Annotated in this window: 48 protein-coding genes, 2 tRNA genes and 1 riboswitch; of the genes, 38 read left to right on the top strand and 12 right to left on the bottom strand. The window is 57.1% G+C overall.

Translation table 11 applies throughout. From position 1 onward, the window contains the following. Window positions 1-25 precede the first annotated feature (25 nt). Together RAH42_RS12125 and thiC are read left to right on the top strand one after the other, a co-directional pair. Window positions 26-1,204 (top strand): M20 family metallopeptidase, encoded by a 1,179-nt coding sequence (locus RAH42_RS12125; protein ID WP_078014949.1) that lies wholly within the window; start codon window positions 26-28, stop codon window positions 1,202-1,204. Between the two features lie 76 nt (window positions 1,205-1,280). Further along, window positions 1,281-1,387, top strand: a riboswitch (TPP riboswitch). A 112-nt stretch (window positions 1,388-1,499) separates the two neighbouring features. Next, on the top strand, window positions 1,500-2,813 hold the full coding sequence (gene thiC, locus RAH42_RS12120) for a phosphomethylpyrimidine synthase ThiC (RefSeq protein WP_078014950.1): 1,314 nt from the start codon (window positions 1,500-1,502) through the stop codon (window positions 2,811-2,813). Between the two features lie 166 nt (window positions 2,814-2,979). On the opposite strand, the gene RAH42_RS12115 is transcribed toward thiC, so the two are convergent. Continuing rightward, on the bottom strand, window positions 2,980-3,594 hold the full coding sequence (locus RAH42_RS12115; RefSeq protein ID WP_078014951.1) for a cytidylate kinase-like family protein: 615 nt from the start codon (window positions 3,592-3,594) through the stop codon (window positions 2,980-2,982). 130 nt (window positions 3,595-3,724) lie between these two features. Next, entirely contained in the window at window positions 3,725-4,015 is a 291-nt protein-coding gene (locus RAH42_RS12110; protein WP_078014952.1) for a hypothetical protein, read from the bottom strand. Between the two features lie 286 nt (window positions 4,016-4,301). Between RAH42_RS12110 and lysA the strand changes: the two genes are divergently transcribed. From lysA to dctP, 13 genes are all read left to right on the top strand, one after another. After that, window positions 4,302-5,606, top strand: a complete 1,305-nt coding sequence (gene lysA / locus RAH42_RS12105) for a diaminopimelate decarboxylase (RefSeq protein WP_317539608.1) — start codon at window positions 4,302-4,304, stop codon at window positions 5,604-5,606. Between the two features lie 31 nt (window positions 5,607-5,637). Next, window positions 5,638-7,314: a Na+/H+ antiporter NhaC family protein gene (locus RAH42_RS12100; protein ID WP_240496065.1), complete on the top strand. Its 1,677-nt coding sequence runs from the start codon at window positions 5,638-5,640 to the stop codon at window positions 7,312-7,314. Window positions 7,315-7,388: 74 nt separating this feature from the next. Then, window positions 7,389-7,514: a hypothetical protein gene (locus tag RAH42_RS12095; protein ID WP_317539607.1), complete on the top strand. Its 126-nt coding sequence runs from the start codon at window positions 7,389-7,391 to the stop codon at window positions 7,512-7,514. Window positions 7,515-7,585: 71 nt separating this feature from the next. Next, complete coding sequence (locus RAH42_RS12090) at window positions 7,586-8,335, top strand: acyl-ACP thioesterase domain-containing protein (protein ID WP_078014955.1); 750 nt, start codon at window positions 7,586-7,588, stop codon at window positions 8,333-8,335. Then, window positions 8,332-9,204, top strand: a complete 873-nt coding sequence (locus RAH42_RS12085) for an ROK family protein (protein ID WP_317539606.1) — start codon at window positions 8,332-8,334, stop codon at window positions 9,202-9,204. Before RAH42_RS12090 ends, RAH42_RS12085 begins: the two co-directional genes overlap by 4 nt. A 97-nt stretch (window positions 9,205-9,301) precedes the next feature. After that, the gene (locus RAH42_RS12080) at window positions 9,302-10,111 is read left to right on the top strand and encodes a VWA domain-containing protein (protein WP_078014957.1); all 810 of its coding nucleotides are present in this window, start codon (window positions 9,302-9,304) and stop codon (window positions 10,109-10,111) included. Window positions 10,112-10,191: 80 nt separating this feature from the next. Further along, on the top strand, window positions 10,192-10,677 hold the full coding sequence (locus RAH42_RS12075) for a CreA family protein (RefSeq protein WP_078014958.1): 486 nt from the start codon (window positions 10,192-10,194) through the stop codon (window positions 10,675-10,677). 104 nt (window positions 10,678-10,781) lie between these two features. Then, entirely contained in the window at window positions 10,782-11,087 is a 306-nt protein-coding gene (locus RAH42_RS12070; RefSeq protein WP_120371733.1) for a metal-sensing transcriptional repressor, read from the top strand. A gap of 35 nt (window positions 11,088-11,122) precedes the next feature. Continuing rightward, a complete protein-coding gene (locus tag RAH42_RS12065; RefSeq protein ID WP_078015061.1) occupies window positions 11,123-13,660 on the top strand; it encodes a heavy metal translocating P-type ATPase in 2,538 nt (845 codons plus the stop codon). 710 nt (window positions 13,661-14,370) lie between these two features. Next, the gene (locus RAH42_RS12060; RefSeq protein WP_317539605.1) at window positions 14,371-15,459 is read left to right on the top strand and encodes an NAD/NADP octopine/nopaline dehydrogenase family protein; all 1,089 of its coding nucleotides are present in this window, start codon (window positions 14,371-14,373) and stop codon (window positions 15,457-15,459) included. Between the two features lie 212 nt (window positions 15,460-15,671). After that, window positions 15,672-16,214 (top strand): TRAP transporter small permease subunit, encoded by a 543-nt coding sequence (locus tag RAH42_RS12055; RefSeq protein WP_120371731.1) that lies wholly within the window; start codon window positions 15,672-15,674, stop codon window positions 16,212-16,214. Beyond that, window positions 16,215-17,519 carry a TRAP transporter large permease gene (locus RAH42_RS12050; protein WP_078014961.1) on the top strand — a complete coding sequence of 435 codons (1,305 nt, stop codon included), beginning with the start codon at window positions 16,215-16,217 and terminating at the stop codon, window positions 17,517-17,519. 131 nt (window positions 17,520-17,650) lie between these two features. Beyond that, window positions 17,651-18,637 (top strand): TRAP transporter substrate-binding protein DctP, encoded by a 987-nt coding sequence (gene dctP / locus RAH42_RS12045; protein WP_078014962.1) that lies wholly within the window; start codon window positions 17,651-17,653, stop codon window positions 18,635-18,637. A 107-nt stretch (window positions 18,638-18,744) separates the two neighbouring features. Here dctP and RAH42_RS12040 read toward each other — a convergent pair whose 3' ends face one another. After that, window positions 18,745-19,431 carry a FadR/GntR family transcriptional regulator gene (locus RAH42_RS12040; protein ID WP_158606221.1) on the bottom strand — a complete coding sequence of 229 codons (687 nt, stop codon included), beginning with the start codon at window positions 19,429-19,431 and terminating at the stop codon, window positions 18,745-18,747. 216 nt (window positions 19,432-19,647) lie between these two features. On the opposite strand from RAH42_RS12040, the gene RAH42_RS12035 reads away from it, so the two are divergent. The 6 genes from RAH42_RS12035 to RAH42_RS12010 all read left to right on the top strand — a co-directional run bounded on the left by RAH42_RS12035 (window position 19,648) and on the right by RAH42_RS12010 (window position 27,743). Further along, the gene (locus tag RAH42_RS12035; protein WP_078014964.1) at window positions 19,648-21,012 is read left to right on the top strand and encodes an L-serine ammonia-lyase, iron-sulfur-dependent, subunit alpha; all 1,365 of its coding nucleotides are present in this window, start codon (window positions 19,648-19,650) and stop codon (window positions 21,010-21,012) included. Between the two features lie 153 nt (window positions 21,013-21,165). Continuing rightward, on the top strand, window positions 21,166-22,173 hold the full coding sequence (locus RAH42_RS12030; protein WP_009165129.1) for an ornithine cyclodeaminase family protein: 1,008 nt from the start codon (window positions 21,166-21,168) through the stop codon (window positions 22,171-22,173). 144 nt (window positions 22,174-22,317) lie between these two features. Beyond that, entirely contained in the window at window positions 22,318-23,322 is a 1,005-nt protein-coding gene (locus RAH42_RS12025) for an ornithine cyclodeaminase family protein (RefSeq protein ID WP_078014965.1), read from the top strand. A gap of 227 nt (window positions 23,323-23,549) precedes the next feature. After that, window positions 23,550-25,154, top strand: a complete 1,605-nt coding sequence (gene sdaAA / locus RAH42_RS12020; protein ID WP_317539604.1) for an L-serine ammonia-lyase, iron-sulfur-dependent, subunit alpha — start codon at window positions 23,550-23,552, stop codon at window positions 25,152-25,154. A gap of 107 nt (window positions 25,155-25,261) precedes the next feature. Then, window positions 25,262-26,866 (top strand): L-serine ammonia-lyase, iron-sulfur-dependent, subunit alpha, encoded by a 1,605-nt coding sequence (sdaAA, locus tag RAH42_RS12015; RefSeq protein WP_078014967.1) that lies wholly within the window; start codon window positions 25,262-25,264, stop codon window positions 26,864-26,866. A 469-nt stretch (window positions 26,867-27,335) separates the two neighbouring features. Further along, window positions 27,336-27,743, top strand: coding sequence for an IS30 family transposase (locus RAH42_RS12010; protein ID WP_317540264.1), 408 nt, complete (start codon window positions 27,336-27,338; stop codon window positions 27,741-27,743). Between the two features lie 366 nt (window positions 27,744-28,109). Here RAH42_RS12010 and RAH42_RS12005 read toward each other — a convergent pair whose 3' ends face one another. Continuing rightward, a complete protein-coding gene (locus tag RAH42_RS12005) occupies window positions 28,110-28,994 on the bottom strand; it encodes a MurR/RpiR family transcriptional regulator (protein ID WP_078014968.1) in 885 nt (294 codons plus the stop codon). 220 nt (window positions 28,995-29,214) lie between these two features. On the opposite strand from RAH42_RS12005, the gene RAH42_RS12000 reads away from it, so the two are divergent. From RAH42_RS12000 to RAH42_RS11975, 6 genes are all read left to right on the top strand, one after another. After that, entirely contained in the window at window positions 29,215-30,243 is a 1,029-nt protein-coding gene (locus RAH42_RS12000) for an ornithine cyclodeaminase family protein (RefSeq protein WP_317539603.1), read from the top strand. 244 nt (window positions 30,244-30,487) lie between these two features. Then, complete coding sequence (locus RAH42_RS11995; protein WP_317539602.1) at window positions 30,488-31,870, top strand: hypothetical protein; 1,383 nt, start codon at window positions 30,488-30,490, stop codon at window positions 31,868-31,870. 29 nt (window positions 31,871-31,899) lie between these two features. Then, window positions 31,900-32,991, top strand: a complete 1,092-nt coding sequence (locus RAH42_RS11990) for an NAD/NADP-dependent octopine/nopaline dehydrogenase family protein (protein WP_078014970.1) — start codon at window positions 31,900-31,902, stop codon at window positions 32,989-32,991. Window positions 32,992-33,406: 415 nt separating this feature from the next. Beyond that, window positions 33,407-33,757 carry a transposase gene (locus RAH42_RS11985; RefSeq protein WP_198004578.1) on the top strand — a complete coding sequence of 117 codons (351 nt, stop codon included), beginning with the start codon at window positions 33,407-33,409 and terminating at the stop codon, window positions 33,755-33,757. 142 nt (window positions 33,758-33,899) lie between these two features. Further along, a complete protein-coding gene (locus tag RAH42_RS11980) occupies window positions 33,900-35,255 on the top strand; it encodes a sodium:solute symporter family protein (RefSeq protein WP_256385741.1) in 1,356 nt (451 codons plus the stop codon). A gap of 19 nt (window positions 35,256-35,274) precedes the next feature. Then, the gene (locus tag RAH42_RS11975) at window positions 35,275-36,144 is read left to right on the top strand and encodes a nitrilase-related carbon-nitrogen hydrolase (RefSeq protein WP_317539601.1); all 870 of its coding nucleotides are present in this window, start codon (window positions 35,275-35,277) and stop codon (window positions 36,142-36,144) included. A gap of 110 nt (window positions 36,145-36,254) precedes the next feature. Here RAH42_RS11975 and RAH42_RS11970 read toward each other — a convergent pair whose 3' ends face one another. The 3 genes from RAH42_RS11970 to RAH42_RS11960 all read right to left on the bottom strand — a co-directional run bounded on the left by RAH42_RS11970 (window position 36,255) and on the right by RAH42_RS11960 (window position 37,493). Next, the gene (locus RAH42_RS11970; protein WP_009165143.1) at window positions 36,255-37,139 is read right to left on the bottom strand and encodes a YitT family protein; all 885 of its coding nucleotides are present in this window, start codon (window positions 37,137-37,139) and stop codon (window positions 36,255-36,257) included. Between the two features lie 194 nt (window positions 37,140-37,333). Next, window positions 37,334-37,408: transfer RNA gene (locus tag RAH42_RS11965), tRNA-Gly, on the bottom strand. Between the two features lie 8 nt (window positions 37,409-37,416). Further along, window positions 37,417-37,493: transfer RNA gene (locus RAH42_RS11960), tRNA-Asp, on the bottom strand. 399 nt (window positions 37,494-37,892) lie between these two features. Here RAH42_RS11960 and RAH42_RS11955 point away from each other — a divergent pair. The 9 genes from RAH42_RS11955 to RAH42_RS11915 all read left to right on the top strand — a co-directional run bounded on the left by RAH42_RS11955 (window position 37,893) and on the right by RAH42_RS11915 (window position 46,835). Further along, window positions 37,893-38,747 carry a hypothetical protein gene (locus tag RAH42_RS11955; protein WP_078014974.1) on the top strand — a complete coding sequence of 285 codons (855 nt, stop codon included), beginning with the start codon at window positions 37,893-37,895 and terminating at the stop codon, window positions 38,745-38,747. A 1-nt stretch (window position 38,748) separates the two neighbouring features. Beyond that, complete coding sequence (locus RAH42_RS11950) at window positions 38,749-39,873, top strand: PucR family transcriptional regulator (protein WP_078014975.1); 1,125 nt, start codon at window positions 38,749-38,751, stop codon at window positions 39,871-39,873. A 223-nt stretch (window positions 39,874-40,096) separates the two neighbouring features. After that, complete coding sequence (locus RAH42_RS11945; protein WP_317539600.1) at window positions 40,097-40,960, top strand: ISNCY family transposase; 864 nt, start codon at window positions 40,097-40,099, stop codon at window positions 40,958-40,960. Further along, a complete protein-coding gene (locus tag RAH42_RS11940) occupies window positions 40,924-41,451 on the top strand; it encodes a hypothetical protein (protein WP_317539599.1) in 528 nt (175 codons plus the stop codon). The genes RAH42_RS11945 and RAH42_RS11940 overlap by 37 nt, the downstream gene beginning before the upstream one ends. 213 nt (window positions 41,452-41,664) lie before the next feature. Then, window positions 41,665-43,296, top strand: coding sequence for an OPT/YSL family transporter (locus RAH42_RS11935; protein ID WP_120373165.1), 1,632 nt, complete (start codon window positions 41,665-41,667; stop codon window positions 43,294-43,296). 79 nt (window positions 43,297-43,375) lie between these two features. Next, window positions 43,376-44,026, top strand: a complete 651-nt coding sequence (locus RAH42_RS11930; protein WP_120373164.1) for an aspartate/glutamate racemase family protein — start codon at window positions 43,376-43,378, stop codon at window positions 44,024-44,026. 13 nt (window positions 44,027-44,039) lie between these two features. Beyond that, the gene (locus tag RAH42_RS11925) at window positions 44,040-45,119 is read left to right on the top strand and encodes a DUF917 family protein (protein ID WP_317539598.1); all 1,080 of its coding nucleotides are present in this window, start codon (window positions 44,040-44,042) and stop codon (window positions 45,117-45,119) included. A 67-nt stretch (window positions 45,120-45,186) separates the two neighbouring features. Beyond that, complete coding sequence (locus RAH42_RS11920; RefSeq protein WP_120373162.1) at window positions 45,187-46,149, top strand: DUF1177 domain-containing protein; 963 nt, start codon at window positions 45,187-45,189, stop codon at window positions 46,147-46,149. Window positions 46,150-46,160: 11 nt separating this feature from the next. Continuing rightward, window positions 46,161-46,835 carry an AroM family protein gene (locus RAH42_RS11915; protein WP_317539597.1) on the top strand — a complete coding sequence of 225 codons (675 nt, stop codon included), beginning with the start codon at window positions 46,161-46,163 and terminating at the stop codon, window positions 46,833-46,835. A gap of 308 nt (window positions 46,836-47,143) precedes the next feature. Here RAH42_RS11915 and RAH42_RS11910 read toward each other — a convergent pair whose 3' ends face one another. The 5 genes from RAH42_RS11910 to RAH42_RS11890 form a co-directional block, all read right to left on the bottom strand. After that, window positions 47,144-48,628 carry an efflux transporter outer membrane subunit gene (locus RAH42_RS11910; protein ID WP_078014980.1) on the bottom strand — a complete coding sequence of 495 codons (1,485 nt, stop codon included), beginning with the start codon at window positions 48,626-48,628 and terminating at the stop codon, window positions 47,144-47,146. A 10-nt stretch (window positions 48,629-48,638) separates the two neighbouring features. Continuing rightward, window positions 48,639-51,779, bottom strand: a complete 3,141-nt coding sequence (locus RAH42_RS11905) for an efflux RND transporter permease subunit (RefSeq protein ID WP_317539596.1) — start codon at window positions 51,777-51,779, stop codon at window positions 48,639-48,641. 7 nt (window positions 51,780-51,786) lie between these two features. After that, complete coding sequence (locus RAH42_RS11900; protein ID WP_317539595.1) at window positions 51,787-52,896, bottom strand: efflux RND transporter periplasmic adaptor subunit; 1,110 nt, start codon at window positions 52,894-52,896, stop codon at window positions 51,787-51,789. Between the two features lie 254 nt (window positions 52,897-53,150). After that, window positions 53,151-53,558 carry a MarR family transcriptional regulator gene (locus tag RAH42_RS11895; protein WP_317539594.1) on the bottom strand — a complete coding sequence of 136 codons (408 nt, stop codon included), beginning with the start codon at window positions 53,556-53,558 and terminating at the stop codon, window positions 53,151-53,153. Between the two features lie 306 nt (window positions 53,559-53,864). Continuing rightward, window positions 53,865-54,776: a LysR family transcriptional regulator gene (locus RAH42_RS11890; protein WP_317539593.1), complete on the bottom strand. Its 912-nt coding sequence runs from the start codon at window positions 54,774-54,776 to the stop codon at window positions 53,865-53,867. A gap of 359 nt (window positions 54,777-55,135) precedes the next feature. On the opposite strand from RAH42_RS11890, the gene speB reads away from it, so the two are divergent. Together speB and RAH42_RS11880 are read left to right on the top strand one after the other, a co-directional pair. Continuing rightward, on the top strand, window positions 55,136-56,089 hold the full coding sequence (gene speB, locus RAH42_RS11885; RefSeq protein WP_317539592.1) for an agmatinase: 954 nt from the start codon (window positions 55,136-55,138) through the stop codon (window positions 56,087-56,089). A gap of 18 nt (window positions 56,090-56,107) precedes the next feature. Beyond that, window positions 56,108-57,571 (top strand): nucleoside recognition domain-containing protein, encoded by a 1,464-nt coding sequence (locus RAH42_RS11880; RefSeq protein WP_317539591.1) that lies wholly within the window; start codon window positions 56,108-56,110, stop codon window positions 57,569-57,571. Window positions 57,572-57,671: the final 100 nt, after the last annotated feature.

Here is a 57,671-nt window from a genome sequence, read left to right as displayed (position 1 = left end):
AACGATTCGAAAGGAGTCTTTTATGATGGCAGACAGGCAGGACAGCGTCACACGCGCTTCCGAAGCGGCCGTGGCCTTGCGCCGCGAGCTTCACCGTCACCCGGAACTTTCCTGGCGCGAGGTGGAGACGACGAAAAAAATCACCGCCCGGATGGCGGAACTCGGCGTTTCCGTGATCAAAAAAGGATTCAAGGGCACTCAGTGCGGCCTCGTCGCCGAGATCAAGGGGGCCAAGCCCGGACCGACGCTGATGATCCGCGCCGACATCGACGCGCTGCCCGTCGCCGAGGATCCGTCCCACGACGTCGCGTCCGAATGCGCGGGCGTCATGCACGCCTGCGGGCACGACGCCCACGCGGCTATCCTCGCCGGCGTCGTTCAGGTGGTGCAGGAGCACCGGGACGAACTTTGCGGCGCGGTGAGGTTCCTGTTCCAGCCCGCCGAGGAAGCGGGCCCCGGCTCCGGCGCGCCCGCGGTGATCGCCGACGGCGCGCTCGAAGGCGTCGACGCGATCATCGGCGAGCACGTGCAGAGCCAGATGCCGGCCGGTAAAATCGGCTGGAAGAAAGGGCCGATGATGGCCTCCGCCGACATCTGGGACATCGTCATCCGTGGCAAGGGCGGCCACGGCGCCAGCCCCCACCGCGCCGTCAATCCGATGCTCTGCGCGGCGGCCCTGGTGCCGGCGCTGACGGCCATCGCGCCGCAGGAAGTGAGCGCGCTCGAACCCGTTGTCGTCGGCATCGGCGCCATCAAAGCCGGCGAAGCCCGCAACGTCATTCCCGATACCTGCACGATGTGCGGCACCGTGCGCTGCTCCGACATGGAAACGCGCGAAGCCATGCCCGAACGCTTCCACCGCATCGTCGACGGCATCGCCGCGGCGTGGAACTGCACGGCCGATCTGAAGTACGAAAAAGTCTATCCGGTCACCGTCAACGATCCCGACGTCACCGACTGGATCCTGGACGTGGCGAAAGCCGAAGGGCTTGAGGATCGTCTTGTGGAACGCGAGTTCGCCATGGGATCCGAGGATTTCAGCTACTACGGCGAAAAAATCCCCGCCGCGTACTTCAACCTCGGCATGGGCACCGACACGCCGCATCACAGCGCCGAGTTCCGCGTCGACGACGCCGTCGTGCCGTTGGGCGTGAAGCTGCTGTCGGCGCTGGCGCTCGATTACGGCAAAAGCCGCGGGAAATAGAAATTTTTCGCCTTTTGCCGCCGCGGGGCGCTTGTCAAATCGGCCGCGGCCTGCTAGACTGGTCCTGCATCAAACGAAGAGCGAACCGGGGAGCTTGCGTCACGCAGGCTGAGAGGGAACTGGCGTTCCGACCCGTGAACCTGTTGGGATAATGCCCGCGGAGGAAGACGCAGAAAAAAATGGAGGGAGCGGGCTCCGCACGAGGAGTCCGCTCCCTTGTTTTTCGTTCGGGCAAAAGCGCCGGTTCCGCGGAAAATCCGCTGTCCGCAGCGGAAGCAGGAAAGGAGTCCGTCATATGGAGCGAAATTACCACACGCAAATGGAAGCGGCGCGCCGCGGCATCGCCACGCCGGAGATGGAGATCGTCGCGAAAAAAGAACGCCGCAGCGTTCGGGAACTGATGGGCTGGATGGCCGAAGGCACAGCCGTGATCCCCGCCAACCGCGGGCATCGGGGCCTCGACCCTAACGGCGTCGGCAGCATGCTCAAAACCAAGATCAACGTCAATCTCGGCGTCAGCCGCGACTGCAAGGACTACGACGTGGAAATGCAGAAAGTCATGAGCGCCGTGAATATGGGCGCCGAAGCCATCATGGACCTGTCCAGCCACGGCGACACGCAGCCTTTCCGCCGCAAACTGTGCGGCGAGTGTCCCGCCATGATCGGCACCGTGCCCGTGTACGACGCGGTCATCCATTACCGGCGCGACCTCGCCACGCTCAGCGCTCAGGACTTCGTCGACGTGGTGCGCCTGCACGCGGAGGACGGCGTCGATTTCGTCACGCTCCACTGCGGCATCACGCGCAAGACCATCGAGCAGATCAGAAACTGCGGACGGGCGATGAACATCGTCAGCCGCGGCGGCAGCCTCGTTTTCGTCTGGATGAGCATGACCGGCGAGGAAAATCCGTTCTACTCACATTTCGACGAGATCCTCGACATCTGCCGCGAGCACGACGTCACCATCAGCCTCGGCGACGCCTGCCGCCCCGGCTGTCTTGCCGACGCCACCGACGTCTGCCAGATCGAGGAGCTCGTCCGCCTCGGTGAATTGACCCGCCGCGCTTGGGCGAAGGACGTTCAGGTCATGGTCGAAGGCCCGGGGCACGTGCCGCTGGATCAGATCGCCGCCAACATGAAAGTGCAACAGACCATCTGCCGGGGCGCGCCGTTCTACGTGCTCGGCCCCCTCGTCACCGACATCGCCCCCGGTTACGACCACATCACCGCCGCCATCGGCGGCGCGGTGGCGGCGGCCAACGGCGCGGCCTTCCTGTGCTACGTCACGCCCGCCGAACATCTGGCCCTGCCCAACGTGGACGACGTCAAACAGGGCATCATCGCCAGCCGCATCGCCGCCCACGCCGCCGACATCGCCAAGGGCATTCCCGGCGCGCGCGAGCAGGACGACCGCATGGCCGCGGCGCGGCGCAAGCTCGATTGGGACGCGCAGTGGCTGGAAGCCGTCGATCCGGAGACCGCCAAAGCCATCCGCGCAAGCCGGGCCCCCGAAGACGACCACAGCGAAACCTGCAGCATGTGCGGCAAATTCTGCGCCGTGCGCAGCATGAACAAGGCGCTGGCCGGCGAGTACATCGACATTCTGTAAAAACGAGCCGCCGCGGGGACGCAAAAAGATCCCCCGCGGCGGCTCGTTCGTTGTCGAAAAGCGACACCTTATTTTCAGTCAATAGTTTGCAAAGAAGCGTCATCCGTCATTCCAAACCGAGTGTTCCACGTGGAACATTTTGATTCGTCTTTGTCTGCGGCCAGTTTTACCCGAACCGCCGCGCGGTCTCGACGATCAGGGCCGCGGCGGCCTCGCAGCCGAAGGCGCTGCTGTTGAGTGTGAGGTGGTAGCGATGGATATGGCCCCATTTGCTGCCGGCGTAATACTGGTAGTGCTTGGAGCGGATCTTGTCGTTGCGCTGCACGGTTTTTTCGGCGCCCTCCGCGGGCAGACCGTATTCGCCGACGGCGCGGGCGACGCGGTCGGCCAGCGGCGCGTGGATGAACACGTTCAGGCAGTCGGTGCGGTCGCGCAGGATGTAATCGGCGCAGCGCCCGACGATGACGCAGGGAGCTTTCTCGGCCAGTTCGCGGATGATCTTGCTCTGCAGGATGAAGAGGTTGTCCGAGGCGGGCAGTCCGTCGTTGATGAACATCGAGTTGGCGTAATAGCCGTTGGCGGCCAGGTTGAACAAATAGTTGGGCGTGACCTGCTCTTCGGTGTTTCTGATGTAATCGATGGCAAAACCACTCTTCTTGGCGGCGAGGTCGATCAGGACCTTGTCGTAGAATCCGTACCCCAGCATTTGGGCAGTCCGTTCGCCGATGCTGCGTCCGCCGCTGCCGTATTCGCGACCGATGGTGATGATGCGTGCTGTCATGTGAATCAGTCCCTCCTGCCTCTTGAGAATGGATTTTTACGCAGATCGTCCGGGAAAAATGAGTGCAGCCACGGAATAAAGACCCTCTTCTTTATAATAAAATACCACAAACACCGCCTTTTTTCCAGTATCAGGCTGAAGCGACGGCGGTTTCGCCGCGGCGGCCGGGAAAAAACGCTTGCGAAAAATGGCTGTCGGAATTGACGGAACAGTGAAAAATTATTTCGATTTCGCCCTTGACAGACGGGAAACTGCGGTTATAATTTTCAGCAACAGATGAATAGGGATAAAGGCGATGAACCGGATCCCGTCGATTCGTCATTTTCACGGTGCCAGAGAGGAGATCCCACAGGCTGAAAGGGTTTCCGCGTGAAAGAATCCGGCGGGCAAGGCCCGGGGAGCTGGGATTGAAAAAGCGCATTCGACGCCGGAGTAGATTTCCCGGATTGACCCTCGTGATCGGGTCCGAGCGGGATGCAGCGATGCGTCCAAGAAGGGTGGTACCGCGAGACTGATTTCAGGCTCGTCCCTACAGCGCGGGGACGAGCCTTTTTGCTTCCCGCGCTGTCACGGTCCTCCCGGCAGGACGGCTGCGTTCAAGCAGGGTGGTACCGCGTGCCGAAAATGAGAAGCGCGTCCCTGTGTATTTGCGAAAAATACACAGGGACGCGCTTTTTTATGAACTTTTCCGAAGGGATGGGATGACGATGAATCATTTGATCTGGGGCGGCTGCGATACGGTGACGCTGGCCGAACGATACGGCACGCCGCTGTACGTGATGGACGAAACGATGCTGCGCGACCGCTGCCGGCGGCTGCGCGCCGCGGCAGCGGGGCGGAGCGCGCGCGTCTGCTACGCCGGCAAGGCTTTTCTGAACGCCGCCATGGCCCGCCTGATCGACGAAGAAGGGCTGTGCCTCGACACCGTGTCGCCGGGCGAGTTCCATATCGCCTGCGCGGCGGGCTTCCCGACGGAGCGCGTGACGCTGCACGGCAACGCCAAGACGGAAGAGTTCCTCGCCGCCGGGCTGGAACGCGGCGTCGGCGCGGTGGCGGTCGACAGCGAAGACGAGCTGGCGCTGCTGGCGCGCCTCTGCGCGAAACGCGGCGCCCGGCAGAAGATCCTGCTGCGCCTCAGCCCCGGCATCGAGGCGCGTACGCACCGTTCCATCCAGACGGCGCAGAAGGACTGCAAGTTCGGCGTGCCTCTGGCGCATCTGGAGCGCGCCGTGCGCTTCGCCCTCGGCGCGTCGGGGCTCGACCTGGCGGGGCTGCACGTCCACGTCGGCAGCCAGATCCGCGACGTCGAAACCTATCTGCGGGCGGCGGACCGCATGACGGAGATCATGCTGAAGCTGCGCGAAGCGACGGGCTTCGCGGCGCGCGAGCTCGACCTCGGCGGCGGCTTCGCCATTCCCGAGCGTCCCGGCGAGGCCGGAGCGCCGGCGGAACGCTTTGTCGCCGCCATCCTCGACCGCGTCGACGCGCGCTGCGCCGAGCTGGGTCTGGAGCGTCCCGAAGTCGCCTTCGAGCCGGGACGGTGGATAGCGGGCGAGGCGGGAATTACGCTCTACACGGTACAGGGCGTCAAGGAGATCCCCGGCGTGCGCACCTACGTGGCGGTGGACGGCGGCATGACGGACAACCCGCGCCCGCAGCTTTACCAGGCGGAATACGGGGTGCTCTTGGTCAACGACACGGAACGCCCCGCAGACCGCCGCGCCGCGATCGCCGGGCCGTGCTGCGAGACGGGCGACGTGCTGACGCTCGACACTCCCGTGCCGGAGCTGCGCCGCGGCGACGTGCTGGCCGTGCCGCTGACGGGCGCCTACAATTATTCCATGTTCAGCACCTACAACTGCGCCCTGCGCCCCGCCGTGATCTTCGCCCGCGACGGACAGGCCCGCGTGGCGGTGCGCCGGCAGACGCTCGACGAGCTGCTGAGCGGTCAGCTGGAGTGGGCGGGGAATTCGCGGCGGAACGCCGCCGCTGGATCCGGTAAAACGGTATGAGCCGATTTCGATTTTCGAGGAGGTCTTTGTGATGTCTCACCGTCGAATTTCTCTGGTGCTTTTCGTCGCGGCCGCTCTCGTGGCGGCGCTTTGCGGAACGGCGTGTGCCGCCGCGGACGAAGCGGCCTCGCCTTACTTCGGGGTTCTGTCGCTGCTGCCGCCTGTGGTCGCCATCGTGCTCTGCCTGACCACGCACGAGGTCATTCCCTCGCTGTTCGTCGGCAGCTGGATCGCCGGCACCATGGTCAACGGCTGGAATCCGATTTACGGTTTTGGCGCGGCCATCGAGAACATCTGGAACTCGCTCGGTGATCCGTGGGGCGCCCGCATCTTCATGACGTGCATCGTCATGAGCGGCATGGTCGGCGTCATGCAGGCGGGCGGCGGGGTGCGCGCCGCCGTCAACGCCCTGTCGCGCAAGGTCAGGAGCAGCCGCAGCGCCATGCTGTTCACCGAGCTGGCCGGGATCGTGATTTTTTTTGAGGACTACGTGACCGCCGCCGTGGTCGGCACGACGATGCGTCCCATTTCCGACAGCTACCGGGTGTCGAAGGAAAAACTGTCCTATCTCGTGGACAGCACGGCCGCTCCGGTGGCGGCCATCGCCGGCGTCTCGTCCTGGGTGGCCTATATGGTCGGCCAGATCGGCAAACAGTACGGCGAGCTCGGCATTCAGGGCAGCGCTTACAACACGTATCTTCGGTCCATCCCGTTCGTGTTCTACAATCTGATCGCTCTTCTGCTGGTGACGCTGGTGGTTCTGAGCCGCCGCGATTTTGGGCCGATGCTGGCCGCCGAGCGCCGCGCCCGCAGCACCGGCAAAGTCCTTCGCGACGGCGCCATGCCGTTGACGAGTGCGGCCGGAGATCCCGACCTCGAGCCGGCCGAAAACGCGCCCGACCGCGTCGTCAACTTCGTGCTGCCGGTCGTGTTTCTCGTGGTTTTCATCGTCGGCATGCTGCTGGTCACGGGAGGTTTTCCAAAAGCGGGGCTGAGCGAAGCCATGGCCAACTCCGACAGCTCGCTGGCGCTGATCTACGGTTCTTACGCCGCGGCGGTGATGACGCTGGCGCTGTTCCGTCTTCAGCGCGCGGCCAGCCTGAGCCGCCTGTTCCGCGGCTTTCTCAAGGGCGGCCAGGCGGTCTTCGTCGGTTCGATGATCCTCATCTACGCCTGGGGCATCAGCGCTTCGATCAAATCCGTCGGCACGGCGGCGTATCTCGTCTCGGTCACGAAGGACTTTCTCGCCCCCGGCTGGATCCCGCTGCTGACCTTCCTGACGGGCATGGTCATCTCCTTCTGCACAGGCACGTCCTACGGCACGATGGGAATCCTGATGCCTATCGTCGTGCCGCTGCTGGCCAAAGTTTCGGCCGCAGCCGGCATCGACGTGACGACCTACATGCTGCCCACCGTCGGCGCCGTGTTCGCCGGCGCCGTCTTCGGCGATCACTGCAGTCCCATCAGCGATACGACGATCATGTCGTCCATGTTCTGCGGCGCCGATCACATCGACCACGTCAAGACGCAGCTTCCTTACGCGCTTCTGGCGGGCGTGGGGGCGGCGGCAAGCTATCTCTGCATTGCCCTCGGCCTGAATCACTGGCTGTCGCTGGCAGTCGGGGCGGCGCTGGTCGCGGCGGCCTTCTTCGCCGTGTCCGGCCGCGTCGATGACTACGCTCCCGCCGGCGCCGAAACGCGGGATTGAAACGCGCGGCTCGCCCCAAGCGGACCGTAAGGACGCAGGAAACTGAATTTGACGAACGAACGATGATGTTCCACGTGGAACATTTTGCGCGTCCCCCGATGACGGCCGAACCATCGGGGGACGCGCTGTCGGCGGGATCTGCTCGGCATTCCGTTTTTTGGAACCGGCGCGGCGGACGCGCCGGGATCGCGGCGTGGTAAAATTGTCGGAAAGGACAATGTCCGTTTGCCGCCGTTCATTTAGAATCGGCCCGGAGAGAGGAAGATAGCCCATGGCCCTGATGTTCACGAAAAAATTCGCGGTCCCCCAGTCGGAGGTGACGCCCTGCCGCGCGCTGAAACCGTTTCACCTGCTGAACATGCTTCAGGACGCGGCGGACGGCGCCGTCGACGCCATGAATCCGCCGCCCGACTACTGGCGTTGCGGCTGCGCATGGATGCTGCACCAGTATTCGATCCGCCTCGACCGGCCGCTGATGAGCGGCGACGCGGGCGCGATCAACACAGGGCACATGCCGTTGCGCGATCTCTATTCGGTGCGCCGCTTCCGGCTGCTCGACGGGCGGGGAAAGCAGACCGGGCTCGCCGACAGCATGTGGATCTTCGTCGATCTGGCCTCGCGGCGTCCCGTGCGGTTGAGCCGCCGCCTGCCGGAGGTGTTCATGGAAAAGGCCGAGGAGACGCCGTTCGAGCCGGTCTTCGTGGCGCCGAAAAGGCTGGAGCGCGCCGATCGGTCCGTGCGGCTGCACGTGCGTCTCGGCGAGCTGGACGCAAACGGCCACGTCAACAACGCCTATTATCTGAGCTGGGCCGCCGAAGCCGTGCCGCGCGAGGTCTACATGAGCTGCGGCCTCGTCGAGGCCGACATCCTCTACAAGCATGAAGCCGTCTACGGCATGGACCTGACGGTGACGACGCAGCAGGACGGCCTGGACTTCCGTCACGAGATCCGCAGCGACGGCGGCGAGCTGATCGCCCAGTTCTCGACGCGCTGGGCCGAAGTGGGGAGCGCGCGGCCATGATCGCCGCGGCGGATCTTGGCGGGCACACGCTGACGGCCGGGCTGGTCGAAAGCGGGCGCGTGCTGCGCAAAAAGACCGTGCCGACGCCGCCGCCGCGCACGCCGTCAGCTGTCTGTGCGGCGCTGGCGGCGCTGCTGGCGGAACTGGAAGCCGGCGACGCGCCGCTGGTCATGGGCGTGCCGGGTATGGTGCTCGACGGCCGGAGCATCGGCTGCTGCCCGAACCTGAACGGCTGGGACGGGCTGACGGACTATGCCCTTGGCGAACTGACCGGGCGCGAAACGTCCCTCGCCAACGACTGCGACTGCGCGGCCTTAGGCGAGATGCGTGGCGGCGCGGCGCGGGGGCTGAAAGACTTCGTCTTCTGCGCGCTGGGCACCGGCGTGGGCGGCGCCGTGATCGTCGGCGGACGGCTCGTGCGCGGCCGGCTCGGCCGCACCGGCGAGATCGGCCACTTCCCGCTGCTGGAGGACCGCGGCTGCGGCTGCGGCGGGCGCGGCCACGTGGAAAGCTTTTTTTCCGCCGACGTTCTGGAACGCGCCGGCGAGAAATACGGCTATGGGGGCGACATGAGAACCCTCTGGGAACAGCGCGAGAACGCCTGGCTGGCTCGTCCTTTCGCCGAGGGACTGCGCGCGCTGGCCTGCGCCTTTACGACGCTGACCCATCTGCTCGACCCCGAGGCGATCGTCGTCGGCGGCGGCCTGTCGCATCTCGACGGTTTGCTCGACGACCTGCGCGACTACATGCAGCCGCTGCTCTCGCCCGTGTACCGCCCGGGGCCGGAGATACGGCTGGCGCTCCTCGGCGAGGACGCGCCGCTGCTCGGCGCCGAAGCTCTGTGGGCGGAAGTTCACCCGAACGGGTGATGAGATCTGCCGGGATTGGCTTTACAATCAGTTCAGTTTCACGTTCCGCGTCGTAAATCTAAAATCAAGGAAACGATCCGAAAGGAGAGATTGATTCATGAAAAAGCTTTGCGCTCTGTGTCTTTCCCTGTGCTCCGTCCTGACGGCCGCGGCCGCCTTTGCCGCCGTGCCGCCTGCGCCTCAGCAGGTCCAGCAGCGGCCGAACGAGATCCTGCCGCGCGACGGGAAGCTGCCCGAACTGTCCCACGATCACAGCGACAAATGTCCGCCGCTTGACAAGGACAAGGTGCACATCGTCTGCATCCTCGACCGTTCCGGCTCGATGCAGCACCTCACCGGCGACACCATCGGCGGCTACAACAGCTTCATCGACAAGCAGCGCCAGGAAGTCGCTTCGGCCGTGGTTACCACGGTGCTGTTCGACCACCAGTACGAGATCCTTTACAGCGACAAGCCGATCAAGGACGTGGCGGCGCTCACCGAGAAGGAGTACTTCGCCCGCGGCAGCACGGCGCTGCTCGACGCGGTGGGGCGGACGGTTTTGCAGGTGGACGGCGACTTCAAGAAAAACGGGACCTGTCCCAAGTCGGAGTTGGTGATCTTTATGATCATGACCGACGGGCTGGAAAACGCCAGCCGCGAGTTCAGCCGCGCCGCCGTCAAGAAGCTTGTCTCCGACGCGCAGGAAAAGTACGGCTGGCAGTTCATCTTCATGGGCGCCAACATCGATTCCGTGGCCGAAGCCGGTTCGCTGGGCATCCGCAAAGAAGCCGCCATGGACTACGCCGCCGATTCCAAGGGCGTGGGCGCCGTCTATGAGAGCGCCGGCGAAGCGGTGAAAATGCTTCGCGAGAAAGGGCAGCTCGACGGCAGCTGGAAAAAGGCTCCGGCGCCCGAAAAGAAATAACGTCGTGTAGAATAAGTGCCGGAGAACTCTTTCGCAAAGAGTTCTCCGGCACGTTTCATTCAAATCGGAGGAAGTCGAAAATGAAAAAGAAACTGATCGTTGCCGTCATTTTGTGCCTGACTTTCGCCCTGCCGGGAAGCAGCGCGCCGAGAGAGCGCTGGGAAGTCGGCGAAGTGGACACGGCTTTCAAACTGGTGGGGCCAAATCACAAAGTCGTCGTCGAAGCGTTCCGCGATCCTGATTTTCCCTCGATCGTGTGCTACGTCTCCTACGCCAAGTCCGGCGGCGTCTCGGGCGCCCTGGGGCTGGCCGAGGATCCGGCGCGGTTCTCGCTCTCCATCGTGCGGACCGGGCGCGAGCCCATCGTTCCCGACACACGCCAGAAAAAGGAGACGCAGGTGTTCAAGTCCCGCTCGGCCATCTTCCGCAAGATGAAGGTCGTGCGCTTTTACGACGGCGAGACCGACTGCTTCGTCTATCTCGCCACCTCCACGCTGCTGCTCGACGGCAGCCCTTTCAACGCCATCGCCGTGATCCCTCTGAGGGCGTCCGTAAGCGCGAAATGACGGGCTTATGACGTGCTGCGCACAGTTTTGCCGTCGGGCGCTTGACAAATACCTTATATGGGTATATTGTGTGTCTGAAATGAAACAAGGAGGGAATTGAAGACATGAAAGAAAACAACTGCGAAAACGTCCGCCGTACCAAGGAGCGCTCGCCCGAAGAGTACCGCAAGCTGATCAACCGCCTCAGCCGCATCGAGGGACAGATCCGCGGCATCAAGGGCATGGTGGAAAAGAGCGCCTATTGTCCGGAGATCCTGATCCAGTGTTCGGCCGTCACGGCGGCGATGAACGCCTTCAACCGCGAGCTGTTGGCGAACCACATCCGTTCCTGCGTGCTCGACGACATCCGGGCAGGGCGGGAGAAAACGATCGACGAGCTGCTGGCGACGCTGCAGAAGCTGATGAAGTGACGGCGATTTTTTTTGCGGGAAAAGAGGTTTTCGCGATGGAGCAATACAACGTCACGGGCATGAGCTGCGCGGCCTGCAGCGCCCGCGTGGAAAAGGCCGTGTCGAAGGTGCCCGGCGTCAGCTCCGTTTCCGTCAGCCTGCTGACCAACTCCATGGGCGTGGAGGGAACGGCGTCCGAAGCGGCGATCGTCAGAGCCGTGGAAGAGGCGGGCTACGGCGCCTCGCTCAAGGGCGCCGCGAAGCCCTCCGCCGCGGCGAAGCTGGCCGAAGACGAGGAGGCGCTGAAAGACCGCGAGACGCCGGCGCTCAAACGCCGCCTTTTCGCGTCGCTGGGCTTCCTGGGGGCGCTGATGTACCTTTCCATGGGACATTCGATGTGGGGCTGGCCGCTGCCGCAGTTCTTCGACGGCAATCCCGTCGCCGCGGGACTGGCGCAGATGATCCTGGCGGCCGTCGTCATGCTCGTCAACAAGAAGTTTTTCACCAGCGGCTTCAAGGGGCTGATGCACGGCGCGCCCAACATGGACACGCTGGTGGCGCTCGGTTCGGCGGCGTCGTTCGCCTACAGCGTCGCGGCTTTGTTCCTGATGACCGGCGCGCAGGCGCGGGGCGACGCGGCCGCGGCGGCGCGCTATCTGCACGAGTTCTATTTCGAGTCGGCGGCCATGATCCTGACGCTGATCACCGTCGGCAAAATGCTCGAGGCCCGCTCCAAGGGACGCACCACCGACGCCCTCAAAGGGCTGATGAAACTGGCTCCCCAAACCGCCACGCTGCTTCGAGACGGCGCCGAGACTGTCGTGCCGATCGACCGCGTGCAGGTCGGCGACGAGTTCGCCGTCCATCCCGGCGAGAACGTGCCCGTCGACGGCGTGATCCTCGACGGCCATTCCGCCGTCAACGAAGCGGCGCTCACCGGCGAAAGCGTTCCCGTCGACAAGGCTCCCGGCGACAAAGTCAGCGCCGCCACGGTGAACCAGTCCGGCTACCTCCGCTGCCGCGCCGCCCGCGTCGGCGAGGACACCACGCTGTCGCAGATCATCCGCATGGTCAGCGACGCCGCGGCCACCAAAGCGCCGATTGCCAAAGTTGCCGACAAGGTGTCGGGCGTCTTCGTCCCCGCCGTGATCGCCGTTGCCCTGTTGACCGTCGCCGTGTGGTGGCTGCTGGGCGAAGAGTTCGGTTTCGCTCTGGCCCGCGGCATTTCCGTGCTGGTCATCTCCTGCCCTTGCGCGCTGGGGCTGGCCACGCCCGTGGCGATCATGGTCGGCAACGGCATGGGCGCGCGCCACGGGATCCTCTTCAAGACCGCCGCCTCGCTCGAGGCCGCCGGCCGCGTGCAGATCGTGGCGCTCGACAAGACCGGCACCATCACCAGCGGCGAGCCGGAAGTGACCGACCTTCTGCCCGCCGGGGGCGCGAGCGAACGGGAACTGCTCGAGCTGGCCTGCGCGCTGGAAAGCAAGAGCGAGCACCCGCTGGCCCGCGCCGTGATGCGGAAAAGCTGCGACGAAGGCCTGACCGCGGCGGAGGTGGGCGACTTCCGCGCCCTGCCCGGCAACGGCCTGACCGCCACGTTGAACGGCGAAGAACTGCTCGGCGGCAGCCTCGCATTTATCGCCGGCCGCGCCGCCGTGCCCGAAGAGATGAATGCCAAGGCCGAAGCGCTGGCGGGACAGGGCAAGACACCGCTGCTTTTCACGCGCGGCGGAAGGTTCATGGGCGTCATCGCCGTGGCCGATACCATCAAGGAAGACAGCCCGCAGGCCGTGAAGGAACTTCAGGACATGGGCATCCGCGTCGTCATGCTCACCGGCGACAACGAACGCACCGCTCGCGCCATCGGCGCGCAGGCCGGCGTCGATCAGGTCGTGGCGGGCGTGCTGCCCGACGGTAAGGAAGCCGTGATCCGCGAGCTGCAGAAACGCGGCAAGACCGCCATGGTCGGCGACGGCATCAACGACGCCCCCGCCCTCACCCGCGCCGACACCGGCATCGCCATCGGCGCCGGCACCGACGTCGCCATCGACGCCGCCGACGTCGTACTGATGAACAGCCGCCTCAGCGACGTTCCCGCCGCCGTGCGCCTGAGCCGCGCCACGCTGCGCAACATCCACGAGAACCTGTTCTGGGCTTTCTTCTACAACGTCGTCGGCATCCCGCTGGCGGCCGGCGCCTGGATCTCCCTGCTGGGCTGGAAGATGAGCCCCATGTTCGGCGCCGCGGCCATGAGCCTGTCGAGCTTCTGCGTCGTATCCAACGCGCTCCGGCTGAACTTCTTCGACCTGCGCAGCGCGAAAAAGGATAAAAAAATCCGGCCCGTGGGGCTGGATCAGATCGAATCGGAAAAGGAGAATGGACCAATGACCAAGACACTGAACGTTGAAGGCATGATGTGCGGACACTGCGAAGCCCGCGTCAAAAAGGCCCTGGAAGCCGTGGAAGGCGTCGCCTCCGCCGAAGTCAGCCACGAAAAAGGCACCGCCGTCGTCACGCTGAGCAAGGACGTCCCCGACGCCGTGTTGAAAAAAGCCGTCGAGGACCAGGACTACGCCGTTACCGCGGTGAAGTGAACTTTTCACAAAAAAGAACGGATAAAAAATGGCCGGATCTCGATGAACTTGGGGCATTGCGATCTGGCCATGTCTGGCGTACTCTCCAGCGGCCTGAGGAACGAAAACGCTGCCTGTCACCGCTTCGGGCTTCTGCGTCTTAAGAAAACGTCAAGAACAAGAGAGGGCGAAGTCCGTACGGACTTCGCCCTCTCTTGTTCTTGACGTCTCAGCGTCAACGGACGATGGGCTTTCATGCCGAAATGTCACGGGGCGCCCTTCTTGGTCTGATGCATCTCTGGGTAGCTGATTTTTTTTCAGTCTTAACTTGGTCCTTTTATATCAATTGTTCTTGTATGCCAGTTTAATTTTCGCTTTTTTGTTCTCAGTAATTTTCATGTTTTAAGCCATTTTAGATCAATTTAGACATGTTATAAGCTGCGGTAATATTAGCTTGTTTTGCCAAGAAACAATATTAGGCGTTAGTATTGAAGAGAACTTTTGAGGTGCGCCTTTTTATTGAAGATAATTACAATGCATGAAAATCTTTTCTTGACAAAGAACGTATGCCGTGATATTGTCTGACTGTCAGACAATATCACGGCATAAATAACTTTTATAGGCCGCGACTTCTCAAAGAACATGACTTACGGCAGCCATGTTCCTGTGATTCTCGGCGTTTTGTAGTCGCATGGCAGTTTGTTCTATATTTTTAGCGAGGAGGATTGGATATGTTGAGATTTGCAATGCTTGGCAGCGGCAACGGGGCACGTGCATGGTGCGCTCAGATTAGCGCCGCTGGTTATCCGATTGTCATGTGGGAGCCGCTTGATAATGTGCCGGATTTCCCGACACTACACGAGAAAAAAACGATTTCCCTCGTCGGAGACATTCAGGTCACAGGACACCTTCACGCTGTGACGCGCGATATCAAAGAAGCTATGGATGGCGCTTCGATTGTCGTTGTGAACGTACCCTCGTTCGCTCACGGGCCTATCTTTGAAAAGATGATTCCGTTCCTCAAGGACGGTCAGCATATCGTCATCGTGCCGGGCAACTTCGGTGCGTACCGTCTCAAGACGATGATGAGCAAAATGGGCTGCAAGGCTCGAATCTCGATTTCTACGGTAGAGACTCAGCCCTACGCCTGCCGCATTTGTGCTGTTGACAAGGTAAACATCAACAAGCGCAAGACGGCTATCTACCTCGCTACGTCGCCGGCTTCAGCGGCCCCGGAAATACTTGACATCCTGAACTCTGCATTTGCCGGATACGTCAAGTACAAGAAGGCCGATCACATCCTTGCACTCGACATGTCCAACATCAATTTTACAATGCATCCGTATCCCGTGATTCTGAACTGGGGTGCGATTGAGCAGCGCGGTGACACATGGCGTCACTACATCGACGGGATCACGCCACTCATCAGCGAGCAAATGCACGAACTGGACAAGGAACGTGTCGCAATTGGTGCGGCCTGCGGTTTTAAGCTTGATGGTTTTCTTGAGCTGATGAAGATGTACTACGGCAACAATAGCAGCAAGAATATTTTCGAGTATGTGCACAGCCCTGAGACGCCGTATTCTGATCTCGTTGGTCAGAGCGTTCGTAGCCGTTATATTACAGAAGACGTGCCGGGGGTCATCATGCCGATCGCCTGCATCGCGCGCAAGGCAGGAACGAGGTCACCGAGGGCGGAGTTGATTGTTAACTTCTGTTCGCAGCTGCATGGTACCGATTACTGGCATCAAGGCACAACGCTCGAGTCTATAGGCATTGCCGACAAGTCTATCGACGAAATCATCAATATGCTGACATAGGCTAATTCTGTAGGTTCTGCACTTGTTTCAAGTCTGAAATAGTTTTTCAATTCAAGCGCATGGTACTTGAGGAAGCATGTGGGCGTCGGAAAACATATATTTTGGGTTTCGTCATTTTTGCAGCTCAGTGGTTTTGTGTCCATTATTCTATCCTGTTGCGACTTTCATGGGCTTAAAAATAGAAGAGCGTTCACGACATAAGGAGGGGAAACATGAAAAGTATGACAATTGTTCGAGCAAAATGGATTCGTGGGCTTGACCATGTCATTGATGCGGTTATTGTCATCGCTCTGCTCGCGGTTACGGCGCTCATGTTTGTCCAGGTTGTTATGAGATATGTTCTGCGCTCGCCGCTTATGGGCATCGAAGAGCTTAACAACTTTCCAACGACATGGTTGTACTTGATGGCCGCCGTGAAAGCCTCTTCCGAAAAGGGGCAGCTTGTTGCGAGAGTACTAGAGATCTTTTGCAAGAGGGTACGTAGTATTTACGCTATTCGTATCATTGCCTCTATTGCTTCGACAGTTATCCTGTGCTGGCTCACGTGGTGGGGCTGGGATTACCTCAAGTATGCTCTCCGCGTCGGTAAGAAGACGGATATCCTATTTATCCCAATGATCTACTATGAAGTGACGGTATTCATTGCGTTTGCTCTTATGCTGTTCTACACAATCGTCGAAATGCAGGAGTGCGTTCAGCAGTACCGGATGACGCCTACGGACGCCCTTGTCCCGAAACATCAGGAGGTGGCCTAAATGGACGGCGTGACTCTTTCGATTATTTCCCTTTTAATCCTGATGATCCTGCTGTCTTTGGGCGTGCCGATCGCATTTTGTTTTAGCGGAGCGTTGTTGTTCATGGTTACATTTGGTGATATCTCGATGAAGGGTATGATGATGTGGGGGCTCCAGCAGATTTTAAGCCCGTCGTTGCTGTGTGTGCCGCTGTTCATCTATGCAGGCTCGCTAATGAGCGGGTCAGGCATAGCAAAATACCTGCTTGACTTCGTTGATGTTTTCGTTGGTCGCGTCAAGGGCGGTCTCGGCATCGTTGCGATTGTTACTTGCGGCATCATGGGCGCCATTTCCGGCAGCGCATTCACTGGTCTTGCCGCGACGGGTAGCATGTTGATTCCCGAGATGGTGAAGCGAGGTTATCCACGTTCTTGCGCTACGGCGCTGATTACAGCTTCGTCGATTCTCGGCACGCTGATCCCACCCTCAACGCCAATGATCATCTTCGGTTGGGTTACTAACACGAACGTCCTTGCCTGTTTCCTGTCCACTGTAGGCCCCGGAATCCTGACAATCATCATTTTCTGTGCAATCAACATGCTTATCTGTCACAAACTTGATATGAAGCTTCTTCCTCCGCTTTCTAAACAGGAGAAACGTCGCCAAATTATCAGTAAAGGCTGGAAGGCTCTGCCGGCCATTCTAATGCCCCTTATTATTCTCGGCGGTATCTATTCCGGCGCGACGACGCCAACCGAAGCGGCGGCCGTCGCTACAGTTTACTGCTTCCCTGTCGGCTTTTTGATTTACAAGGGTTTGAAACCAAAGAATACATTCCAAATCACGAAGGACTCTGCTGTATCGGCGGGCACAATCATGGTCATGATTATGTGTTCGATGATGTTGAGCCAGACGTATGTTAGGCTTCAGGTTCCTCAGGCCATCATGGGGTCAATTTTCGGCATCACGCAGAACAAGTTTCTAATACTTCTCCTCATCAATGCCCTGTTGCTCTTTGTTGGCATGATTGTCAATGACACGACAGGCATCATTCTTGTGGCGCCGTTGCTCCAGCCGCTGGCGATGTCAATTGGTATCCACCCCGTGCATTACGCGGCTATCTTTGGCGTTAACCTCGGCATTGGCTGCCTGACTCCGCCTTACGCCTCGTTGTTGTATCTCGGCATGCGCGTCGGCAAGGTTGAGTTTTCTGATATCCTGCCGTACGTCTGTCTGTTCCTGCTAGGCTACCTGCCGGTCATGCTTGCTACGACCTACTGGCCGGCACTGTCCCTTTTCCTCCCGCGTGTTTTTGGTTACGTGTAAAAAAATAAAACTGTCGCGAGGCACGTTTTTCTTGTCCTCGTAACGTCGGGCTGTTCAGTTCCAATATTTTTACTGGCTTCAATGTACCGTGCGTAACGCACATATTCTATTTTTGTTGAGGAGGGTTTTACATGAAAAAGTTGAACGTTCTGTTTGCTGCTTTCGCTGTTTTCTACATGGGTACAGCCGCAGTTGCCGCGCCGTGGAAGCTTGCCACGATTCGTCCCGAAGGTTCAGCGATTGATATCGCGGTTCATAAGTTCGTTGACGACGTGAAGAAGGGCACCGACGGCCGCATTGATATCCAGATTTATCCGAACAGCGTTCTCGGCGACTACACGACAGTGCAGGAGCTTGTCTCTCTCGGCTCGGTCGAGATGCAGTGTGGTTCCATGAGCTGGCAGGTCGACAAACGTCTGTCCGCCTTCATTCAACCTTACCTTGTCAAGGACTGGGAGACAGCGAAGAAGAACTACAGCAAGGGAGCAAAGTTCACAGCTTTCTGCGAAGAGATTCTCGAGAAACAGAATGTTAAGGTCCTTGCCTATTGGCCGATTTACTTTGGCGGTATCGCTCTGACCAAAGATGTCGCCAATCCGCTTGATACCGAGAAGAAGAACCTGAAGGTTCGTGTGCCGAGCACGAAGCAGTGGGAAGCGCTTGCTGACGCCTTTGGTTTTCAGGCCACGCCACTTCCATTCTCCGAGTTCTTTACTGCGGCTCAGACTGGCATGGTTGAGGGCATCTTCGGTGCCGGTGCTGAAAACCACTACGTGAACTTCAAGGACATAATGAAGGCTGAGATTCCCATCAACACGCACTTTGAGTGTTGGCCGCTCATCATTAACAAGGAGCTGTACGACGGACTGTCCGATGCTGATCGTGCCACTCTTGACAAGGCTGCTGCGGACTTCGAAGCTGAGCGTTGGGCCGTTGCCCCGCCTGAGACTGAAAGCTATCTCAAGAAGCTTGAAGAAAAAGGCATTAAGGTTTACCGTCCGACGCCCGAACAGCTTGAGCACTTTTCCGAGGTCGGACGCAAGGCGACATTTCCGGTCCTTGAGCAAATCTGTGGCAAGAAGGGCTATGAAGAAATCCTTGCAACGATCGTTGACTAACATCTTTTTATCTGAATTGAATTGTTGATGAAATCGAGATTCATAAGAATAAGCGCGCTCTCAAATTGAGGGCGCGCTCTTAGAAAACAACGTGTTGATTAGTGCGTTTATTGTTCTTGTGTCTCTTCTGTCGCAGGAGCGTGCTTGTACCCCTTTTTCCAGAAGACCTCGACGTGCTTCACCATGACGCGGCGGGCCAGAGATGGATCGCCGGACTTGATCGCCTCAAGAACTTTCCAGTGCTCCTTGCGGTCTTCTCGTGGCAACATCTTGAAATTCACCTCTTTCTGGCGCTTGATTTCACCGTTCAGTGAGTCGATCATGCGCGTCAGGTACGGATTGTCGGCTAGCCTGGCAATCGCGGCGTGGAACTTCATATGTGCCACGTTAAGTGCGGCGTCCCCGTCCTCCTCTCCTTCGCGGAGGATAGCTTCAAGTTTCTGAATCTGTTGTGGCGTGGCGCGCTGTACGCACCAGTACGCGGCCTGTCCCTCAATAAGCTTGCGGACTTCAATGAGCTTCGCGTAAGCACTGTCGTCGAAGTCGTCCGCTTCAGGAGCATCGAGTACGTGGAGTAGAAATGTGCCTCGCCCGGGTTTTGATTCGACGATGCCAGCGTAAGCCAGAGCTTTAAGTGCCTCGCGGATGCTACTGCGGCTCACATTGAACTGCTTCGCGAGGGCGAGCTCTCCAGGCAAGCGTTCGCCAAGTTTCCACGTGCCGTTTGCAATCTCTTTTTTCAGCTGGGCAATAATTTCAGTGTAATAGGTACCTTTCTCCAGCGGTCGAATCATAAAAACACGCTCCATCAGATTTGCATTTAAAATGTGTTATTGATTATTCTCTTTTTGCACTGTTTCGTTCTGTAAGTAGATTATAATCGTAGCACACATCAAAAACTCACGCAAGGCATCGAAACGTTGTGAAATATATTATTAATCACTGTGCAGAATAATATCGAGCTAATATCAAACTAACAAAAAGGCTGGGAACATATTCCCTAAGCTTTCATGTGTCAGTGGCAGCACAAATTGAATAATTTTGTACATTTTATAGGAAAGGGATTTTTGTCGATGGTAAATCGTCAAAGTATTCTACTTACCATTCTCAACAAGGAAGTCAGACCGGCCCTTGGCTGTACGGGACCTGTAGCTGTTGCGTTTGCTGCGGCTGCCGCAAAGGATACTGTAGGCGGCGAACCGAAAAAGGTTCGCATTGTTATGGACAAAGACTCGTACATCAAGAACGTTGCCGTCGGTATCCCAGGTATTGACATGCGTGGTATTGAGATCGCCGCATCGTTGGGCGCTATCGCCGGCGTTTCATCGGCGGGGCTTGAAGTACTCAAGGATGTGACGCCGTCCGATGCAGCAAAAGCCAAGGCCTTCCTGCCGAACGTTGACGTCAAGATTCAGTGGGATTTTGACAGCGTTGGCCTCTATATTGAAGCATGGGTTGCGACAGACAAGGGCGAAGGACACGTGCTTGTCGGCAAAACGCACACGAATATCATTTTCCGCGAATTGAACGGCAAGCTCATTGAAGGACAGTACGAGAAGAACTTTGATTCTGTTGTTGACCGTTCGCATGACACGATCCTTGACTATAAAATCAGCGAGATCATTGACTTCGCGAAACAGGTCCCGATTGAGGAAATCAGCATCTGCCGCGAGGCCATCGGAATGAACAAGATTATCGCCGAGCAGGGGTATAAGCCGGGTGTTGGCGAAAATTTCGGCAACGGAATTCTCGAGATCCCGTGGCCTTCCCCAATTACGAAAGCTAAGAGCTATGCGGCGGCGGCTTCTGATGCTCGCATGCAGGGACTTGAATATCCGACGATGAGTTGCGCAACGAGTGGTAATGTCGGTATCACATGTTCTATGCCGTTAATTTCCATGGGGGAGAGTCTTGGCAAATCGGAAGAAGAGATCATGCGCGCTCTTGCAGCGAGTTTCCTGCTCTGTGTACAGATGAAGAGTCTGATTGGTCGTCTCTCAATGTTCTGCGCGTGCGCGCTGGCGTCGAGTGTCGGTATCGCAGGCGGCATGGTGATGTTGCTAGGCGGTGGCACGAAAGAAGTTGATGGCGCGATACGTAACGTCGTAGGTTCTGTGTTTGGCATTTTGTGTGACGGTGCGAAGCATGGTTGTGCGCTGAAGTTGTCCATGTCCTCCGGCGTCGCGATTGAGAGCTCCTACATGGCGATGAACGGTCACTTTGTCAAGGGCGGCGATGGTTTTGTCTGCAACACAGCGGATGAGACTGTCCACCTTGTGGGGCGCATGGCCAAGGAAGGCACAGCGGGTGCCGATCAGACGATGTGTCGCCTGCTCTACGAGCGCAACAAGATTGACTCAGCCAAGCCGTCGTAGATGCGTTGCGTCTAAAGTCTTTCCGCTGGCTGGGCGTTGTGCTAGGCCTGCGGTCCCGTTGCGTTGCCGTAACGTTCAAACGTTTTACTCTATTTTGCGTCTATATGGTTTTCAGTTTGACGGTCTTACTTTTCCGCAAGGAGGAATCTGTGCATGAAAACGTTGTTGCTGAGCCAGAAGGAAGCCATGAGCTTGATTACAATGAAAGATGTTGTCGAAATCGTGGAAAAGAACTTCCGCGGCATGGGCGAAGGAAACGTCATCAACCCGACCAAGGTCAACCTTGACCTTGGCGAGACCAGCCCATACCCGCCCTATGCGGGCTACATGAACGCCATGCCGGCCTACATCGGCTGGGAGAACGTTGCCGGCATCAAGTGGGCTGGCGGCGCGCTCGGTAAACGAAAAGCCCTCGGACTGCCCTACATTTCTTCGATGATGTTCCTCGTTGACCCCGTGACGCTCCAGTTCAAGTCCGTCATGGATAGCGCGATGATTACGAATTACCGTACTGGCGCTCAATCTGCCGTTGCAATGAAGTACCTCACGAAGAAGCGGAACATCACGTTCGGTCTGTACGGCGCTGGAATGCAGGCTCGTACGCAGGTTATGGCATTTGCTGAAATCTTTACGCTCAACAAGATCAAGGTGTATGATGTTTACACACCGGCTGCCGAGAAGTTCAAGAAAGATGTTGCTCAGTACGTGAAGAATGGCAACATTGAGATCTGCTCTGTTCCGCGTGACGTGGTCGAAGACTGTGATGCTATTGTCGCTGTCACCCAGGCCCAGAAACCGATCGTCGAAGACAGTTGGATTAGGCCGAAGCAAGTCTTCTTCCCGATGGGCAGCTGGCAGGAGTGTACGGACGAGTTCATTCTCAACGCTGACAAGATCGTCGTTGACCACATCGGCCAGTGCCTACACCGCGGTGCCTTGAAACACGTGGTGTCCGAGGGCAAGTTTTCCGAGAAGGACATCTACTGTACGATCGGCGAACTTGTTGCTGGCAAAAAGAAACTCGCATACGTCGAAGACCGCCCTGCTGAGCGCACGATTTGTATCCCGATTGGCACCGGCGCTCAGGATGTAGCTGTCGGCGGCGTCATCTACCAGCGCGCCATCGCGAAGGGTATCGGTGGCAGCTTCCAGTTCGTGTAAAACCGCTGGACTGAAAAGAGTGATTTCCCGGGCCGCTGCCGGATTCTTGTCCAACCGCCGTGATCAGCGTGGCGCTTCGGCCCCTGCCAAAAGCCTTTAGAACCTGCTGTCGCGCAGGTTTCCCCATAAGGAGGAACGTTTCACATGAAAACCCGTCTGCTGAGCCAGGATATGATCAAGAGCCTCATCACGATGAAAGACGTCGTGGACGTCGTCGAGAAGACATACCACGGCATGGGCGAAGGTACCGTTATTAACCCCGCCAAGGTGAACCTTGACCTTGGCGAAACTGCCGAATACCCGCCGTACAAGGGCTTCATGAACGCCATGCCCGCGTTCATCGGCTTCGAGGACATTGCGGGCCTGAAGTGGGCTGGCGGCAACCTCGGCATGCGTCCGCTCATGGACCTGCCCTATGTCTCTGCCCTGCTTATGCTGGTCGACGCTCCGACGCTCCAGTTTATCGGCGTCATGGACAGCGCTCACATCACGAACTTGCGCACCGGCGCCCAGTCTGCCGTCGCTTCGTGCTATCTCACGAAGAAGCGCAATATTACGCTGGGGCTTTACGGCGCCGGCATGCAGGGGCACACCCAGACCATGGCGTTCGCCGAGCGCTTTACGCTGAACAAGGTCGTCGTGTACGACGTGTTCCCCGCTGCGTCTGAGAAGTATAAGGCCGACTGCGCGCACCTTGTGAAGGACGGCAACATCGTCATCGCGAAGACGCCGGAAGAGGTCTGCAAAGATGCAGACATCATTGTCTGCGTCACCCAGTCCAAGGACAAGTACGTCAAGGACGAGTGGATCAAGCCCGGCCAGATCCTGTTCCCGATGGGCTCCTACCAGGAGTGCGAGGACAAGTTTATCAAGAACGCCGACAAAATCATTGTCGACCACATCGAACAGTGCATGCACCGCGGTGCTCTGAGCGGCCTTTATGAGAAGGGCGAGCTCAAGGAGAGCGACGTGTATGCTACGATCGGTGAAGTCGTCGCCAACAAGAAGAGTGTCGTCCCGGTCGAAGAGAGCCATGAGCGCATTCTCTGCCTGCCGATCGGCACCGGTTCGATGGACGTTGCTGTCGGCGGCATCGTGCTTGAGCGTGCCAAGGAAAAGGGCGTTGGCGGAGAGTACGAGTTCGTATAACAACGCAGCGCACTACTCTTCCGGAGCTTCACCCCGAGGTTTCCAACGCGAATCGCAGTTGATTTGAACTCTGGAAGGTCGTCTGCAGGGTGCCAGGCTTGCGATGATCTGGGGCTGTCGCGCGATATTTCGTGCCGCAGCCCTTTTTCAGCGCTGTTTTATATATATTATTAGATAAATTTATGTTATGCTTTTCACTTCGTTTAAGTCATTTTGGAGGAATATCCATGCCTGATTGCAGCACTTGCGGCGCGTGCATCAACAGTGATCGCGGCGGTGCAGACCGACTGCCAAGCCTCTTCGATTCCATTGGACCTGTCATGACCGGTTCGTCCAGCTCCGCCACAGCGGGCGTCCTGCGTATCGGGCGTATGGGACGATTGCTGATCGGAGGCAATCCGGACGCGATCGATCTGTATTTCTACGGCGCGCTCTCGACAACGTACAAAGGCCATGCGAGCGACGGCGCGGTTGTTGCTGGTCTGCTCGGTGAGCTCGAAGACTCCGGCCTGATTGGGAAGATGCTCAGGATTGCCGCCGAACGCGGCATTCCGGTTCACGATCATGCCGACCCCGAATCGACGCGCAACTCGATGACCGTCGACATGGCGCTTGTGCGGAACGGCGTCCATTACCGCATCTCCGGCGTGTCCATAGGCGGCGGCGAGATCGAGATGCAGGAGGTGGACGGCTGGCCCGTCCTGCTCCATGGTTTTGAAGACGGCGCGCTGTTCCTTGCGGACCGCCGTTTCAGCCAAAGCGAAGTCGAAGCGTTCCTCGGCCGTTCCGTCCAGTCCGTGACGGCCACGGAGTACGACGGTAAAGCATTCCACACCGTTCTGACCGAGACGGCCCTGACAGAGCCGCAGATAAACGCCCTTCGCGGCGCGTCGATCCGCGTTTACCCTCTGCGCAACCTGTGGGATTTTAAACTGAAAGACCCGGTTCCTCTGTTCGACACCTTCGCCAGCTGGCTCGCCCTTGCTGAGAAGACGTCAGCCCCCTCTGCCGCGGAGGCGTATGAAGAGCGCCGGAGCGGCGTGAGCCGCGAGTGGGTGCGCAAAAAGACGCTGACCGCCTGGAATGCCATGAAGGTGGCAGTCGAGAACGGCCTCGCTGGTCATAACCGTCTGCTGGGCGGCCTGACTCCTGGCGACGACGGCGCGAGGCTCAAGAATCTCGTTGACGTGCATCAGAATCTTTCCGGCCCCGTCGTGGGTACAGCAATCGCACGTGCGCTTGCTGTCATGGAGAGTAACGGTTCCATGCGTCAGGTCGTCGCCTGTCCGACGGCAGGCTCCTGCGGCATCATGCCTGGCTGCTTGATGACCGCGGCAGAAAAGCTTGGTTCGAGCGACGACCAGATTATCGACGCTCTCCTGGCCGGCGCAATGACCGGCGTCCTTATCGCAAAACGCGCTCCCGTTTCCGGTGCCCTTGGCGGGTGCCAGTCCGAGATCGGCGTTTCGTCCGCTATGGCAGCAGCCGCACTGGTTCAGCTGGCCGGCGGATCGGCAAAGCAGGTCCAGGAGGCGTATGCTCTCGCGCTGAAAAATGTCCTTGGGCTCGTGTGCGATCCGGTCGCCGGTCCTGTCGAAGTGCCGTGCATCAAGCGCAACGCTATCGGCGTCGCGAATGCGTTCGCCGCGGCCGACATGGCCCTTGCCGGCATTGAGAGCATCATCCCGCCTGACGAGGTCCTTGACGCCCTGATCAACACACAACAGTATCTGCCCCGTGAGCTTCGCGGCATGATGAGCGGCGGGCTGTGCGCGACGAAAAAAGCTCACGAGCTCAAAGACTGGTGGTACAAAAAGCTCGCGACGATGTAGCGGAGCCAGGCGATTGAAATTTACGATCGAAATTCAGCGTGAAACAGAAAACGTTTTCAACATACGACCGCCCCGCGTGGTTTATTACAAAATATGGAGGAATACATATGAGCATCTGTACCCAGTGTGGTATGTGCACGAACAGCGGCGGCAATACCGACCGTCTTCCGAGCCTTTTTGACTCCATCGGCCCGATCATGACGGGGCCATCCAGCTCGCATACGGCAGGCATGGTGCGTATCGGGCGCATGTGCCGCCAATTGATTGGCGGCGCACCGGACACGATCGACCTTTACTTCTACGGCGCGCTCTCGATGACGTACAAGGGCCACGCCAGTGACTCCGGCGTTGTTGCGGGCCTGCTGGGCCAGCTTGAGGATTCTCCGGGAATCAAAACGGCGCTCCAGACAGCCAAGGCGCAAGGGATCCCTGTCGTCGTCCATCGTTACCCAGACGACACAAGCCACAGCCCGGCAACTGTCGACACAGAACTGACCCGGAACGGGGAGCGTTATCGGATTGTCGGCCTGACGATCGGCGGCGGCGAAATCCAGATGAGCGAGGTCGACGGTTTTCCTGTCGAACTCCATGGCAGCGAGGACGGCGTTTTGTTCTCCACCTCCAAAGCCTACACCGCTGCCGAGCTCTCTGCCGCAGTCGGCGCAACCTTCCAGTCCTGCGTGTCGACCGTGAAGGACGGCGTCTATTTCCACACGGCGATCTCGGACAAGTCCCTGAGCGAGGACGCCATGGCGAAGCTGAAGCTCCTTGCTTCAAAGGTCTATCCTCTGGCTGGCCTGTGGAACTTCAAGCTTGTCAACGCTGAACCGATCGTGAATAGCTTCGATGAGCTTCTTGCCCGCGCAAAGGCTTCCTCGATCCCCGCGGTGGCCGAGGAATTTGAAGCGCAGCGCAGCGGCGTCACGCGCGAGTGGATCCGCAAAAAGACGCTCGAGGCATGGAAAACCATGAAGGCGTCCGTCGTCGCCGGCCTTGGCAAAAACAACCTTGTGGCCGGCTTCATGCCCGGCGACGACGGTGCGAAGCTCATGAAGCTTGTGAACGAAGGCAAAAATCTCTCAGGCCCCATCGTCGGCACGGCTGTCGCGCGCGCGATCGGCGTCATGGAGGCCAACGGCAGCATGTGCTGTGTCTGCGCTTCGCCAACGGCGGGTTCGTGCGGCGTCATTCCCGGCTGCCTCCTGACCTCTGCCGAGCAGCTCCACTCCAGCGAGGACCAAATCATTGACGCCCTGCTCGTCGCGGCCATGACGGGCGTGCTCATCGCCAAGCGCGCGCCGGTATCGGGCGCTCTTGGCGGTTGTCAGTCTGAAATCGGCGTCGCCAGCGCGATGGCTGCGGCAGGCCTTGTCCAACTTGCCGGAGGAACCCCTTTGCAGTGTTGTGAGGCAATGGCGCTTGCCCTCAAGAACATCCTGGGGCTTATCTGTGACCCCGTGGCAGGACCTGTCGAAATTCCCTGTATCAAGCGCAACGCGATTGGCGTTGGGAATGCCTACGTTGCAGCCGATATGGCACTTGCTGGCATCAGGAGTGTCATTCCACCGGACGAAGTCGTGGATGCCCTGATCAACACACAGCAGCTTCTGCCTCGCGAGCTTCGGGGCACTCTGGTTGGCGGACTTGCCTCGACGAAGACTGCGCGTCAGCTGAAGGACGTATGGTATAAGCGCATGGAAGAGATGGGGTAACAAAAATTGTCTCAATAATACTGGGCCTTGTTTAAAAAACAATGTGATTTGTACTCCTTCAACAAAACAACAATGGCGGCAAGATGAAGTTGAAAGCTCGCTGAAGCTGCATGGGCGGCTCTGAAATTCTTCTTGACCGGCAGGGGCGCAGAATAAAGAGACTGTCTCCAAACTGCAGAACTGTCTTTAAAGACGAAGGATACCATTTCGTTCCGCTTACATGCAGTGCTTCAACACTGGATAAATTTCATCACAGAAAAGCAAAGGGCCGCCTTAATTGGCTTTTGAGATGGCCTCTTGCTGTGCGGGAAGCGACAGGAGGAACTATCCGTAAAATTTGCGGTTGAAAAAAACGCGCTCACTCTTGATGCTGCATGGGGTTGTCTTCGTTTCCCTTGTAAAAGTCGGGACTTCAGGCAGTGGTCTCCCGAACAGATCGCTACACGCTTGAAAGAAGAGAAAAAACTCTATCTCCATCAGCTATGCGACGATTTACCGCTGCATCTCCAGCGGCGCTTTTGTCTGTACGTACCTCAAGAGCGTCGCCAGGACCGTCATCGATATGCTGAAAGATCTGCCCCATGAAAGCGTCACTCCGGATCGTGGCTGCGAGTTCTACAATTTCGAACAGATTGGCGCCGGTCTGGGCGGAACGAAACTCTATTATCCGAAACCACACCAGCCATGGCAGCGGGGTACGAACGAAAACACCAACGGATTGTTACGGGAATGTTTTCCAAAGAAGAAGGATGTCACGGATATACCTAATGAAGTTATCCAGATGTATGTCAGACGCTTGAACTCTCGACCTCGTAAATGTCTTCACTGGAAATCTCCTTACGAAGTTTTCTACTCTGCCTCGTTGCGCTTGGTTTGACTATTTGCCTTCTAAAAGTTGGAAAAAAGCCGTCGAGGATCAGGACTACGCCGTCACCGCGATCGAATAAAAGCTTTTATCGATACGAGATACGACAAAGCCCATGTTGGATCATGTCGAACATTTAGTTCGCCACGATCCAACCCGGGCTTTGTTAATTTTCAATCATCTTAAAGAGCTATCACTATGGAAGCATATGATGCGCTGGATGGATTAATCATTATGAATTAAGGAGTCGCTGATTAAATCAGCGACTCCCCAGAGAATGTGCGTGTGTTGGAGTTTCCTTTTGACGGGAGATTTTTCTTCTTTATAACGTTCAGATTCCATTCAATGTGTCTTGACGTTTATATCGAATTCTCGGGCTTACGGCTCGTAAAAAGTTTCGTAGTCAGAATAAAACTGTTCAAGTTGACTTAAAGATTTCACGTAGCTTTTGTAATGTGAAATACCATAAGCAAAAATTGAATTGAGGAGCGACATGCAGCCTACATAGGACGCTACGTAATTCTGTGTCCGTGTCGAACATGTAAAAACTAAATCTGCATAAACATATGACGGTGAAAGCTTGTCATCCGTCACTAAAACGATAGGAATTTTTCTGTCATGCAGCGTTTTGAGCATCTTGACCACGTCTTTTGAATAACGATTGAATGAAAAGGCCATAACTAAATCGTCAGAATGAACCGTAAGCATTTTGTCGATATAATCGCCAATTCCGGGCGTAATCGGAAAAACCGTAAGTCCTTGCATACGCAACAATAAACTTGTGTAGGTTGCAAAGATTGCCGAGGTTCGGAATCCCATCGTATAGATAATATGAGCTTTTTCAGCTAGGTGAAAAAATTTCTTTATATTTTCTTGATTAATCGGGTTATTCATTGTCCTGTGAATATTCTCGATATCTAGTCTTGTTACTTCATCCAAAACGCTCTGTTGGTGTGCCTCGGTGAAATTATCGTCGTTGATATTGTAGTGACTAATCAAAGTTTGCTGAATATGATCCCGCATTGCCTGTTTGAACTCCGAAAATGCGGAATACTGCATTTCAGTGCAAAACTTTATCACCGATGTCACGCTTACGCCGGCAGCTGTCGCTACATCAGTAATCGTACAAAAAGGAATGTCACTGTAATGCTCCATGATGTAGGTTGCAACTTTTCTCACTGCGGGAGAAAAAGCAGATTGTCTCTTTTGAATTTTTTCCAAGAAATTTTGCATTACAGCCCCACCTCGATTTATGTCCATCATAACAAATTTCCGCTTGAATCACATCATGAATATCTCAGAAGATGAAGATCTCAAGGTTTTCAACAAAGTTTTTTCCATTCAGTCGAAAAATCTTTGTCTATGTATACAAAATAATTTTATTTTTTGTTGCAAGAAAAAATTTTTATGCTAATATTGAATTACATCGTACGATGCTGCAGGGACAGTTCGGCAAATTTTATTCCAAAAGGAGCGCGACGCAATGAGTACTTCGCATCTTGAAATTCTATTTTTGAACAATAAGGAGGTCAATTCTCTCGCGGGCAATTCTATGCCGGATGTTATTCACGATATCGAACGAGTTCTCTCGATGCTTGACAAGGGAGAAGCGATCAATGCCGGTAAAATCGTTCTTCATTGGGGAAAAACCATCGAAGAAGAAAACATTTACGGGCGCATCAATGCCATGCCAGGTTTTGTCGGTGGCGAATACAACATGTCTGGCATTAAATGGATTGGCAGCAATCCCAACAACTACAAACAAGGACTGCCACGTGCAACCGTAACCGTGATTCTGAATGATCCAATATCGAAAGTGCCGGTATGTATTTCTGACGCGACTACGGTCAGCGCCAAGCGTACTGGCGCCGTTGCCGGATTGGCGATGAAGTACCTCGCGGTGCAAAACGCACAAACAATGACGATATTCGGTGCGGGAGCACAGTCGCGTACGCAGCTCGAAGCCGCTATGGTCGTTCGTCCGTCCATCAAGGAAGTTTATATTACTGACATTGTATTTGAACGTGCCGAAAGCTACGCCGCGGAAATGACCGCAAAGTATCCCGGTCTTAAAGTTACGGCAGTTCAAGACGCTTCCGGTGCCTGCAGGAAGAGCGATATTATCAGCACCGTAACTATTGCGACAGAGCCCGTTGTGCAGGCGGAATGGATTAAAAAAGGCGCTCTCATGATCAATAATGCTGATTATGAATACACATATGACTGCGTCAGGCTGGCCGACAAGGTTTTCGTTGATACGTGGGAAACTATCAAACATCGTATGATTAGCACTGTAGCGCTGATGTGGCGAGATGGTCTGTTTAAGGATGAACAGATCACGGCTGAGCTTGGTGAGATCATCAACGGTAAAAAGAAAGGGCGTGAGAATGACGAAGAAACAATCTACTTTAACGCCGTCGGTATGGGGGTTGAAGATATTGCAGTAGTTTCCCGTGCCTACCATAAAGCAGTGGAAAAAGGCATAGGAACCAAGGTTCCTTATTGGGTGTAGGCTGCTTGTCAATTTCCCCTTGCAAATAAAATAGGTCCTTTAATATCGCTCAGGATATTAAAAGAATGAGGCCGCTGCAAGTGAAAGAATGAGGTTTTGCATAGAAATAGTTCTGTTCTCTCTCTAAGCGGCCTTTTATTTAGGAGCGTTTTGTAAGTAAATATACGATGATATTGGTTTTTATAGGTGCAAAGTGACATAAAAATTGTATTTTTTGCCGTATTTCAGGAAAGGAGCTCAAAACATGTTCCCTTTGGAAAAAATTACGAGCGGCACTATTAATAATCTGCTCCTATATATCAGTATTGTTGGTCTGTTACTTGTCGTTGCCAGTCTTATCCGACTCAAAGTACATTTTTTACGCAAAGCCTTTATTCCTGCTTCGCTACTGGCTGGAGTTATTGGTTTGGCTTTAGGCCCCTACGCGCTAAAAATTATCCCTGCTGCAATGATGACATCTATTGGTGCTTTACCAAGCTCAATGATCACGATTGTATTCTCTTGTATGTTGCTGGGAGTGAAAAAAGAGAAGACGGGAGAATATGCGCTGCATGACAGCGTCACGGGGCTTCTTTGGCTATGGTCGAATAGTTTTATGCAGGTGGGCGTCACCGCACTGTTGTGTGTCGTTTTGTTTACTCCGTTTTTTGGTGTTAACCCGCTGTTTGGCTCCCTGTTTGAGATCGGCTTTGCTGGCGGACATGGAACGGCGGGTGGCATGGCCTCGCTTTTCGAAGATCCTAAGTTGCTTAACTGGATTGATGGTGCATCCTTGGCACCTACCGTAGCTACGATCGGCCTTCTTATCGGTATTTTCGGCGGTATGGGGGCTATCAACTATGGAGTTCGTAAGAGATACACAAAAGTTCTGACTGGGGCAACAAGCGGCGGAGACTCGCGGGAGATCTATCCTGAAGGTAATCGCGAGGCAAGTGCCAAGATGACGGTCAGTCAAGATGTTGTTGAACCTTTTGCCCTTCATTTAGGCGTTATTGGTATCGCTGTTATTGTTGGGCGCCTGATCGTGTGGAGTTTTGGCGCCATATTCAAGTACAAGGGATTGCCGCTTTTCCCTTTTGCCATGATTGGCGGGTGGTTGATCAACATTGTCATTCAGCATACGTCACTCCACGATCTTTTTGATCGTGCCACTTTTCAGCGTATCCAAGGCATGGCCCTTGAAATTCTGATCGTCGCAGCGATGGCTTCTATCAAGATTCCAGTTGTGGTCGAATATTGGATGCCGCTGCTGATTGCTACTGTCATTATTACAGTCTTCATGTATTTCTGGCTGTTCTGGCTGAGCCCGCGCGTTTTTTCCCATTGTTGGTTTGAGCAGGGCATCATTCGGTTCGGTGCATTTACTGGAGTAGCTGCCGTTGGCTATATGCTGCTTCGTACGTCCGATCCTAAGATGGAGACGGATGCTGGAACCATTTATGCTCTTGGGTGTCCTCTCATGAGCCCTTTTATCGGCGGTGGGCTAGTGACGACAATGTATCCGTACTTTATCAAAAACTTTGGCGCGTTGGCGACAGGGTTGACTCTCTGTACGGCTTCAATTGCCCTGATCGTTGTGATGCGTTTGTTCTTCTGGAATAGGGCCATTCAGAAACAACAGCGATAAGTCTATTTTATGCGAGAGGAAGCTTTTTTATGGAAGCGAGTGTTGCAGTTATTGGTGCAGGGAATGGCGGAACGGCAATCGCCGCATACCTTTCCAGCCAAGGCGTAAAAGTAAATCTATGTGACCCTTTTCCACAGTACATTGCCGGCATTCAACAAGCAAATGGCGTTAATCTAACCGTGAACGGGCGAACATCGCACTGTCAGTTGAATTTAGTGACGACTGATATTCCTCTTGCCATTCAGGATATTCATTTGATCATGGTTGTCACACCTTCTTTTACTCATCGGTTGATTGCAGAAGCTTGTTTCAATGCGTTGGAAGAGGGACAGACTGTTGTCTTGAATCCTGGACGTACTGGCGGAGCTTTGGATTTTCTCAATGTAATCCGTAGCCGGGGCTGCAAGGCTGACGTTACCATTGCGGAGGCACAGACACTGATCTATGCCTGTCGTAAGACGGGGCCCTCGTCTGTGGAAATCAGCGGTATAAAGAAAAAGATCCTTCTGGGAGCTCTTCCGGCAAACCGTACGGAACAGGTATTGGCAATGCTCAGGCCTTTTTATCCACAGTTCGTGGCAGCGAAGAACTGTCTGGAGACAAGTCTTTCTAACATTGGTGCGCTTTTCCATCCAACGCCGCTGTTGCTGAATATCGGTAGGGTTGAGAGTGAAACTGGTGGTTTTCGTTATTACCTTGATGGGATTTCCCCTTCCGTGACTGTTCTTGTCAAAGAGATTGACAATGAACGTATGGCCGTTGCCGCTGCTTATGGTGTGAGCGTCCTCAGTGCAGAAGAATGGCTGGTTGAATCGTATGATACTCATGGAGAGGATTTGTATCATTTGATTCAGAATAATGCCGCCTACAGCACAATCAAGGCACCAAAGACAATTGATGCCCGTTATATTACTGAGGATGTACCAATGAGCCTTGTGCCAATCTCCGAGCTGGGGCGTAAAGCGGGCGTTGCCACGCCCAATATCGACGCTGTTATCCAGCTGACAAGCGCAATCTATAAACGAGATTTCCGAGCGAGCGGTCGCTGTTTAAAGAATCTTAGCCTTGACAGTATGGAGAGGGAACAAATCATTCATTATTTTGAGACTGGCAGCCGTTGATCTGAATTGGTGTTAATAACTATTTCTTAATTGAAACGCTGAATAGCAATAGCGCTCCGAGGGAGATCCACAAAGCGAATTGCACGGACTGCGCAGCCGGCGAGACAGGCCCGAGCGACTGGACTCCCTTGGAGTGCTTCAGGACTGTCGTTAAACTATTCTATTAAGAATCAGTATTAGAATCCATGCTCGCTCTGATTACTGGTATGAGAATAACTGACCTTTCTCCATCGTACATGCCCCTATTATGGCCAGCACGGAGATATCCTCCCTTGTCATTGAACCGGAGCGTTCTAGACGTGTTAACCACTTTATGAATCTCGGCATCGATCCTTTCCACACCGTCAAATGAGCCATGGGCACCCTGGATTAGGTTAAGCACGAGACATGAAGCGCAGCTTACGCCGAGACTCTGTTGGCTGCACAGACTCATCCCAGAGATAAGGAATGCCTGACGAATGGCGATACGAAAGCTTGGCTTGTTGCGGCGACAAGAGGACGGGCGGAGAAAATCGAAAATGTAGCCTACACTCTTGACAAGGCACCAGAACATCAGCTGGAAAAGCAGCAGATCTGGATCGCCACAATTGCTGAGAATAGCAGCCATCTCTGTCGCGCATACCGTATGAAAGAAACGCTTCGACGGCTTCTAAAAATCGAAGACACCAACGAGGTAGAAGCAGATCTGAAAAGGTGGCTTTTGTGGACGGGCTACAGCAAAAATCCGGCTTTCAAAAAACTGTATCAGAAGGTCAAGTGCCACTAAAAATATATAGTCTTTATTATTTTAGGGGCTAGAACAGCTGCTTTGGCATGACCGGATGTTCATAATATAATTTAGGAGGCGTTAATATGAAATCTGTGGTTATTGTTTTTGCGATTCTTGCTACGCTTCTATTAACCTATGGATTGAGCATGCTGATGACAAGAAAGGCAGAAAAAAGAGTGTTAGTGTAGATGATTGGGAAGTCGGCGGCCGCGAGCTTCCTCTGTATGTCGTTGTAGGTACACAATTTGCTACAGCAATGGGAGGTGGAATTCTAGTCGGACAAGTTGGCAATGGATTCAGTAACGGATATTCAGTGATGCTTTACGGCATTCTGTGCCAGTTGTCTTTTGTTATTCTTATGTTCGTCGCTAAATGGTTGCGCGAACATAAGTTTGCGACTGTTCCTGAAATTTTACTGCACTATTCAGGTCCTAGCAAAACTGTGAGGATTCTGGCTGGCTTGATGACTATCGTTGTTCCATTTGGCTGGTGCTGTTCAAATTTAACAGCATTTGCAAAATTATATACGACAATTACAGGTATCCCCTTAAATATCTTGATTTGCGCTATGGCTGTCCTGTGTGTATTTTTTGTATTGCCTAGCGGACTTAAAACAGTAGCATGGACGGATTTTGTCTTTGGTTGTCTGATGTTTATCATCGGTACAACGATAGCAATTGCAACAGCGAGAATGGCTGGCGGCATGTCACATGTGATGAGGACAGTTCCTCAGGATATTGTACAGTTCCCGAGCTCATTATTCAGTGTCGGTTTATCTACGAGTATTTTATGGATTTTTTCACTCACTCCTGGTGGACTGACAAATCAGATGTATTATCAGCGTATCCTTGCTTGTAAAGAAACGAACAAGGTTATTAAAAGTCTAGCTATTTCTGCTTTCTGTGCACTGTTAGCCTATGTTTGGGCTATTGTCGTTGGACTGAGTGTTCGTTCCATGAACCCTGGACTTGAACGGGAAATGGCAACGGGATGGTTGATGAACGAATTACCTCTATGGGCGGTTGCGGTCTTTTCTGGATTGGTTGTATGCACGATTCTTTCCACAATCAGTTCTGGTATCCAATCGGTAGTTGTTAATTTGAATCGTGATATTTACCGTGTGCTGAATCCTCGAGTCTCGGAGAAATCCGCTGTACAGATAAACCGCGTTCTCTCTGTGATCGTGCTGGCGGCAGCGGCTTTGATTGCTATGTATTTTCCCCAGGTACTCAACCTCCTCGTGTTGACCTATTCGTATTCGGCTGCCGGGCTTGTTTGCCCGATCTTCCTCGGCTATATGCTACGCCGTAAGGGAATTATCACAAAGAATGGGCTCATCGCCGGCATGATCCTTGGTGTTGGAGTCTGTGCCTATTCTATGCACTTTAAGTCGGTCATTCCTTATGTGATCTGGGGTTGCCTTGCTTCTGGCGTGGCGATGATTGTTTTCAGTAAATTGGACAAGAAGAATCCCGCTTATCTGGAAGAAAAATAAGAGCGGGGGGATGATAATTATGAACGGTCAGTCGCCAGCAAGAATAGCTTGTGTACAGATGGATGTTGTACAGGGAAATATGGGACAGAATCTTGATACCGCCCAGCGAATGATCGAGCAAGCCTGTCAAAATGGGGCCAATCTGCTTGTTCTGCCTGAAATGTATAATACCGGTTGCGTGTTTGACAGGCGTTCCGACGTGTTTGCGCTTGCGGAAGCGGTGCCGAATGGAAGAAGCTCTCGGATGCTGGAGAATATAGCTCGTAAACATGGCATTTATATTGTCGCCTCATTGGTGGAGAAGGAAGAAAACGATCTCTTTAATACTGCAATATTAGTGGGACCTGACGGTTTTGTAGGCAAATATCGCAAGCTTCATCCCTGCGAAGATGAAGTCTATTGGGTTGAACCGGGAAATCTCGGTCTGCCAGTGTTTCATACGCGTATAGGTCGCATTGGTGTAATTATTTGTCTTGATGCATATTACCCAGAGACGTTTCGCATACTTGCATTGCAGGGCGCAGACATTGTCTGTGTCCCATCCAACTGGAGTGACGTCAAGGAAACACGCGCTTTACCGGATCCTTATTGGACAATGGCTCCTGTACTGTGCATGGCGAATGCTCTCTCCAACCACATCATTGTTGCTGGCACGAACCGCGTGGGACAAACAGGAAAGATGAAATTCCCCGGACAGAGTATTATTGTCGGACCATGGGGAAATCCAATTGCGGGGCCCGGGCTCATGAAAGAAGGAGTTATCTACGCTGACGTTGATCTGTGTGACAGTAGGCGCAAATATTTCCATCCGACAAACAGCCGTCTCGCGAACCGTCGGATTGACGTGTACAGTTATGACCTAGGTTATCGTCCTGAAAAATATATGTAGCGGAAGCATCGTTGATTAACAAAATATTATTCAAGGAGACCTCGAATAACTCTTTTTATCGGACGACATAAAGCATTCATCAGTTTTATGACACATGCTATTTGGCTCAGTTATTCTTCCCACTTCTGGAATCCCTTGCCCAGCACTTCCGAGGCGACGGAAAGGCGCAGGAAGGCGTTGGGGTCGTGTTCTTTGAGGAACAGCTTCAGCAGGATCTCTTGGCGCGGGGCGAGCAGGGTGATCAGCACGTGACGGGGGGCGGCGTTGAAGCCGCCGCGGGCATCGAAGATCGTCACGCCGCGGTGCAGCGTGTAGACGATGTAGTTGCGCACCAGTTCCGCTTCGCTGGTGATGATCATGGCTTCCTTGCGCGAGGAAAAGGCCCGCAGGTCGCCGTTCATGACCAGCGACGTGATGTAGGACAGCAGCAGTCCGTAGACGACGTTCTCGACCGAGACGACCCAGAAGAACAGCAGGATCACGGCGAAGTTCAGCAGCATCGAAATGTTGCCTAGCTCCACGCCCGTTTTGCGCCGTACCGCGACGCACACGATGTCGATGCCGCCGGTGGAGCCGCCGCCTGAAAACACCGTCGCCAGCGCGATGCCGTGCAGCACGGCCGCGACGACGACCAGTAGCATACGGTCGGCGATGACCGGCGCGGGGAAACGCGCAAAAAATTCCATGCCCAGCGACATCAGGACGGTAGAGTAGAGCGTCCAGTAGAAGAAGCGCTTGGGGAGCATCTTGTAAGCGAAAAGGAAAAGCGCGAAGTTGAACACGGCGTTGCTGAGCCCCAGCGGAATGTCACTGAGGTAGTTGAGGAACAGGCAAACGCCCATGACGCCCGTGTTGGGTAGCATTGCCGGTTTGATGAAGAAAACGGTGCCGACGCAGTAGAGCAGGGTGCCGACAGTGGTGACGAAAAAAGTCCGCAGTTCCTCTTTCAGCGCTTCGGGGGTGACGCGCAGACGCGCTGCGATGTTTTCAAGCATGGATCGATCCGCTCCTTATCATGATGTTTATTTTGCCGCGATCTCGCTTATCATACCTGATAAAACCTTAAAAGAGAATTCCCAGCGTCGGAAAGTCCGGCGAGACGTATAGTTTCCTTACGGAACAAACGGCCGCTCCCGACGAAAAATACGAAAAAGCCCCGCCGTGCAGACGGCAGGGCTTTCATTCTTAATGGAGCGGAAGACGGGATTTGAACCCGCGACCCCAACCTTGGCAAGGTTGTGCTCTACCCCTGAGCTACTTCCGCGTGGAAAATGGCGGGGCTGAAGAGACTCGAACTCTCGACCTTCGGCGTGACAGGCCGACGCTCTAACCGACTGAGCTACAACCCCATCCACGAACGCGACACGTAATATACCAGACTTGGATTCCTTTGTCAAAGGGCAATTTAAAGCTCTGTCTTTTATCAACCGTTCTTCCTGTGACCATAAGCCTGAGTCTTGTAGATTTTGCGATTGGGCCATTTTAAACAGTGAAAGAACAATATATAATGAAAAATGCCACACAGAATGGCGCAGCTCTCAAAGGGGCATGGACTGGGGATGGTCGCCGCGGGTCCCAACGCCGTCGAGCTGAGCGGCGGCGACAGCTACCGGCCCCGCGTGGGAAAGCGCATCTTCCTCCGGCGGAACGGTCGAAAAGGGGCGCTTGAGACGGCGGCTGGTGTGATTCGGACTGACCGTCGCTCGTTTTCAGGAAAAAATCCAGTTTTCGAGAACGGAGGGGATCACGTGAAAGTGCAGATTTCATTGACTGTCGAAGCGGGCAAGCGTTTGATCGCCAAAGCGATATCGACGCTGCCCGCCGTTCGGAGGGCGCTGGCGGAGGGGCGGCTGCTCCTTAAGGGCGGCACGACCGTTTCGCTGATTTCCGAAGCGGTCTGCGGCGTTCCGCTGAAGATCTGCGGGCGCATCGACCGCCGCGGCGCCGGTTCCTGCGCCGGAAACTGCGCGGCCCCTCACAGCCTTCTGCTGCATCGGGGCGTTCCTGCGCCGCTGGACGCCGAGCTTTGGTCCTCCGGAAAATTGAGATTTTCGCCGGGCGACGCCTGCGTGATCGGCGCCAACCTCGTGGATCGTCACGGACGCGCGGCGATGCTGGCCGGAAGCCCTTTCGGCGGAGCGCTGCACTTTTTTACGAGCCTTCCCGCCGAAGGCGTGGAGATGATCGTTGCGGCCGGACTCGAAAAATACGCGCCCTGTTCGCTGGACGACGCCGTGGCCGCCGCGTCGCGTCTCGCCCCCGATCTGTCCATGGGCATGGCGGCAGGTCTGATTCCCATCCCCGGCCGCGTAATCAACGAAGCGGAAGCCTGCAAGATCCTCGGCGCCGCGGAAGTGCAGATTGTCGCGCGGGGCGGCATCCAGGGCGCGGAAGGCGGCTGCACGCTGCTGGCGAGCTTTGACGAACGCCCTCAGGGCGAGGCGTTCTTCAACGAAATTCTGGCGTTGTCCGGCACGGTTTTTCAAAAAAGCGCGGGCGACGCAAAGTCGCTGAAAAGCTGTCTTGACACCGCTTGCGGCCCGACCGGCGCGGAGCACCGCGGCTGCTGGTACCGAAGCCGCCGCAGAGAACTTCCGGTCTAGGATGGCCGTCATGTTTACCGTTGCCGACATGCTCGAGCTGCCCGTTTTCGCCGGCCATGAAATCGCTGCGGGCAAAAAAGGGACGGGAAACCGCGTCCGCTTCATCGATTTCATCGAGATCCCCGACCCTTCCGGCTGGTGCCGCCCCGACACGTTCTCCTTCACGACCGGTTACGCCTTCCGCAACAATCCCGAGCAGATCTGCCGCATCATCCGCGTCTTGAGCGCAGGCAGAGCCGCCGGGCTGGGCGTCAAGCTGGGACGTTTCATCAGCGCGATCCCGCCGCAGGCGTTCAGCCTCGCCGACGAGCTGGACTTTCCCCTGGTCATCCTGCCCAAAGGACTGGCTTATGCCGTTGTCTCGCGCACGGTCATGCGCGAGATATTCCGTACTGAACGGAGCTGTCGCGACGACGCCGGCGAGCCTCTCAGCCTTTTTCAGCTGGAGCAGGATCCCGTCGGCCTGCTCGAGTCGCTGAAACGGCAGGGCTGGGAAAGCTCCCGGAGCGTATGGAGCCTGCAATGGGAGAATCTGCCGCCGCAGCGGCCTTCCCTGCCGCCGCCGCGCGCTTTCCAGTACAGCGCCAACAGCTCCCTGCGCATGCTCGTCGCTCAGCTGCCCGGCGAGCGGGCGGATCACTTCGTCGAATTTCTGAAATGCTGCCTGCCGCAGCAGATGGAACGCCAAAGCCTGGGCATCTCCGGCCCCGCGCCGCTGAAAAATATCGTCCAGAGCTTCGCGGAAGCGAGAGCGGCCCTGCAGCTCGGCGCACAGCTCGGCTTCGACGAAGGCGTCTTCGTCTACTCGGAGCTGGAACTTCTGGATCTCCTCAAAAAGAACCGGCCGCCGGCCGAGCTTCAGGAGGCCGCCTCGCGCTGTCTGCGTCCCCTCCTCGACGAAGACGTGAAAAAGCATTCCAGTCTCGCGCAGACCCTTCGCGTCTGGTTCGCCTGCGACGGTTCCTCCGAAAAAGCCGCTCAACGGCTGCACATCCATCGCAACACCCTGCTTTACCGCCACAAGCGGATCATGGAACTTCTCCCCCTGAACCGATACGGCTCAACGCCGTTCCGTCTGGCGCTGTTTTTTCTGTACGCGAAAAACGACGCCGGCGGAGAATCGTAAAAGCTCCCTGAAGGAACGCGTTTTGAAAGGACGCTCCTTCAGGGGGCTTTATTTTTAGAATTGTGCGCCTGCATAATTTGATACTGTATTTTTATGCAAAAATATATTTATTATATTATTTAGCATGATAAAATTCAATAAGATCTCTAAAAACTGTCGTTGTTCAGTGATAAAGTCACCCATAACTGTTCCAAGAAAATGTCACTCTGAGATAATACCGTTCATGAAACAGGAGCGAATGACATTGTCACAAAAGGAACTGGATCGTATCAGGATTATCGGAGCGCTTGTCGAGGGACGCATGACGAACAGGGAGGCGGCGGAAAAGCTGGGGCTCTGTCAACGGCAAATCATCAGGATCAAGAAGAGGTTCGCCGCTCAAGGGGCGGCAGGGCTTGTTCATGGCAACCGCGGCAGAACGTCTCGGCGCAGGATCGGAGATGAGGTTCGGGAGTCGGTGCTGAAGGCGTATGAGGAGGTCTATTACGATTTCAACTTCTCTCACTTTGCGGAATGCCTGAACGAACGGGAGGGGATCGGGATCAGCCGTTCGAGTGTCGTCCGCATTCTGAAGGACGAGGGGATCAGGAGCAAGAAGAGTGCGCGGCGGCGGCCGAAGCTTCACCGTTCCCGACCGCGGAAGGTGGCCGCGGGGATGTTGTGGCAGACTGACGCCACGTCGTTTGAATGGTTTGGCAGGGGGAACGGGCGCGCGACGCTGCACGCTTATATTGACGATGCGACGGGGATCGTGACTGGCGCCTGTTTCACTGAGAACGAATGTATGGCGGGCTATGTCGCCGCGCTGGGGATGGGGATCGAGGGGTATGGGCTGCCGATGGCGATTTACAGCGACCGGCATACGATTTTCCGCTCTCCAAAGGCACGGGCGCAGGATGATGAGGATCGGATCGAAGGGAATGAAGAAAATGAAGGGAATGAGGCGGGGAAGGAGGAGCCGTTAAGTTGTTTCGGACGGGGGCTGAAGGATCTTGGGATCGGGCAGATCTTTGCCTTGACGCCGGAGGCGAAGGGGCGTGTCGAACGTCTTTGGAACACGATGCAGGACAGGCTGCCGGGGAGCTGAGGCTGCTTGGCGTCTCGGATATCACGGCGGCCAACGAGGTTTTGCCCAAGCTCATCGCCAGGCACAATCGGAAGTTTGCCGTCACGCCGGCTGAGGGAGAGGACGTTTATGTGAAGCCGGAAGGAAAAGTCGATTTGGATTTTCTCTTTGCGCGTCGCGAATCTCGCAGGACGGATCACGGCGGCATGATCTCCTACGGAGGTCGTCGGTACGTTCCGGCGGCGGACGATTGCCTCGGGATGGCCCAAACGACGGTTGAGGTGCGTGAAACGTCGACCGGGCGGATCTGGGGTGTTTCCAAGGGCAGACGGATCGAGATGAAGGAGGTTGAAAGTCAAAAACGAGTCGACTCCGATGAGGCATCGGCAAAGAAACGGAAAAGCGGGCTTGTGAAAGCGCACAAGCCCGCTCCGGACCACCCATGGCGGCGTGGCGTCGTCAAAAGGCAGGGATATCATAGCACATGTCGGGATAAATGTACGTTCGCGTAGACGTTGTTATGGCGGCACGATGGGGAGTTCTTTCGAGGTGTCTTGCTGTGATGAGAGTGTGAGGGGGTGACTTTTTTAATGAGCAGTTATGGTGACTTTTTTATTGGCTATTGACATAAGATCTCTAAAAACTTTATCGACGGGAGGGTTATGTACAGGCATTTCTTTTGAGAAGGTCTTACCATTTTCGACGAAGGTCAGGAGGTCAGTCACATGTCAGAAGAGAAAAAAGTTCCGCACGTCAAGGCTTTCGAAGGGCAAACGTTTGTCATCAGCGCGCTGGTTTCCGTCTTTTCGGCGGTCATCTGTATGCAGATCATCTCCCGCATCGGAACGACGCCGAACACATCCGTCATCGGCGCGCTGTTCGCCATGGCGCTTGCCAGAATCCCCTTCGCCAGTCTGAGCCGATTCCGCAGCCTGGACCGACAGAATCTGGTGCAGACGATGGCTTCGGCCGCCGGATTCGGCGCGGCCAATTGCTGCCTGCTTGCCGTGGGGATCCTCTACGTTTTCGGCGATCCTTCCCTGATCGTGCCGATGCTTATCGGATCCGGTATGGCGACGCTGATCGGCATGCATCTCGTTTATTCGCTGTTCGATTCCGAGATGTTCCCCGCCCGGGAATCGTGGGCGCCGGGGATCGCCACCGCGGAAGCGCTGATCGCTGGAGACGAAGGCGGTAAAAAAGGACGTACGCTTTTGAGCGGCATCGTTTTAGGCGCGGCAGGCGCCGGATGCCGGATCAAGCCTTTTCTTTCCGGCGGTCTTCCCATGGCCGGCGTGGGCATCGCGTTTATCGCCAACCCATGGGCCATGTCGGCTCTGGCCGCGGGGCTTTTGATCCGCGGCTATTATCCGAGCCTTGTCCCTTGGCTCAGTTCTCTTGGACTGACGAATCTCCCGGCAGATCTCGGAAAAACGTACATCCCGCACGGTTTTATGATCGGCGCCGGGCTGATCTCGCTGATCCAGGCGCTCGTCATGATCTTCAAAAAATCCGTCCGCGAGTTCTCGTCCGAAAGCGCGCCCACGGTGACTCACGCGGCGGCTAAGAAAGCCATCGCCGCCCATATTGGATATTTCGCCGTGGCGGCTGTCATTTTGGCGGCCATTACCGGGTTCATGACTTCCATGGAGACACCCAAGCTCATTCTCTGGGGTGTCTGGTGCACGTTTTCGTCGATCTCCGCCGCAATCCTGGTCGGGCTGTGCGCCATGTTCTCGGGCTGGTTCCCCGGTTTTGCCGTGACCGTGATTTTCGTCAGCCTCGGCCTGTTCATGAACTTTCCGCCGGCGGCGCTGGCGGTGCTGGCAGGCTTCGTTTCCAGCACGGGCCCATGTTTTGCCGACATGGGATACGATCTGAAGACGGGCTGGGTCATCAGAGGAAGCGGGAAGAATCGCGAGTACGAACTGGACGGACGTCGCCAGCAGATGTTTTCCGAACTCTTCGGCGGCCTGATCGCTGCTGTGGTGGTCGGACTTTTGATGAAGATGCATTTCAATCTCAATCTGCTTCCACCCGTCAGCCGGGTTTTCGCGGCCACGGTCCAGGCGGGTTCCGATTATGCGATCCTTCTTGAAATGCTGTGCTGGGCCGTCCCCGGCGCGCTTCTGCAGGTCGCCGGCGGTTCGAAAAAGGCGCTGGGCATTCTCTGCGCCACGGGACTGCTGATCCGCAACCCCATTTACGGCGTCGGCCTGGTGGTCGCCCTGATCCTGCGGGCGCTCTTCATCAAAAACCACGAAGAGGCGATGCAGCTCTACGGCGCGGGTTTCGTGGCCGGCGACGGGCTTTTCGGTTTCTTCAACGCCATCGGGCGTTCCTTCGGTTGGTGGTAAGCGCATTGTATCTTCGACGTGACCGGCAGCGCCGTGCTTCCATAAAAACGGCGCTGCCGTGAAAGGGTGTGAAAATTCGATGTCGGAGAAGAAAAAAATCGGTCTGATCCGCGTCCTGACGACGCCGGATCAGGAGTTGCTCCAGCTTCACGGACGCATGATCGAATCGTGTTTTCCCGGTCTGTCCGTCGAATCGCGGTGCATCGCCGATCAGGACGAAGGGATCCATGACGAGGCAAGTCATGCGAAGGCGTTGCCCAAGGTGCTGGCGCTGGGGCGCGCTTTCGCGGACGAAAACGTCGACGCCGTCTATATCAGCTGCGCCGGCGATCCCGGCGTCGGCATCCTTCAACGGGAGCTCAACGTCCCGGTCATCGGCGCCGGCACGGCGATGGCGCACGTGGCCAGCGCCTACGGGGTTCCCGTGGGAGTGCTGGGGATCACGGACAACGTGCCGGAAGAGATCGCAAAAATTTTAGGCGGCCGTATCGTCGGTTCTCTGCGCCCGCCGCAGATCCATACGACGCTGGATCTGTTCCGCCCCGACGCGATGGACGCGCTCGCGGAAGCCGGCTGTGCGCTGAAAAGCAAGGGCGCCAAGCTGCTCCTTCTGGCCTGCACGGGGTTGGCGACGATCAACGCCGCTCCGGAGCTGCGCCGCCGCGTCGGCTTGCCGGTGCTGGATCCGTTGCGCTGCGCGGCTGCCTGCCTGTGGACGGCCTTGTGTTGAAGGAGGTCTTTGCATGTCTCGGCTGAAACTGACTCAGGAACACGTGGAAGCCGCGCTGCTGGGCGGCTGTTTTCTCGGCGGTGGCGGCGGCGGTTCGATGGCCAAGGGGCGCGCGCTCGGCGAAGCGGCTCTTTCCGCCGGTCCGTTGGAACTGGTCTCGCTGGACGAGATCGATCCCGAAGCGGTCGTCGTCACCTGTTCGGCGGTGGGGGCGCCGGCCTCGAAAGAAGCGATGGCCAAGCCCGAAGCGGCCATGCGTGTCATTGAATTGATGGCAAAACTGGACGTGTCGCCTCCGGCCGGACTGATCACCAACGAAAATGGCGGCGGCTCGACGTTCAACGGCTGGCTGCCGGCCGCCATGAGCGGACTGCCCCTGATCGACGCGCCGTGCAACGGACGCGCGCATCCCACCGGCGTCATGGGATCCATGGCGCTGCACCGCGACAATCGTTACGTTTCGAAGCAGACGGCGGCGGGAGGAAATCCCGAGACGGGGCGCTACCTCGAAGCGGCTTTCAGCGGCCCCATGGAGGCCGTAGCGGCGCTTGTGCGGCAGTGCGCCGTTCAGGCCGGAGGACTGGTTGCGGTGGCCCGTAATCCGGTCAAAGCCCATTATTTGAAAGAACATGCCGCGCCGGGAGCCGTGATGCTGGCCATCGAAACTGGGACGAAAATGCTTGAAGCCCGTTCCCGCGGAGCCGAAGCTGTTGTCCAGGCGGCGGTCGGCTTTCTCGGCGGCCGCGTCGTTACGGCGGGCACGGTGGACGCTATCGACCTGATTACCGAAGGCGGGTTCGACCATGGCGTCGTTTCCGCAGGCGGGTGCGAACTCGCGTTCTGGAACGAATTCATGACGCTGGACCGCGGCGGCGAACGGCTGGGGACCTTCCCCGATCTGATCATGACCACGGACGCAGAAACCGGACTTCCCGTCACCACGGCGGAGCTCGCAAAGGGGCGGCGCGTTTTCGTGACGCTGGTCCCTGCGGACAGGATCCCTCTTGGCGCAGGCATGTTCTGCCGGGAACTTTTGGAACCTATCGAGAAGGTCGTCGGCAGGGACGTGCTGCCCTACGTCACGCTGAAGTAGCGCAGCCGCCGCGTTCGCAATGACCGAAGAGAAAAAATAGACGTAGAAAATCAAGGAGGTACCAATCATGTCTCTTTTTTATACGATAAACGCGCTTGAACTGCTCGACTCGCCGTCCGTAAGCGGCGAGAGCGTCAAACAAGCGCTGATGGCCGCCGGCGTGCCGGAAGAACAGATCTCCGTCAAAACTGTTCACGGCCCCAAAGGCAGCACTGATTTCGTCAAAACGTGGTTCTACGGCTCCGAAGGCAAACATAACGGCGGCACAGCCCCCACCATCGGTATCGTCGGCCGTCTCGGCGGCATCGGCGCGCGCCCCGAACGGATCGGGCTCGTTTCCGACGGCGACGGCGCCGTGTCGGCCGTGGCCGTCGCCATGAAACTGGGCGACATGGCGAAAAAGGGCGACGCGCTCAAAGGCGACGTGTTCGTCTCCACTCACATCTGCCCCAATTCTCCTACACGCCCTCACGATCCCGTGCCGTTCATGGGTTCTCCCATCAACATGACCATCGCCAACCGCGAAGAAATGGGCGAGGAGCTGGACGCCGTCCTGTCCATCGACACGACGCGCGGCAACCGGATCGTCAACGCCCGCGGCTTTGCCATCTCGCCGACGGCCAAGGAGGGCTGGATCCTGCGCGTCAGCGAAGATTTGCTCGAGATCATGAGCTCCGTCACGGGGGAGCTGCCCAAGGTTTTTCCCCTCAGCATGACCGACATCACGCCCTACGGCAACGGGCTCTATCACCTGAACAGCATCCTCCAGCCCTGCACGGCCACCAAAGCGCCGGTCGTCGGCGTGGCGCTGACGTCGCAGACGACGGTCCCCGGCTGTGCTACGGGAAGCTCGCAACCGATAGACATCGAGGCGGCCGTGCGCTTCGCCATCGAAACGGCGAAAGCGTTCGGCGAGGGCAAGTGCAAGTTTTACAGCGAGGAAGAATTCGATCTGACCCTCAAACGTTACGGGGCCATGAACAAACTTCAAAGCATGGGCGATCTGCCGCCGGCGGATCCTCAGGCGTAAGAGGCCCGGCCATGACTTTGCGCGTAGGGACCGTCACCATTGGGCAGGCGCCAAGAACAGACGTCACGCCTGACCTTATGAAGATCCTCGGGGCGGAAGTGGAACTGATCGAAGCGGGAGCGCTGGACGGCCTGAGTTCCGAACAGATTGCCGCCATGGCGCCGCGCCCGGGCGATTATGTGCTGGTCACGAGAATGGCCGACGGCACGTCTGTGAAAATCTGCGAACGTGCAGTGACACCTCTGGTGCGTCAGAAGATCGCCGCCCACCTCGCCGCGGGGATCCCCGCCGTCCTGCTGCTCTGCACGGGCGAGTTCCCCGACTTTCCAACCGGCGGGCTGCTGCTGAGGCCGCAGAAAATCCTGTTCAACATGGTTCAGGCCGTCGTGCCGGCCGGCGCGAAACTCGGCGTCTTCATGCCGTCGCCGGATCAGCTGGAACAGTCGTCGCGCCGCTGGTCGCAGATCACCGAGCAAAATCGTTCCATTGGCGCATCGCCCTACGTCCGTCCCGAAGAAACGATCCCCGCCGCGGCGGAAGAACTCGCCCGTTGGGGCGCCGACGCTCTCGTCATGGACTGCATGGGCTACACGCTGGCGATGAAGGAACAGGTTCGCCGAATCACCGGCAAGCCCGTGGTCCTCGCCCGTTCCATCGCCGCGCGGTTCCTGCGCGAGCTTGTGTAGGCGACGAAGCTGGAGTAGTGTCAGCAGATGCTATTCCAAACACCTATACGAAATGTTCCACGTGGAACATTTCTCGCAAACGCAGTCATTATAATGAGTTAATTTACATGCACTAAAATAAATAATCGTTCCGCCCGTTCCAGTTTCGCGCGAAACCGGAACGGGCGGAACGTCGTTTGACGGCTTTCGTCGGCAAGGGAGCACGTTTTCGGCATGGACTGGGGTTACAGTCAGATACCTGCCGCGGTCCCAAAATATCGCATGGGAAACGCGCGAAATGAAGTTTGCGCTTTGCAAGTGCGAAAAGGCTACCGTCCGTGCTTGACGGCGTCGGAGATCGGCTGAAGTCTTCCCTCCGGGGACAAAGGCGCCCAGCCTCCTCCGAGGGCCTTGTAAAGTCTGATCAGAGCGCCGGTCATGTTGCCGGCGTTTGCCGCCAGTCCGTCCTCCAGAGACAGGAGCGCGCCCTGTGCTCCCAGCACTTCGCTGAAATCGGACAGCCCTTGACGATAGCGGTCTTCGGCAAGTTCAAGCGCGCGCCGGGCTGCTGAACGCCCGGCTTCCAGGGACTGCCGGCGCAAATTTTCCTGCCCGTAGGCCGCAAGGGCGTCGCGCACTTCGGCGGCAGCCTTCAGCACGGTCTTTTCATAGGCGGCCAGCAGCGCCTTTTCACGCGCACCCTGGGCCCGAACGTTGCGGCGCAGGGCTCCCGCGTTGAAGAGCGGCCAACTGAAGATCAGGGGGCCGATCGAAAATCCCTGCGATCCGGGCGAGAAAAGGTTTCCTGAATTCAGTGATTCGAAACCGACGGAACCCGACAGGCGCAGTTGAGGGGCAAGCTCGGCAGCGGCCTTTTTTTTCCGCGCCGCCTGCGCAGCCAGACGACGTTCGGCTATGCGGATATCCGGGCGTTGGCGCAGCGTCTCGGCGGGGATTCCCGTCACAAGAGCGGCCTTCGGTCGGGGGACCGGAGCAGGGGAAGCCAGCGCGTCGTTCAGAGAACCGGGGATCTCTCCGATCAAAATGGAGAGGGCGTTGCTCTTCGCTTCCAGAGCAGACCTCAGCGGCGGAATACCGGCGCGGGTCGACTCCAGGCCGTACCGCGCCTGCTGTTCCGCCAGTCCGTCGCTCAGGCCGGCTGCGCGGCGCGAGGCGACGAGACGAAGCATGTCCTCCTGACGCAGGACATTCCGTTCCATTATGTCGATCCTGGCTTGGAGCGAACGGTAATCGGCATAGTTCAGCGCCACCTCGGCGGCGATCGAGACCCAGACGTTCTGCAGTCCGGCGACCTCGGCTTCCAGGTCGGCGCGTCGCGCCGAAGCGCCCCGGCGCAGCCGGCCGAACAGATCGATCTCCCATGAAGCGTCGAACCCCAAACGGTGTCCGCTGCGTTCTCCCGTTCCTCCCGTGTTGTCGGAAATCCGGCTTCTGTGGGTTTTCCCGCCCAAGCTGACGGTCGGCGAGAGACTGGCCTCGGCAATGCCCAGCGCTGCCCGCGCTTCGTATACCCGCGCCAGCGCGGCGTCCATATCTTTATTATGTTTCAGGGCGCGAACGATCAGTTCCGGCAGAAGCTCATCGTCCAGCGCGTCCCACCATCTGGCCAGAACCGATGCGGAGAGCCGTTCTCCGTTTGCCGAAGAAGCCGTCAAAGGATATCGTTCCGCCAGACGCAGCCAGTCGCCTTCATTTGCCTTTTCCGTCCTCCGCGCGGCGCGTCCCTGCGGACAAACCAGTGCCGTCAGCGCCGCTGTCGCCAGCGCGGCAAGCGCAAATTTTTTCCCGTTCATCGCGTCGGTCTCACCTCGTCTTCTTCGGCGTGACGGCGGGAGCGCCGCCGCTTTTTGCACGTCTTTCGAACAGGACAAACAGCCCGGGGATCAGGAAAACGCCCAATACCGTAGCGATCGCCATCCCGAACACCATGACGCTGCCGACGGCCCTTCGGCTGGCCGACGACGCGCCTGCGGCAAAAAGCATGGGCAGGATGCCGAAGACACAGGTCAGACCCGTCATCAGCACGGCGCGATATCGTTCATGGGCGGCCTGCGAGGCCGCGTCGAGGATCGACAGTCCGTTTCGTTCCCGCAGCGCTTTGGCGAATTCGACGATGAGGATGGCGTTCTTCGAGGCCAGTCCCACGAGCAGAAGGATCCCCAGCTGGGCATAGACGCTCAGCGACAGCTTCATGATCCACACGCCAGCCAGAGCGCCGCCGAAAGCCGTTACCAGCGACAGGAGCACCGACAGGGGCAGCGTCCAACTCTCGTATTGAGCCACCAGGAAAAGATAGCTGAAGAGCAGCGCCAGCAACAGCACGCGGCTCAGTTCGCCGGATTCGCCGGTGCGCTTTTCCTGAAAGCTCATGCCGGACCATTCGTAGCCATAGCCTTCGGGCAGTTCTTTTGCCAGTTCTTCAAGGAGAGCCATCCCCCGCCCGGTGCTGACGCCGGGTTTGAGTCTTACGGTAACGGCGGCTGCGGGATAGAGGTTGTAGCGATCCACTTCGCTCGGCCCCAAGCTTTTTTCCGTCGCCGCCAAAGCGCTCAGGGGCACCTGCCGTCCGGTCCTGCCGCGGACATGGATCCGCGCCATCCCGTCGACGTTCTGCCGAAACGGCGCGTCCGCTCCCAGAAGGACCTTGTTGGTCTGGTTCCCAAGGTTGACGTCGTTCACGTAGTAAGTGCCGAAATAGCACTGGAGCGTCGAAAAAACCGACGAGATCGGTACGTTCAGGTCTTCCGCTTTGGCGCGGTCGACGTTGAGACGCATATGAGGCACGCTGGCGGTGTAAGGACTGTAACTGAACAGCACTTCCGGACACCGGGCGAGACGTCCCTGAAAATCCAGGAGCACCTGATACAGTTCGGCGGGATCGAATCCCCGGCGCGACTGGAGACGGAAGTCAAGTCCTCCGCTCAGACTGACGCCGAGGATGGGCGGCAACGTGAACACCATCACCCGCGCTTCCGCAACCGAAGCGGCGATGCCGCGCAGTTTCGCCATGACGGAGTTCAGATCCTGCCCCTCGCGCGCGTAGCGTTCCGACCAGTCCTCGAGAGTCGCCCAGACAGAGCCCACGCTCTCGTCCGCTCCGAATCCGCCGATGAAATTGTTGCCCGGGAAACCCAGGACCCACTCGATCCCCGGCACGTCTTCCACCCTACGGCACAGCCTTTCGATCAAAGGGACCGTCCGGCTCCTGGTAGCCCCTTCGGGCAGCTGAGCGACGAGAAAAGCGCAGCCCTGATCCTCGTCGGGCAGAAACGACGTGGGGATCTTCCTCCGCATGAACCATCCCGCGCAGCCGATCAGAAGGAACAGCAGCAGCGTTACGGCGGAACGGCGGGCGATCCATACCGATCCCCTCACATAGCTTGAACGGGTTCGTTCCAGCAGACGGTTGAACCATGCGAGCGGGCCTTTCGCCGTCGGTGCGGCGGCGGAAAGCAGGGATGCGCACATCACGGGGCTGAGCGTCAGCGCGACGACCAGCGAAGACAAAACGGCGAGGGCGATGGTGACCGCGAACTGCCGGTAGATGATGCCGGTCATCCCCTTCATGAAAGCCACGGGGACGAAGATAGCCAGGAACACCATCGTTGTGGCGACCATAGGCGTCGTGATATCCTTCATGGCGCGGACCGTTGCCGAGCGGGCATCGGCGCCGTCCCGTTCCATGACGAACTGCACCCGCTCCACCACGAGAATGGCGTCGTCCACCACCGTGCCGATCACCAGGATGAACCCGAACAGCGTCAGGATATTGAGACTGTACCCGAGGGCGGACAGCCCGGCGAGCGCGAACAGCAAGGATACGGGGATGGCCGCCACGGGCACCAGAGTCGTTCTCCAGCTCTGCAGGAACAGGTAACATACGACGACAACCAGCAGACAGGTGAGCCCCAGCGTCGCGAGGATCTCCACGAAAGACGCTCTGACGAAAGCCGTCGCATCGTAGACGATCGCCATTTCCATGTCGTTCGGGAAATCCCGTTCCAGACGGGCTATCTGAGTCCTGATCGCCGCCATGACCTCCAAGGCGTTGGAACCCGGCGACTGGCTGATCTTCAAGCTGGACGAGGGAGCCCCGTTGACAAACCCTTCGAAGCCGTAACTCTCGGCTCCAATCTCGATGCGGGCGATCTGACCGAGAGTGACGCGACTGCCGTCGGAATCCGTACGCACGATCACGTTTCTAAAATCCTCCGCGTCGTTCAGACGTCCTTTCGTTTCGAGGGAATAAGCTATCGGAGTCCCTTCGTTGCCCGGAGCCATCCCCACGGCTCCGATAGCCGCCTGCCGGTTCTGGCTCCGTATCGCCGCTACCACGTCGTCGACGGAAAGTCCCAGGTTGGCGATGCGTTCCGGATTCAGCCAGACTCTGAGACTTCGCCCCGAACCGATGAGGAACGAGTCTCCCACGCCGTCGACGCGATCGATGGCGTCTTTGACGTTGTTTTTCATGTAATCGTTCAGCGCCAGCAGGTCGTGAGTCCCCCCGGGAGAGACTAAACTCAGCTGAGCGATGGGCGACATGAATACCGGCAACGCCGAGAGTCCGCGGGCGACCACTTCGACGGGCAACTGAGGCAAGGCGAGCTGCATTCGATTCTGCACCCGGACCAGCGCCATATCCGGATCGGTGCCGAGCTCGAAAGTCACGCTCATGACGTACGCCCCGGAATCCGAAGCCGACGACGACAGATACATCATACCTTCGACGCCGTTGACGGCTTTTTCCAGCGGCGCTCCTACCGTGTCGGACACGACCCGAGCCGACGCGCCGGGATAAACGGTCGAGACGCGTATCGTCGGCGGCGCGATCTCGGGGTACTGGGCGACGGGAAGCAGAAAGAGCGCCAGCGCTCCGACGACGGACATGAGAAGAGAAAGAACGACAGCGAAACGCGGACGATCGATGAAGAACTTCGAGATCATGACGTCGTCACCGTTCCTCAGGCGGCGCTATTGCCGTTACGGCGCTGCCGTGCCGCACGCGCTGCATCCCCCGGCGCACGATGCGGTCGCCGGGGGCCAGGCCTTCGACGATCTCGGCAAGCCCGTCCACAGTCTGACCGACGACGACGGAACGGCGAGAGACGATCCCGCCGTCGTCGACGAACCAGACGAAATCGCCCTGCCGGTCGGAAACGACCGTTTCCTGCGGCACAGTCAGGACCGGCCCCGCAGAACGGAGTACCCGGAGCGTCACCAGCCCTCCCGGTACCAACAATCCGTCCGGATTGTCGAAGCGGCAACGCGCGAGGATGGCTCCTGTCCCGGGATTCATGCGGTTATCGATAAAATCCGGACGCCCTTGGCCGGGAAGTTCCACTCCGCCAGGTAGGACGGCGCGAACTGAGAATGTACCGGCGCCCTTCGTGCCGCCGGCGAAAAACGCCCGGCCGGCGAGATACTCGCGGTCGGACAGAGCGAATGAGACGCGTATGGGATCGGTCTGCACCACCCGTGCGAGCGGGGTCGCCGAAGTCACGTAATTGCCGCGGGTGACCAGCGCCGCCCCGATGCGGCCGTCGATCGGCGAACAGATTTTCGTTCGTTCCAGGTCGATCTCGGCCATCCTCAGAGCCGCCGTCGCCCTCCGTACTTTGGCCCGGGCGTCGAGCACGGCGCAACGAGCGTCGTCAAGGGCCGACGCCGTGACCGAACGTTTATCGGCGGCCTCCATGCGTTTGAGGAGGCGCCGCGCTCTGTCCCTGTCGGCCTGGGCCTGAGCGAGTTCCGCCCTGCGCAGTTCCGCCGCCGCGGAGAAAGAACGTCGATCCAGAGTGAAGAGCAGCTGTCCCTCTTTCACTTCGGCCCCCTCCGGGAATTCGACCTTTTCAATGACGGCCGACACCTGCGGACGAAGCTCGACGGCCTGAACGGCTTCCACGTGCCCGATATACTCTCGGGCCAGCGCCATATCCTTTTCCTTCGCCACGAAGAGCTCCACGGGGACGGGGCGGTTCGGAGGCGGAGCCGCTTTCGCCGCGGGCAGGTTCGCCGAAACAATATGGACGAACAGGACGGCGAAAAGGGAAAGCCGCGTCACCCTCCGCCCCTGCAAACAAGAGGACCGCGCCGCGCACAGATATGATCTCCTTGTACAGTTCATCTGAACTACTCCTTCCTTCAGAGCCTTTCGGCGTTTCGCGGGCATCTTCGATTGCGGGACGGGACAAAGCTTTACCTGCCGAAAAAATCTCTGTAATGGGGCGAAAGAGTATAGCTACTATACTCTTTCGCTAAAAACAATCGCTCTCTGCTTTTCAAAAAGTTTTTCGGAAAGCGGAAACTTCCGCTTCTTCATTCCATAAACTTGTCAAGCTTTTCCTCGAGCATACTGAAAAAGCTCCGCAAAAAAGCTTTGTTCGCCTCCGGATAATCCGCAAGGATATCGCTGAACACTTTCTCGTATTTCCGATGGAGCTCTTCGTGGCTCAGGTAAGCCGTCTTTCCTTTCTGCGTCAATTTGAGAGTCAGCCGCGACAGATTGGCGGGATCCGTTTCCTTGACGATCATCCCCTTGCGTTGCAACTTCATCAGAGTCTGAGAAACAGCGCCCTTGGTGACGCCCAGCATATCGGCCAGCCCCGTGACATGGATCCCCTCGTTTTCCTTGACCGCCTTCAGCATGTGGATCTCGGCTTCGTAGAGAGGCTGGTCGGTCCCGAAATATCGGGCTTTCTTGTCGATATCCATGGTTTTGCTCACAATCCGCAGAAAAACATAACTGAGTCTTGACTTGTTTTTAAATTTCATGTCCATCATGGCGAAAGTATATAGCCACTATACACTCATGTCAACCTTTTTTCCGCACTCCGGGCCCCGTATCCCTTACGGCCGAAAAACACTCCTCAACGCCGCGTCTTTTCACATAGCTCATCCTATGCGGAACAATCTGCGCGGACGAAGTTACCGCAGGCAATTCAAACGCTTATTGGTAAGAGTAAACGATCCGCCCCTCTCGATTTCGCACGAAACCAAGAGGGGCGGCGCTTTTCTCCGTCGGGAAGGTTCCTATCGCGCCCGGCTGCCGTAGATGGAGTCCAAGCGGGCCTGAAAGCGGGCGATGAATTTTTTCTCGCGCGGGTTCAACGGATAGGAAATCTGGTGCAGCATGTAAATGCTGGACATGGGGCCGTTGGAGATGCGGCGCATGACGATGTTGGGGATGCTCTGTTCTAGATCGGGATCCATGGGCAGGATGGCGATGTAGTTATGGCGGATGGCGTCCTGCAGGGCGCCGCGGTCGAAGATGTTGAGTATCTCGCAGCTGCTGTCGAGTCCGAAAGCGCCAAGCCAGTCATCGCTGTTGAAGGTGTCGTAAGCGACGATAGGGCAGGTTTTGAGCTGAGCGGTGGTGACGGCACGGAAACGGCTCAGGTAATGGTTCATGGAAACGACGGCTACGGGAGGTACATTGACGGCCAAAGGCGTCATCTTGATATGATACTTCTGCATTTCCAAGTGATAGAGGCTGCGGCGGCTGTCGAGGCAGGAAACGATGGAGAGGCGGTAGGTCTGGTCCATCACGTCGCGAATGGCCTGGCGGATGCTGGTCTCTTTGATGTTGTCCTGCAGAGAGGCTTCGGGGAATTCGTTGCGGAACTGCATGAAGCTGCACATGAGCAGCGACGACCACGTGCCGCAGATGGAGAAGTTCTTCTGGCTGTCGAAAAGAAGGGGAATGCGTCGGATGCGCTCTGCCTCAGAGATGATGAGTTTGGCCGACAGCAGCAGCATTTTGCCTTCGGATGTAAGCTCTATGCCAGAGTTCTTGCGCCGAAATACGTTGAATTTCAGTTCCTGTTCCAGCTGCTTGATAGAGGTGCTTAGCGACGGCTGTGCCACGTAAAGGTTTTGGGCGGCCTTGTTGATGGAACCGCACTTGCTGATTTCGATCACGTATTCCAGTTGCTTCAGGTTCATTCTGTCACCTCCTTTTGCGTTTGAGCCGCAACATACCGCCGGTGAATACGATTTCTCTCATAAAAGCAGTTTATCATTTTAATAAGAAGAAAGGGACATATGAATTAGCTGATAAATTATAACGTTTTCAGGATAGATCGTCCGGCACTTTGTCTATTGAGGCACATCTTTTTTCGATAATATGACGTAAATCTATAAATGACTTTTTTATAAATAATTTTAAGACTGGTGAGCGATATAGGTCATTATTTTTTCGGTATAAGTACAAAAACGAAGACCCATGATATCGTGAAGACACAGAGAGACCGGTACTCTGAGCGTCAGTGAAACCCATCCAAAAATCATAGGGGGAATATTTTATGTCCAATCAGCCTGCAAGCGCGCTCTCTTCGCCTCGTTTCTGCAACATGGGAACTTTTATGCGCATGGCCCGCGTCCAGAACGCCAAGGGACTCGACTTCGCCGTCGCCGGCGCTCCTTTCGACACCGCCAGCTCCTTCCGATCGGGCTCCCGTTTCGGGCCTTCGGCGATCCGCAACATCTCCTGCATGATGAAGCCCAATAATGTGATACAGCAGGTGAACATCATGGATTCCCTGACCGGCGGCGATCTGGGGGATTTTCCCATCGTGCCCGGTTACATCCATCCTTCCTACGCGGCGATCGAGGCGGGCGTCGCCGGGATCCTGAACGACGGGGCCCTGCCGATCGTGCTCGGGGGCGATCACTCCATCACTCTGGCCGAGCTTCGCGCCGTCGCAAAGAAATACGGCCCCGTAGGATTGATCCATTTCGATTCGCATTCGGACCTTTGCGACGAAGTTTTCGGCGAGAAATACAACCACGGCACGCCGTTCCGCCGTGCTCTCGAAGAGGGGCTCATCGAGCCTTCGCGCTGCATCCAGGTCGGCATGCGCGGCTCGCTTTACGATCCCAACGAGCATAAGATGGCCGCCGATCTCGGCATGAAACTGATCCCCGCCCACAAGATCCGCGAGATGGGGCTGGATGCGCTGATCGACGCCATCAAGGAGCGCGTCGGTGACAAGCCCGCGTTCCTCACTTTCGACATCGACTTCGTCGATCCCGCTTACGCGCCGGGGACGGGCACGCCGGAAGTGGGCGGATTCACGTCGCTGGAAGCCCTGACGCTGATGCGGGCGCTGACGACGGTCAACTTCGCGGGATTCGACATCGTCGAAGTGCTTCCCGCCTACGATCACGGCGAGATCACGGCCTACCTGGCGGCCAACATCGTCTTCGAGTTCCTCTCCATCCTCGCTCTTCAGAAAAATCGGAAGGAAGGCAAATAAGTCGGGAGGGAGGAATCCATGAACTCTGACAAGATCCTCTACGACAAACTCTCCGCGGAAGAACGCGCGTCGCTGAACCTCAACGACATCTTGCTGGTGGACCGGCTGGAACTTTCCTTGCGGAGCAAAGCGGTCGGCGCGCTGAAAGCCGTTCTTTTTTCGGCGGTCGCCATTTTCGTCTTCTTCGTCAACATCACCGTCAACGGCAAGAGCGACGTGCCCTTCGGCCATATCTACAACTACTTCATCAGCGCGCTGGGCAGCGCGGGGCTCTGGGGCATCACGATCATCATCGCGCTCAATGGTATCCTCAGCGTTTACGGCAAGTTCTTCGCGCCCGAAGGCTCGAGGCTGCGCAGGTATTACGGCAGCGAATCCTTCATCTATCCCGTGTTTTACCTGATGGGCGGCGTGTTTACGCTGATCTACACGATGGACGCCACGATCCCCGGCTTCGCGGGGCCGGAGTTCATCGTCGGCTCCGCCACCGGCGGCACCGCCGTGCCCGCCATCGTCGTCGGCGTGGCGTGGATCATTCCGGTGAGCTGCGTGTTTCTGCCGTTCCTGCTGAACTACGGTCTGGTGGACATGGTGGGAACGCTCATGGAGCCGTTGATGCGCCCCGTGTTCAAGGTTCCCGGATACGCCGCGGTGAACTGTATCGCTTCCTTCGTCAGTTCCTCGTCGGTGGGCGTGCTCATCACCAACCGGCAGTACCGCAAAGGCATGTACACCGAGAAAGAAGCCGACCTGATCGCCACCGGCTTTTCCGCCGTGAGCGTGGGGTTCGCCTACATGGTCATTAAAACTGCCGGGCTGGGCGACTACTTCCTGCGCGTCTATTTCTGCTCACTGGTCATCACGTTGATGATCAGCGCCGTCATCTGCCGCCTGCCGCCGTTGCGGAACAAACGCAGCGTTTACGCCGATGGGTGCGCCCAGACCGAGGAGGAGATCCTGGCCCAGCGCGGCACGGGCAACCTGATCGCCAAAGGCTTCGAGCGCGCCGAGAAAAAAGCCTATACGGCCGGAAAACTTCTGCCGGAAATAAGGGACAGCGTCCTCGACGCCATGACGGTGTATCCCAAAGTCCTGACGCTTCTGGCCGGCGTGGGCATCCTCGGGCTGATCGTCGCCACCTACACGCCGGTGTTTCAGTGGATCGGCAAGATCTTCGTTCCCGTTCTCAAACTCTGTGCCGTTCCCGACGCCGAAGCCATTGCGCCTTCGCTGCCCGTAGGCATCGCCGAGATGTTCCTGCCCGTCATGCTCATCGCCGACAAGGCAGGCGAGCTTTCCATCAAGGCGCGCTATATGGTCACCACGGTTTCCATCTGCCAGATCATCTTCTTCTCGGAGACCATCATGGTCATGCTGGCTTCCAAACTGCCTCTCAAGCTGAGCGATCTCGTAATCTGCTTCTTTGAGCGCACCTTCATCGCCATCCCCATCACGGCGGCGTTCATGCACCTGATGTTCTGATCCGAGCCGCATCTCGCTTTACGGAAAAGCAACCCATCGGCAGCACTGTCCATCGGCAGCACTGTCCTTGTGAATACTTCGTCCTCACTCGAGGTTCAAT

Origin of the sequence: Pyramidobacter sp. YE332, assembly GCF_033060595.1 — a bacterium.
Classification (GTDB): Bacteria; Synergistota; Synergistia; order Synergistales; family Dethiosulfovibrionaceae; genus Pyramidobacter.
The sequence above is the reverse complement of the archived record's forward strand: the minus strand, read 5'-3'. Positions and strand labels throughout refer to the sequence as shown.

Excerpts from the sequence above, each read along its gene's own strand:
- RAH42_RS12125 (WP_078014949.1), top strand. The coding sequence starts at position 26 with ATGGCAGACAGGCAGGACAGCGTCACACGCGCTTCCGAAGCGGCCGTG.
- thiC (WP_078014950.1), top strand. The coding sequence starts at position 1,500 with ATGGAGCGAAATTACCACACGCAAATGGAAGCGGCGCGCCGCGGCATC.
- RAH42_RS12115 (WP_078014951.1), bottom strand. The coding sequence starts at position 3,594 with ATGACAGCACGCATCATCACCATCGGTCGCGAATACGGCAGCGGCGGA.
- RAH42_RS12110 (WP_078014952.1), bottom strand. The coding sequence starts at position 4,015 with ATGCGCTTTTTCAATCCCAGCTCCCCGGGCCTTGCCCGCCGGATTCTT.
- lysA (WP_317539608.1), top strand. The coding sequence starts at position 4,302 with ATGAATCATTTGATCTGGGGCGGCTGCGATACGGTGACGCTGGCCGAA.
- RAH42_RS12100 (WP_240496065.1), top strand. The coding sequence starts at position 5,638 with ATGTCTCACCGTCGAATTTCTCTGGTGCTTTTCGTCGCGGCCGCTCTC.
- RAH42_RS12090 (WP_078014955.1), top strand. The coding sequence starts at position 7,586 with ATGGCCCTGATGTTCACGAAAAAATTCGCGGTCCCCCAGTCGGAGGTG.
- RAH42_RS12085 (WP_317539606.1), top strand. The coding sequence starts at position 8,332 with ATGATCGCCGCGGCGGATCTTGGCGGGCACACGCTGACGGCCGGGCTG.
- RAH42_RS12080 (WP_078014957.1), top strand. The coding sequence starts at position 9,302 with ATGAAAAAGCTTTGCGCTCTGTGTCTTTCCCTGTGCTCCGTCCTGACG.
- RAH42_RS12075 (WP_078014958.1), top strand. The coding sequence starts at position 10,192 with ATGAAAAAGAAACTGATCGTTGCCGTCATTTTGTGCCTGACTTTCGCC.
- RAH42_RS12070 (WP_120371733.1), top strand. The coding sequence starts at position 10,782 with ATGAAAGAAAACAACTGCGAAAACGTCCGCCGTACCAAGGAGCGCTCG.
- RAH42_RS12065 (WP_078015061.1), top strand. The coding sequence starts at position 11,123 with ATGGAGCAATACAACGTCACGGGCATGAGCTGCGCGGCCTGCAGCGCC.
- RAH42_RS12060 (WP_317539605.1), top strand. The coding sequence starts at position 14,371 with ATGTTGAGATTTGCAATGCTTGGCAGCGGCAACGGGGCACGTGCATGG.
- RAH42_RS12055 (WP_120371731.1), top strand. The coding sequence starts at position 15,672 with ATGAAAAGTATGACAATTGTTCGAGCAAAATGGATTCGTGGGCTTGAC.
- RAH42_RS12050 (WP_078014961.1), top strand. The coding sequence starts at position 16,215 with ATGGACGGCGTGACTCTTTCGATTATTTCCCTTTTAATCCTGATGATC.
- dctP (WP_078014962.1), top strand. The coding sequence starts at position 17,651 with ATGAAAAAGTTGAACGTTCTGTTTGCTGCTTTCGCTGTTTTCTACATG.
- RAH42_RS12040 (WP_158606221.1), bottom strand. The coding sequence starts at position 19,431 with ATGATTCGACCGCTGGAGAAAGGTACCTATTACACTGAAATTATTGCC.
- RAH42_RS12035 (WP_078014964.1), top strand. The coding sequence starts at position 19,648 with ATGTGTCAGTGGCAGCACAAATTGAATAATTTTGTACATTTTATAGGA.
- RAH42_RS12030 (WP_009165129.1), top strand. The coding sequence starts at position 21,166 with ATGAAAACGTTGTTGCTGAGCCAGAAGGAAGCCATGAGCTTGATTACA.
- RAH42_RS12025 (WP_078014965.1), top strand. The coding sequence starts at position 22,318 with ATGAAAACCCGTCTGCTGAGCCAGGATATGATCAAGAGCCTCATCACG.
- sdaAA (WP_317539604.1), top strand. The coding sequence starts at position 23,550 with ATGCCTGATTGCAGCACTTGCGGCGCGTGCATCAACAGTGATCGCGGC.
- sdaAA (WP_078014967.1), top strand. The coding sequence starts at position 25,262 with ATGAGCATCTGTACCCAGTGTGGTATGTGCACGAACAGCGGCGGCAAT.
- RAH42_RS12005 (WP_078014968.1), bottom strand. The coding sequence starts at position 28,994 with ATGATGGACATAAATCGAGGTGGGGCTGTAATGCAAAATTTCTTGGAA.
- RAH42_RS12000 (WP_317539603.1), top strand. The coding sequence starts at position 29,215 with ATGAGTACTTCGCATCTTGAAATTCTATTTTTGAACAATAAGGAGGTC.
- RAH42_RS11995 (WP_317539602.1), top strand. The coding sequence starts at position 30,488 with ATGTTCCCTTTGGAAAAAATTACGAGCGGCACTATTAATAATCTGCTC.
- RAH42_RS11990 (WP_078014970.1), top strand. The coding sequence starts at position 31,900 with ATGGAAGCGAGTGTTGCAGTTATTGGTGCAGGGAATGGCGGAACGGCA.
- RAH42_RS11975 (WP_317539601.1), top strand. The coding sequence starts at position 35,275 with ATGAACGGTCAGTCGCCAGCAAGAATAGCTTGTGTACAGATGGATGTT.
- RAH42_RS11970 (WP_009165143.1), bottom strand. The coding sequence starts at position 37,139 with ATGCTTGAAAACATCGCAGCGCGTCTGCGCGTCACCCCCGAAGCGCTG.
- RAH42_RS11950 (WP_078014975.1), top strand. The coding sequence starts at position 38,749 with ATGGCCGTCATGTTTACCGTTGCCGACATGCTCGAGCTGCCCGTTTTC.
- RAH42_RS11945 (WP_317539600.1), top strand. The coding sequence starts at position 40,097 with ATGAAACAGGAGCGAATGACATTGTCACAAAAGGAACTGGATCGTATC.
- RAH42_RS11935 (WP_120373165.1), top strand. The coding sequence starts at position 41,665 with ATGTCAGAAGAGAAAAAAGTTCCGCACGTCAAGGCTTTCGAAGGGCAA.
- RAH42_RS11930 (WP_120373164.1), top strand. The coding sequence starts at position 43,376 with ATGTCGGAGAAGAAAAAAATCGGTCTGATCCGCGTCCTGACGACGCCG.
- RAH42_RS11925 (WP_317539598.1), top strand. The coding sequence starts at position 44,040 with ATGTCTCGGCTGAAACTGACTCAGGAACACGTGGAAGCCGCGCTGCTG.
- RAH42_RS11920 (WP_120373162.1), top strand. The coding sequence starts at position 45,187 with ATGTCTCTTTTTTATACGATAAACGCGCTTGAACTGCTCGACTCGCCG.
- RAH42_RS11915 (WP_317539597.1), top strand. The coding sequence starts at position 46,161 with ATGACTTTGCGCGTAGGGACCGTCACCATTGGGCAGGCGCCAAGAACA.
- RAH42_RS11910 (WP_078014980.1), bottom strand. The coding sequence starts at position 48,628 with ATGAACGGGAAAAAATTTGCGCTTGCCGCGCTGGCGACAGCGGCGCTG.
- RAH42_RS11905 (WP_317539596.1), bottom strand. The coding sequence starts at position 51,779 with ATGATCTCGAAGTTCTTCATCGATCGTCCGCGTTTCGCTGTCGTTCTT.
- RAH42_RS11890 (WP_317539593.1), bottom strand. The coding sequence starts at position 54,776 with ATGAACCTGAAGCAACTGGAATACGTGATCGAAATCAGCAAGTGCGGT.
- speB (WP_317539592.1), top strand. The coding sequence starts at position 55,136 with ATGTCCAATCAGCCTGCAAGCGCGCTCTCTTCGCCTCGTTTCTGCAAC.
- RAH42_RS11880 (WP_317539591.1), top strand. The coding sequence starts at position 56,108 with ATGAACTCTGACAAGATCCTCTACGACAAACTCTCCGCGGAAGAACGC.